At 68.9% G+C, this 57,415-nt stretch carries 52 protein-coding genes and 1 tRNA gene; 22 read left to right on the top strand and 31 right to left on the bottom strand.

The annotated features are described in order from the left end of the window. The first annotated feature begins 47 nt into the window (after positions 1–47). Together ABD371_RS12615 and ABD371_RS12610 are read left to right on the top strand one after the other, a co-directional pair. Positions 48–596 carry a helix-turn-helix domain-containing protein gene (locus tag ABD371_RS12615; RefSeq protein ID WP_190121233.1) on the top strand — a complete coding sequence of 183 codons (549 nt, stop codon included), beginning with the start codon at positions 48–50 and terminating at the stop codon, positions 594–596. Between the two features lie 73 nt (positions 597–669). Beyond that, positions 670–2,016 carry a serine/threonine-protein kinase gene (locus ABD371_RS12610; protein WP_344476020.1) on the top strand — a complete coding sequence of 449 codons (1,347 nt, stop codon included), beginning with the start codon at positions 670–672 and terminating at the stop codon, positions 2,014–2,016. A gap of 152 nt (positions 2,017–2,168) precedes the next feature. On the opposite strand, the gene ABD371_RS12605 is transcribed toward ABD371_RS12610, so the two are convergent. The 10 genes from ABD371_RS12605 to dnaA all read right to left on the bottom strand — a co-directional run bounded on the left by ABD371_RS12605 (position 2,169) and on the right by dnaA (position 15,069). Then, positions 2,169–2,303, bottom strand: a complete 135-nt coding sequence (locus ABD371_RS12605; RefSeq protein ID WP_003958712.1) for a DLW-39 family protein — start codon at positions 2,301–2,303, stop codon at positions 2,169–2,171. Between the two features lie 192 nt (positions 2,304–2,495). After that, positions 2,496–2,569 (bottom strand) — tRNA-Ile (locus ABD371_RS12600). A gap of 82 nt (positions 2,570–2,651) precedes the next feature. After that, positions 2,652–3,299, bottom strand: a complete 648-nt coding sequence (locus ABD371_RS12595; RefSeq protein WP_344476017.1) for a DUF3566 domain-containing protein — start codon at positions 3,297–3,299, stop codon at positions 2,652–2,654. A 4-nt stretch (positions 3,300–3,303) separates the two neighbouring features. Next, positions 3,304–5,952 carry a DNA gyrase subunit A gene (gyrA, locus tag ABD371_RS12590; protein ID WP_344476014.1) on the bottom strand — a complete coding sequence of 883 codons (2,649 nt, stop codon included), beginning with the start codon at positions 5,950–5,952 and terminating at the stop codon, positions 3,304–3,306. Positions 5,953–5,993: 41 nt separating this feature from the next. Next, positions 5,994–8,057, bottom strand: a complete 2,064-nt coding sequence (gene gyrB, locus ABD371_RS12585) for a DNA topoisomerase (ATP-hydrolyzing) subunit B (RefSeq protein ID WP_308433184.1) — start codon at positions 8,055–8,057, stop codon at positions 5,994–5,996. Between the two features lie 358 nt (positions 8,058–8,415). Then, the gene (locus tag ABD371_RS12580; protein ID WP_344476541.1) at positions 8,416–8,952 is read right to left on the bottom strand and encodes a DciA family protein; all 537 of its coding nucleotides are present in this window, start codon (positions 8,950–8,952) and stop codon (positions 8,416–8,418) included. 62 nt (positions 8,953–9,014) lie between these two features. After that, positions 9,015–10,178 carry a DNA replication/repair protein RecF gene (gene recF, locus ABD371_RS12575; protein ID WP_344476011.1) on the bottom strand — a complete coding sequence of 388 codons (1,164 nt, stop codon included), beginning with the start codon at positions 10,176–10,178 and terminating at the stop codon, positions 9,015–9,017. Positions 10,179–10,209: 31 nt separating this feature from the next. Further along, positions 10,210–11,088 carry a phosphogluconate dehydrogenase (NAD(+)-dependent, decarboxylating) gene (gene gnd / locus ABD371_RS12570; RefSeq protein WP_344476008.1) on the bottom strand — a complete coding sequence of 293 codons (879 nt, stop codon included), beginning with the start codon at positions 11,086–11,088 and terminating at the stop codon, positions 10,210–10,212. A 126-nt stretch (positions 11,089–11,214) separates the two neighbouring features. After that, positions 11,215–12,345: a DNA polymerase III subunit beta gene (gene dnaN, locus ABD371_RS12565; RefSeq protein ID WP_344476005.1), complete on the bottom strand. Its 1,131-nt coding sequence runs from the start codon at positions 12,343–12,345 to the stop codon at positions 11,215–11,217. 975 nt (positions 12,346–13,320) lie between these two features. Continuing rightward, entirely contained in the window at positions 13,321–15,069 is a 1,749-nt protein-coding gene (gene dnaA, locus ABD371_RS12560) for a chromosomal replication initiator protein DnaA (RefSeq protein WP_344476001.1), read from the bottom strand. 379 nt (positions 15,070–15,448) lie between these two features. Here dnaA and rpmH point away from each other — a divergent pair, with 379 nt between their 5' ends. From rpmH to ABD371_RS12515, 9 genes are all read left to right on the top strand, one after another. Beyond that, positions 15,449–15,586 carry a 50S ribosomal protein L34 gene (gene rpmH / locus ABD371_RS12555; RefSeq protein ID WP_190121243.1) on the top strand — a complete coding sequence of 46 codons (138 nt, stop codon included), beginning with the start codon at positions 15,449–15,451 and terminating at the stop codon, positions 15,584–15,586. Between the two features lie 18 nt (positions 15,587–15,604). Next, positions 15,605–15,976 carry a ribonuclease P protein component gene (rnpA, locus tag ABD371_RS12550; protein ID WP_344475998.1) on the top strand — a complete coding sequence of 124 codons (372 nt, stop codon included), beginning with the start codon at positions 15,605–15,607 and terminating at the stop codon, positions 15,974–15,976. Then, entirely contained in the window at positions 15,973–16,332 is a 360-nt protein-coding gene (gene yidD, locus ABD371_RS12545) for a membrane protein insertion efficiency factor YidD (RefSeq protein WP_344475996.1), read from the top strand. Before rnpA ends, yidD begins: the two co-directional genes overlap by 4 nt. Positions 16,333–16,335: 3 nt before the next feature. After that, the gene (yidC, locus tag ABD371_RS12540) at positions 16,336–17,583 is read left to right on the top strand and encodes a membrane protein insertase YidC (RefSeq protein ID WP_344475994.1); all 1,248 of its coding nucleotides are present in this window, start codon (positions 16,336–16,338) and stop codon (positions 17,581–17,583) included. A 14-nt stretch (positions 17,584–17,597) separates the two neighbouring features. Next, on the top strand, positions 17,598–18,125 hold the full coding sequence (locus ABD371_RS12535; RefSeq protein ID WP_190121247.1) for a Jag family protein: 528 nt from the start codon (positions 17,598–17,600) through the stop codon (positions 18,123–18,125). A 114-nt stretch (positions 18,126–18,239) separates the two neighbouring features. Beyond that, entirely contained in the window at positions 18,240–18,956 is a 717-nt protein-coding gene (gene rsmG, locus ABD371_RS12530) for a 16S rRNA (guanine(527)-N(7))-methyltransferase RsmG (protein WP_344475991.1), read from the top strand. 319 nt (positions 18,957–19,275) lie between these two features. Then, on the top strand, positions 19,276–20,352 hold the full coding sequence (locus tag ABD371_RS12525; protein ID WP_344475989.1) for a ParA family protein: 1,077 nt from the start codon (positions 19,276–19,278) through the stop codon (positions 20,350–20,352). 14 nt (positions 20,353–20,366) lie between these two features. Then, complete coding sequence (locus ABD371_RS12520) at positions 20,367–21,359, top strand: ParB/RepB/Spo0J family partition protein (protein ID WP_381733782.1); 993 nt, start codon at positions 20,367–20,369, stop codon at positions 21,357–21,359. 189 nt (positions 21,360–21,548) lie between these two features. Further along, a complete protein-coding gene (locus ABD371_RS12515; RefSeq protein WP_344475985.1) occupies positions 21,549–22,166 on the top strand; it encodes a GNAT family N-acetyltransferase in 618 nt (205 codons plus the stop codon). 91 nt (positions 22,167–22,257) lie between these two features. On the opposite strand, the gene trxA is transcribed toward ABD371_RS12515, so the two are convergent. From trxA to ABD371_RS12480, 7 genes are all read right to left on the bottom strand, one after another. Continuing rightward, a complete protein-coding gene (trxA, locus tag ABD371_RS12510) occupies positions 22,258–22,593 on the bottom strand; it encodes a thioredoxin (protein ID WP_344475983.1) in 336 nt (111 codons plus the stop codon). Positions 22,594–22,638: 45 nt separating this feature from the next. Next, on the bottom strand, positions 22,639–23,613 hold the full coding sequence (gene trxB / locus ABD371_RS12505) for a thioredoxin-disulfide reductase (protein WP_190121252.1): 975 nt from the start codon (positions 23,611–23,613) through the stop codon (positions 22,639–22,641). Between the two features lie 126 nt (positions 23,614–23,739). Continuing rightward, positions 23,740–24,645: an anti-sigma factor gene (locus ABD371_RS12500; RefSeq protein ID WP_344475980.1), complete on the bottom strand. Its 906-nt coding sequence runs from the start codon at positions 24,643–24,645 to the stop codon at positions 23,740–23,742. Further along, positions 24,642–25,343: an RNA polymerase sigma factor SigM gene (gene sigM / locus ABD371_RS12495; RefSeq protein ID WP_344475978.1), complete on the bottom strand. Its 702-nt coding sequence runs from the start codon at positions 25,341–25,343 to the stop codon at positions 24,642–24,644. Before sigM ends, ABD371_RS12500 begins: the two co-directional genes overlap by 4 nt. Before the next feature lie 24 nt (positions 25,344–25,367). Next, positions 25,368–27,080, bottom strand: a complete 1,713-nt coding sequence (locus tag ABD371_RS12490) for a protein kinase family protein (protein ID WP_344475976.1) — start codon at positions 27,078–27,080, stop codon at positions 25,368–25,370. Positions 27,081–27,196: 116 nt separating this feature from the next. Next, positions 27,197–29,533, bottom strand: a complete 2,337-nt coding sequence (murJ, locus tag ABD371_RS12485) for a murein biosynthesis integral membrane protein MurJ (protein WP_344475974.1) — start codon at positions 29,531–29,533, stop codon at positions 27,197–27,199. A gap of 45 nt (positions 29,534–29,578) precedes the next feature. Continuing rightward, on the bottom strand, positions 29,579–31,945 hold the full coding sequence (locus ABD371_RS12480; RefSeq protein WP_344475972.1) for a DUF6049 family protein: 2,367 nt from the start codon (positions 31,943–31,945) through the stop codon (positions 29,579–29,581). A 226-nt stretch (positions 31,946–32,171) separates the two neighbouring features. Here ABD371_RS12480 and ABD371_RS12475 point away from each other — a divergent pair, with 226 nt between their 5' ends. Then, positions 32,172–33,620 carry a CCA tRNA nucleotidyltransferase gene (locus ABD371_RS12475; RefSeq protein WP_344475970.1) on the top strand — a complete coding sequence of 483 codons (1,449 nt, stop codon included), beginning with the start codon at positions 32,172–32,174 and terminating at the stop codon, positions 33,618–33,620. Positions 33,621–33,716: 96 nt separating this feature from the next. Here ABD371_RS12475 and ABD371_RS12470 read toward each other — a convergent pair whose 3' ends face one another. The 3 genes from ABD371_RS12470 to ABD371_RS12460 form a co-directional block, all read right to left on the bottom strand. Next, on the bottom strand, positions 33,717–34,985 hold the full coding sequence (locus ABD371_RS12470) for an MFS transporter (protein WP_344475968.1): 1,269 nt from the start codon (positions 34,983–34,985) through the stop codon (positions 33,717–33,719). Between the two features lie 102 nt (positions 34,986–35,087). Beyond that, complete coding sequence (locus tag ABD371_RS12465; protein ID WP_344475966.1) at positions 35,088–36,170, bottom strand: inositol-3-phosphate synthase; 1,083 nt, start codon at positions 36,168–36,170, stop codon at positions 35,088–35,090. A gap of 51 nt (positions 36,171–36,221) precedes the next feature. Further along, positions 36,222–36,938 carry a PadR family transcriptional regulator gene (locus tag ABD371_RS12460; RefSeq protein ID WP_344475964.1) on the bottom strand — a complete coding sequence of 239 codons (717 nt, stop codon included), beginning with the start codon at positions 36,936–36,938 and terminating at the stop codon, positions 36,222–36,224. Between the two features lie 359 nt (positions 36,939–37,297). Here ABD371_RS12460 and ABD371_RS12455 point away from each other — a divergent pair, with 359 nt between their 5' ends. Then, entirely contained in the window at positions 37,298–40,117 is a 2,820-nt protein-coding gene (locus tag ABD371_RS12455) for a transglycosylase domain-containing protein (RefSeq protein WP_344475961.1), read from the top strand. Positions 40,118–40,270: 153 nt separating this feature from the next. Next, positions 40,271–41,794 carry a glycosyltransferase family 87 protein gene (locus ABD371_RS12450; protein WP_344475959.1) on the top strand — a complete coding sequence of 508 codons (1,524 nt, stop codon included), beginning with the start codon at positions 40,271–40,273 and terminating at the stop codon, positions 41,792–41,794. Positions 41,795–41,830: 36 nt separating this feature from the next. On the opposite strand, the gene ABD371_RS12445 is transcribed toward ABD371_RS12450, so the two are convergent. The 3 genes from ABD371_RS12445 to ABD371_RS12435 form a co-directional block, all read right to left on the bottom strand. Beyond that, positions 41,831–42,868, bottom strand: a complete 1,038-nt coding sequence (locus tag ABD371_RS12445; protein ID WP_344475957.1) for an alanine racemase — start codon at positions 42,866–42,868, stop codon at positions 41,831–41,833. A 74-nt stretch (positions 42,869–42,942) separates the two neighbouring features. Beyond that, entirely contained in the window at positions 42,943–44,061 is a 1,119-nt protein-coding gene (locus ABD371_RS12440) for a lipid II:glycine glycyltransferase FemX (protein ID WP_344475955.1), read from the bottom strand. A gap of 132 nt (positions 44,062–44,193) precedes the next feature. Continuing rightward, positions 44,194–44,502: a hypothetical protein gene (locus ABD371_RS12435; protein WP_190121266.1), complete on the bottom strand. Its 309-nt coding sequence runs from the start codon at positions 44,500–44,502 to the stop codon at positions 44,194–44,196. Between the two features lie 279 nt (positions 44,503–44,781). Here ABD371_RS12435 and rpsF point away from each other — a divergent pair, with 279 nt between their 5' ends. The 4 genes from rpsF to rplI all read left to right on the top strand — a co-directional run bounded on the left by rpsF (position 44,782) and on the right by rplI (position 46,504). Next, positions 44,782–45,072, top strand: a complete 291-nt coding sequence (rpsF, locus tag ABD371_RS12430; RefSeq protein ID WP_006604399.1) for a 30S ribosomal protein S6 — start codon at positions 44,782–44,784, stop codon at positions 45,070–45,072. 74 nt (positions 45,073–45,146) lie between these two features. Then, entirely contained in the window at positions 45,147–45,746 is a 600-nt protein-coding gene (locus tag ABD371_RS12425) for a single-stranded DNA-binding protein (protein ID WP_190121267.1), read from the top strand. A gap of 57 nt (positions 45,747–45,803) precedes the next feature. Next, positions 45,804–46,040 carry a 30S ribosomal protein S18 gene (gene rpsR / locus ABD371_RS12420; RefSeq protein WP_003956534.1) on the top strand — a complete coding sequence of 79 codons (237 nt, stop codon included), beginning with the start codon at positions 45,804–45,806 and terminating at the stop codon, positions 46,038–46,040. Between the two features lie 17 nt (positions 46,041–46,057). Further along, a complete protein-coding gene (gene rplI / locus ABD371_RS12415) occupies positions 46,058–46,504 on the top strand; it encodes a 50S ribosomal protein L9 (protein ID WP_190121268.1) in 447 nt (148 codons plus the stop codon). Positions 46,505–46,622: 118 nt separating this feature from the next. On the opposite strand, the gene ABD371_RS12410 is transcribed toward rplI, so the two are convergent. Further along, positions 46,623–47,960, bottom strand: a complete 1,338-nt coding sequence (locus ABD371_RS12410; protein WP_344475949.1) for an MATE family efflux transporter — start codon at positions 47,958–47,960, stop codon at positions 46,623–46,625. A 442-nt stretch (positions 47,961–48,402) separates the two neighbouring features. On the opposite strand from ABD371_RS12410, the gene dnaB reads away from it, so the two are divergent. The 3 genes from dnaB (at position 48,403) to ABD371_RS12395 (ending at position 51,704) form a co-directional block, all read left to right on the top strand. Further along, positions 48,403–49,869 carry a replicative DNA helicase gene (gene dnaB, locus ABD371_RS12405; RefSeq protein WP_190121421.1) on the top strand — a complete coding sequence of 489 codons (1,467 nt, stop codon included), beginning with the start codon at positions 48,403–48,405 and terminating at the stop codon, positions 49,867–49,869. Positions 49,870–49,961: 92 nt separating this feature from the next. Then, positions 49,962–50,177, top strand: coding sequence for a DUF6243 family protein (locus tag ABD371_RS12400; RefSeq protein ID WP_344475947.1), 216 nt, complete (start codon positions 49,962–49,964; stop codon positions 50,175–50,177). A gap of 129 nt (positions 50,178–50,306) precedes the next feature. After that, positions 50,307–51,704, top strand: a complete 1,398-nt coding sequence (locus ABD371_RS12395) for a serine hydrolase domain-containing protein (RefSeq protein WP_344475944.1) — start codon at positions 50,307–50,309, stop codon at positions 51,702–51,704. 85 nt (positions 51,705–51,789) lie between these two features. Here the strand turns inward: ABD371_RS12395 and ABD371_RS12390 are convergent, their stop codons facing one another. From ABD371_RS12390 to ABD371_RS12360, 7 genes are all read right to left on the bottom strand, one after another. Beyond that, positions 51,790–52,242 (bottom strand): GNAT family N-acetyltransferase, encoded by a 453-nt coding sequence (locus tag ABD371_RS12390; protein WP_344475941.1) that lies wholly within the window; start codon positions 52,240–52,242, stop codon positions 51,790–51,792. 10 nt (positions 52,243–52,252) lie between these two features. After that, positions 52,253–52,711, bottom strand: a complete 459-nt coding sequence (locus ABD371_RS12385; protein WP_344475938.1) for a MarR family winged helix-turn-helix transcriptional regulator — start codon at positions 52,709–52,711, stop codon at positions 52,253–52,255. A gap of 112 nt (positions 52,712–52,823) precedes the next feature. Further along, positions 52,824–53,696 (bottom strand): GNAT family N-acetyltransferase, encoded by an 873-nt coding sequence (locus ABD371_RS12380; RefSeq protein ID WP_344475935.1) that lies wholly within the window; start codon positions 53,694–53,696, stop codon positions 52,824–52,826. Positions 53,697–53,839: 143 nt separating this feature from the next. Continuing rightward, positions 53,840–54,319: an NUDIX domain-containing protein gene (locus ABD371_RS12375; RefSeq protein ID WP_344475932.1), complete on the bottom strand. Its 480-nt coding sequence runs from the start codon at positions 54,317–54,319 to the stop codon at positions 53,840–53,842. A 52-nt stretch (positions 54,320–54,371) separates the two neighbouring features. Continuing rightward, positions 54,372–55,262 carry a LysR family transcriptional regulator gene (locus ABD371_RS12370; protein ID WP_344475929.1) on the bottom strand — a complete coding sequence of 297 codons (891 nt, stop codon included), beginning with the start codon at positions 55,260–55,262 and terminating at the stop codon, positions 54,372–54,374. Positions 55,263–55,446: 184 nt separating this feature from the next. Then, the gene (locus ABD371_RS12365) at positions 55,447–56,601 is read right to left on the bottom strand and encodes a cystathionine gamma-lyase (RefSeq protein ID WP_344475926.1); all 1,155 of its coding nucleotides are present in this window, start codon (positions 56,599–56,601) and stop codon (positions 55,447–55,449) included. A gap of 6 nt (positions 56,602–56,607) precedes the next feature. Beyond that, positions 56,608–56,985: a phage holin family protein gene (locus ABD371_RS12360; protein WP_344475923.1), complete on the bottom strand. Its 378-nt coding sequence runs from the start codon at positions 56,983–56,985 to the stop codon at positions 56,608–56,610. 51 nt (positions 56,986–57,036) lie between these two features. On the opposite strand from ABD371_RS12360, the gene ABD371_RS12355 reads away from it, so the two are divergent. Further along, a complete protein-coding gene (locus ABD371_RS12355; RefSeq protein ID WP_344475920.1) occupies positions 57,037–57,354 on the top strand; it encodes a cupin domain-containing protein in 318 nt (105 codons plus the stop codon). Positions 57,355–57,415 lie beyond the last annotated feature (61 nt).

Below are 57,415 nucleotides of genomic sequence, written 5' to 3'. Positions count from 1 at the left end.
GGTTCGCAGCAGCGAAGCCCGCTTGGGGAAGCGATGGGGAGACGCGCATGGACGCCGCTCAGCAGGAGACGACCGCCAGAGCCAGGGAGCTGCAGCGGAGCTGGTACGGGGAGCCCCTGGGAGCGCTCTTCCGCCGGCTGATAGACGACCTGGGGCTGAACCAGGCACGTCTCGCCGCGGTTCTCGGCCTCTCGGCCCCCATGCTCTCCCAGCTGATGAGCGGCCAGCGCGCGAAGATCGGCAACCCGGCCGTGGTCCAGCGCGTCCAGGCGCTCCAGGAGCTGGCCGGACAGGTGTCCGACGGCAGTGTGAGCGCCGTCGAGGCGACGGACCGGATGGAAGAGATCAAGAAGTCCCAGGGGGGATCCGTGCTGACCGCCAACAGCCAGACCACCAACAGCACCGGCGCGCCGACGGTGCGCCGGGTGGTGCGGGAGATCCAGTCGCTGCTGCGGTCCGTCGCGGCCGCGGGGGACATCATCGACGCCGCCGACTCCCTCGCCCCCACCCATCCGGAGCTGGCAGAGTTCCTCCGGGTGTACGGGGCCGGGCGGACCGCGGACGCCGTGGCGCACTACGAGTCCCACCAGAGCTGACAGACAACTGAGGCCGGAGACGGGCGGAGCGGGGCCTCACGAGGAACGAGGAACGGGGAGCGGACGCAGCACCATGGGTGAGGTCTTCGCCGGTCGGTACGAGCTGGTCGACCCGATCGGACGCGGAGGGGTGGGGGCCGTCTGGCGCGCCTGGGACCACCGGCGCCGCCGCTATGTGGCGGCGAAGGTGCTCCAGCAGAGCGACGCGCACACCCTGCTCCGCTTCGTCCGCGAACAGGCGCTGCGCATCGACCACCCCCATGTCCTCGCCCCGGCGAGCTGGGCGGCGGACGACGACAAGGTGCTGTTCACCATGGACCTGGTGAGCGGCGGATCCCTCGCCCATGTGATCGGCGACTACGGGCCGTTGCCCGCCCGCTATGTCTGCACCCTGCTCGATCAGCTGCTGTCCGGCCTCGCCGCGGTGCACGCGGAGGGCGTCGTGCACCGGGACATCAAACCGGCGAACGTCCTGCTGGAGGCCACCGGAACGGGCCGGCCGCATCTGCGGCTCTCCGACTTCGGGATCTCCATGCGCAAGGGCGAGCCGCGCCTGACCGAGACCAACTATGTCGTGGGCACGCCCGGCTACTTCGCCCCGGAGCAGATGGACGGCGCGGAGCCCGACTTCACCGCCGATCTCTTCGCGATCGGGCTGGTGGCGCTCTATCTGCTCGAAGGGCAGAAGCCCGACTCCCGCGCCCTGGTGGACCACTTCACCAGCCATGGCACCCCAGGGGCCCCGCAGGGCATCCCCGAGCCGCTGTGGCAGGTGCTGGCCGGTCTGCTCCAGCCGGACCCCGAAGCGCGCTTCCGGAGCGCCACCGGGGCGCGCAAGGCCCTCGCGACCGCCGTGGAGATGCTTCCCGAGTCCGGGCCCGACGACGAGCCGGTGGAGATCTTCGACCAACTGGGTCCGCTCCCGGCGGGCTTCGGCCCCGAGGGCCCGGAACGCGACACCGCGCCCGAGAACCCCGTACCACCGGAAGCCCCCGCCCACCCGCCCACCGGCACCACCGGCACCACCGGCACCACGACGCCGCTGCTGCCCCCGCCGCCCGACGGCACACCGACACCGCCCGCCCCGGACCGCTTCGTACCACCGCCGCCGTCCCCGTCGGGCCGCTTCCCGGTCCCCCCGCCGCCCCGGCAGCCGCCCACCCCGCCCCCGCATCCGGCCCGGCCGGCCACTCCCCCGCCGCTGCCCGCCACCCTCACCGCGCTCACCGCGCCGGGGGCTCCCGCGCCGGCGCACGCCGCCGCCGTCGTCCACGTCCCCGCGCCCGCCGCCGCCCGCGCCGCGCGCGCCTCCCGGGCCGCCCGCAGACGGCGCGGCCCGAGCCGGAGAACCGCCCTCACGATGCTGGCGCTGGCGCTGATCTGCTTCGCCGGGGGCATCTGGGCCCTGTCGGCGGCCTGAACCCCGCGCGGTCCCGCCCGGCGAGAATCCCCGGATTCACATCCGCAATCAGGTGATTCACGAATGCCAATAATCGAAACCCGATCGCCCCGGGACAGCACAAGGCCCCGGCCGCTCACGGCGGCCGGGGCCTCGCTCAAGACTGCTACGTCTCACACACCCGAACCTGCGGGCACGGAGTCGGTCGCCTCCGTCCACAGATCCTGCTCGGCGCGATCCGCCTGGATCTGGCGGTACACGAGGAGCCCGCCGATGGCGGCCAGTGCGACCAGGAGAAGCTTCTTCACCGCGCGACCTCGTCTTTCCTTGACGTATGAGGACTTCTGCCGCTCGACTATACACACCGACCGATACCGATCAGTGACCTGAGTACCCCGTAATCACGGCCCCGCCCCGGCCCCCGGCAGCCCTCGGCCGACCGCCGCGCCATATGCGATCGGCCCGTACGGAGTAACTCCGTACGGGCCGATTCACAACTGTGGGGCTAACAGGATTTGAACCTGTGGCCTCATCCTTATCAGGGATGCGCTCTAACCAACTGAGCTATAGCCCCGCCGCGCTCTGCGCTGACCTCTGAAGATTAGCGCACGTCCGGCGCAGCTCCCAAATCCGTTCCCCGCCGGAGGGGGGAAGAGCTACTCGTCCTCGGCCAGCGTCAGCTCGACGCCGCCCACAAAACCGGCCGAGAGGTTGTAGATGAACGCTCCGAGCGTGGCCAGCGCGGTGGCGAGCACCACATCGATCACGGCGACGACGGAGGTGAAGATCAGCACGCGCGGCAGCGAGAGGAACGACTGAAGGTCGAAGCCGCTGCTGTCGGTGGAGCCGGTGGCCTCGCTGATGGTGCCGCCGACCGTGGAGAAGACGCCCATGGCCTCCATGACCATCCAGAGCACCGCGGCGGCGACGACCGTGCAGATGCCCAGCGCGATCGAGAGCAGGAAGCTGACCTTCATCACCGACCACGGGTCGGCCTTGGCGACCCGCAGCCGGGCCTTGCGGGTGCGCGGGGTCGTCCGCGCGCCCGTACGAGGCAGTCGCATGCCCGCCTCGGTGCCGTCGTCGCCCTGGGGCGTCTGATACGCCTGGGGCGGGCGGTACGGCTGCCCCGCGACCGGCTTACGGGCCGGCTGGTCGCCGCCGAACATCTCGTACGGGGGCTTGGCCCCCCGGCTCTCCGTCACCGTATCCCCCTGGGGTTCCGCGGCAGAGCCACGGGCACCGCTCGATTTAGCTGTTCCTGCCGCTCCTGCGGCCGAACCGGCGCCCGTGGCTCCACTCACGCTCTTACTCCTCGTGCTCCCCGGCCGAGGGCTCCGTGCCCTCGACTGCCGCCTCGACCGCACCGGTGTCGGCCTCGTCGGTCCCTGCTGCCTCGTCGGTCCCGTCGACCTCTTCGGCCTCACGCCCTGCCTCGGCGTTGCGAGCGATACCGACCACGGCATCGCGCTTGCCCAGGTTGATCAGTTGAACGCCCATGGTGTCACGGCCGGTCTCCCTGACTTCATTGACTCGCGTACGAATCACACCGCCGCCGAGGGTGATGGCGAGAATCTCGTCCGTCTCCTCGACCACCAGCGCGCCGACGAGAGAACCACGGTCCTCCACGATCTTGGCGGCCTTGATACCGAGGCCTCCACGACCTTGGACGCGATATTCGTCCACTCCGGTTCGCTTCGCGTAACCACCATCTGTGGCGGTGAAGACGAACGTACCCGGCCGGACGACATTCATCGACAGAAGCTCGTCCCCTTCGCGGAAACTCATCCCCTTGACGCCCGAGGTCGCACGCCCCATCGGGCGAAGCGCGTCGTCCGTTGCGGTGAACCGGATGGACTGGGCCTTCTTGCTGATGAGCAGCAGATCGTCCTCGGCGGAGACCAGCTCCGCGCCGATCAGCTCGTCGTCCGCGCCGCTCTCGGTCTCCCGGAGATTGATCGCGATGACGCCGCCCGAGCGGGGCGAGTCGTAATCCTTCAGCGGGGTCTTCTTGACCAGGCCGCCCTTGGTGGCCAGCACCAGATAGGGCGCGGCCGCGTAGTCGCGGATGGCGAGGATCTGGGCGATCTGCTCGTCCGGCTGGAAGGCGAGCAGATTGGCCACATGCTGACCCCGCGCGTCCCGGCCGGCGTCGGGCAGCTCGTACGCCTTGGCGCGGTAGACCCGCCCCTTGTTGGTGAAGAAGAGCAGCCAGTGGTGGGTGGTGGAGACGAAGAAGTGGTCGACGATGTCGTCTTCCTTGAGCTTCGTGCCCCGGACGCCCTTGCCGCCGCGCTTCTGCGAGCGGTAGTCGTCCGTCTTGGTGCGCTTCACATAGCCGCCGCGCGAGATGGTGACGACGATGTCCTCTTCGGCGATCAGGTCCTCGATGGACATGTCACCGTCGAAGGGCACCAGCATGGAGCGCCGGTCGTCGCCGAACTTCTCCACGAGCACGGCCAGCTCTTCGCTGACGATCCGGCGCTGCTTCTCCGGGGAGGCGAGGATCGCGTTGTACTCGTTGATCTTGGCCTGAAGCTCGTCGTGCTCCGCGACGATCTTCTGGCGCTCCAGGGCGGCCAGCCGGCGCAGCTGCATCTCCAGGATGGCGTTCGCCTGGATCTCGTCGATGGCGAGCAGCTCCATCAGGCCGCCGCGCGCGATCTCGACGGTGTCGCTGCGCCGGATGAGCGCGATGACGTCGTCGATCGAGTCCAGCGCCTTGAGCAGACCGCGCAGGATGTGCGCCCGCTCCTCCGCCTTGCGCAGCCGGAACTTGGTGCGCCGGACGATGACCTCGATCTGGTGGCTCACCCAGTGGCGGATGAAGGCGTCCAGCGAGAGGGTGCGCGGCACCCCGTCGACCAGGGCCAGCATGTTCGCGCCGAAGTTCGTCTGAAGGTCGGTGTGCTTGTAGAGGTTGTTCAGCACGACCTTGGCGACGGCGTCGCGCTTGAGCACGATGACCAGGCGCTGTCCGGTACGGGAGGAGGTCTCGTCGCGGACGTCGGCGATGCCGCCGATCTTGGCGTCCTTCACCAGGTCGGCGATCTTCTGCGCGAGATTGTCCGGGTTGACCTGGTACGGAAGCTCCGTGACCACCAGGCACTGGCGGTTCTGGATCTCCTCGACCTCGACGACCGCGCGCATCGTGATGGAGCCGCGACCGGTGCGGTACGCCTCCTCGATGCCCTTGCGGCCGACGACGAGCGCGCCGGTCGGGAAGTCGGGGCCCTTGATCCGCTCGATCAGCGCGTCGAGCAGCTCCTCGTGGCTGGCGTCCGGGTGCTCCAGCGCCCACTGGGCGCCGGCCGCGACCTCGCGCAGATTGTGCGGCGGGATATTGGTCGCCATACCGACCGCGATGCCGGCCGAGCCGTTGACCAGCAGGTTCGGGAAGCGCGCCGGGAGGACCGTCGGCTCCTGGTTGCGGCCGTCGTAGTTGTCCTGGAAGTCGACGGTCTCCTCGTCGATGTCCCGGAGCATCTCCATCGAGAGCAGCTTGAGCTTGCACTCGGTGTACCGCATGGCGGCGGCCGGGTCATTGCCCGGGGAGCCGAAGTTTCCGTTGGAGTCCACCAGCGGCATACGCATCGACCACGGCTGGGCGAGTCGCACCAGGGCGTCGTAGATGGAGGAGTCGCCGTGCGGGTGGTACGTACCCATGACGTCGCCGACGACGCGGGCGCACTTGTAGAAGCCCTTCTCGGGCCGGTAGCCGCCGTCGTACATCGCGTAGAGCACCCGGCGGTGGACGGGCTTGAGGCCGTCCCGCACATCGGGGAGCGCACGCGAGACGATGACGGACATCGCGTAGTCGAGGTACGAGCGCTGCATCTCGGTCTCGAGCCCGACGGGCTCGATCCGCATCGCGGGCGGCTCGGTGCCGTCGGCGCCGGCGATCGCCGGTCCGGTCGCGGGATCGGTGGGAGCAGGGGTGGGTGTCTCGTCGGCCATTGCTGGTCTTCGGTCCTTTCGTGCGGTCAGCTGAGGCCGACTCAGATGTCGAGGAAGCGGACGTCCTTGGCGTTGCGCTGGATGAAGGAGCGCCGGGCCTCGACGTCCTCACCCATCAGCACCGAGAACAGGTCGTCCGCCTGTGCGGCGTCGTCCAGGGTGACCTGGCCGAGTACGCGGTGCTCCTGGTCCATGGTGGTGACCCGCAGCTCCTCGGCGTTCATCTCGCCCAGGCCCTTGAAGCGCTGGATCGAGTCCTCGCGGATCCGCTTGCCCTGCTGCTTGCCCAGCTCGACCAGCGCGTCGCGCTCGCGGTCGGAGTAGGCGTACTCGAAGTCGTCGCGACCCCACTTGATCTTGTACAGCGGGGGGCGGGACAGGAACACGTGCCCGGCCTCGACCAGCGGACGCATGAAGCGGAAGAGGAAGGTCAGCAGCAGGGTGTTGATGTGCTGACCGTCGACGTCGGCGTCCGCCATCAGGATGATCTTGTGATAGCGGAGCTTCTCGATGTCGAAGTCCTCGTGGACCCCGGTGCCGAAGGCCGAGATCAGCGCCTGGACCTCGGTGTTCTGGAGGATCTTGTCGATCCGGGCCTTCTCGACGTTCAGGATCTTGCCTCGGATGGGCAGGATGGCCTGGTACATCGGGTTGCGGCCGGACTTCGCCGAGCCGCCGGCGGAGTCACCCTCGACGATGAAGATCTCGCACTTGGTGGGGTCGTTCGACTGGCAGTCGCTGAGCTTGCCGGGCAGCGAGGCGGACTCCAGCAGCCCCTTGCGGCGGGTCAGATCGCGGGCCTTGCGGGCGGCGACCCGCGCCGTCTGCGCCTGGATCGACTTGCGGATGATGTCCGCGGCCTCGTTGGGGTTGCGGTCGAACCAGTCGGTCAGGTGCTCGTGCACGACCTTCTGGACGAAGGTCTTCGCCTCGGTGTTGCCCAGCTTGGTCTTGGTCTGGCCCTCGAACTGGGGCTCGCCCAGCTTGATCGAGATGATCGCCGTCAGACCCTCGCGGATGTCCTCGCCGGAGAGGTTGTCGTCCTTCTCGCGCAGCAGCTTCTTCTCCCGGGCGTACCTGTTGACCAGGCCCGTGAGCGCCGCGCGGAAGCCCTCCTCGTGCGTACCGCCCTCATGCGTGTGGATGGTGTTCGCGAAGGAGTAGACCCCCTCGGTGTACTGCGAGTTCCACTGCATCGCGATCTCGACCGAGAGGAGCCGCTCGCGGTCCTCCGACTCGATGTCGATCACGGTGGGGTGGATCAGCTCGCCCTTGCGCGAGTTCAGGTACTTCACGAAGTCGACGATGCCGCCCTCGTAGTGGTACGTGACCGTGCGGACCTGCTCCTCGGTGGGCTGCTCGGCGGTGTCCGCGCCCACGACGGCCTTGGCCGACTCGCGCTCGTCGGTGAGCTTCAGCGTCAGGCCCTTGTTGAGGAAGGCCATCTCCTGGAAGCGGCGCGCCAGCGTCTCGAAGGAGTACTCGGTGGTCTCGAAGATGTCGCCGTCGGCCCAGAAGGTGACCGTGGTGCCGGTCTCGTCGGTGACCTCGTTGCGCGCCAGGGGCGCGGTGGGGACGCCGAGCTTGTAGTCCTGGGTCCAGCGGTAGCCGTCCCGCTTGACCTCGACCGCGACCTTGGAGGAGAGCGCGTTGACGACGGAGACGCCGACGCCGTGCAGACCGCCGGAGACCGCGTAGCCGCCGCCGCCGAACTTGCCGCCCGCGTGCAGGACGGTGAGCACGACCTCGACGGCCGGCTTGTTCTCGGACGGAACGATGCCGACGGGGATGCCGCGGCCGTTGTCCACGACGCGCACGCCGCCGTCGGCGAGGATCGTGACGTCGATGGTGTCCGCGTGTCCGGCCATCGCCTCGTCGACGGAGTTGTCGACGACCTCTTGGACCAGGTGATGAAGCCCACGCTCACCGGTCGAGCCGATGTACATGCCGGGGCGCTTGCGGACCGCGTCCAGCCCTTCGAGGACGGTGATCGCGCTGGCGTCGTACGCAGCAGTGACCTCGCCGCTTCCGCCGGCGGGGGTGGACGGGATGTTCTCGTTGGGGTTGCCGGAATCGGCCACGAAGCGCCCTTTCTGGCACAGCACAAGCCGTTCTCCGGGCAAGCGGGAGCGGCTGCGTCGTTCGACATGTTCCGCAAGATGGCGGGATTGGCCACCAGTCTACCGGTACGGCCGACAGTCATGGGGGTTTGCCGGTAGCTGAGTCCCCATGTGCCGCCCTGAAAACCGTCGGTCCGACTCCCCATATTCAGGAAGGGGCTCCAGGGGGCTGACACCGGCATTGAGCGCTTCAGCCTGTCAAGAGCCGGACACGGTGGGAGCGGGCAGCCGGAAGAGCGGCCGGACAGCGGCCGGGCCACGCCCGAAGAGCACCCGGCAACAAGCGGAGGATGTCATTCCGAAGTGATGGAAAACGGCAAAACGGACAGCAGTCGAGACCGGCTCATCCGTAGGTGTCGCCCGGCCCCACACTGCCGGGGGCCCGCAGCGGTCCGTAGTTCCGGCGCGGCCCTCCCGGGCCCAGCACCTTGATCACTCTGACGGTGCCGTGGCCGAGGTCCTCGTTCAGCCGCGCCACCAGACGCGGGGCCAGCAGCCGCAGCTGGGTCGCCCACGCCGTCGAGTCGCACTGCACCGTGAGGACGCGCTCCTCGGGGTCCTCGTCGTACTTCAGCGGCACACAGTGATTCGCCAGGTCCTCGCCGACGATCTGCGGCCAGCGGCCCATCACCCCGCCGACGGCGGCCGGCGTCTCCCAGCCGCGCTCGGTGATCAGCCGGTTGATCGCGGCCCCCAGCGCCAGCGGATCACGGCCGTCCGCCCGCGCGCCGGAGCGCAGCCCGCCGCCGCGCCGGGCCTGCTTCTTCTCCTGGGCCGCCGCGCCCCGGGCGCGGGCCTGCTCCTTGGCCGCGCGCAGCGCGACCCGTGCGAGATCCACTCCGGAGGGCTCCGGGGCGCTCGCGAGGCCCTGCTTCCCCATGCCCCCGGGATCGCCCTCGGCACCGCTCTTGACGCCGTTCCCGGCATCGCTCCTGAAGTCGTTCATACCCGCGCCACCTCTCCGCCGGACACGGCGTACCGCGCCCCGGTCAGCACGCCCGGGACATCGTCGTCCACGGCCGCGGTCACCAGCACCTGCTCTCCCGGAGCCACCAGTTCCGCCAGCCGTTCGCGCCGCCGGGCGTCCAGCTCGGCGAAGACGTCGTCCAGCACCAGCACGGGCTCACTGCCCTCGCCGCGCAGCAGCTCGTAGGAGGCCAGCCGGAGGGCCAGCGCGTACGACCAGGACTCGCCGTGACTGGCGTACCCCTTCGCGGGCAGCTGTCCCAGCTTCAGCACCAGCTCGTCGCGGTGCGGGCCGACCAGCGTCACCCCGCGCTCGATCTCCTGCTTGCGCGCGCCGGCCAGCGCTGCCGCCAGCCGGGCGTACAGCTCCTCGCGCCCGGTCGGGCCACCGCCGGTCGCGCTGCCCGTCCCGGCGTCGGCCGCCGCGTCGGCGGAGGAACGGTACTCCAGCGCGAGCGGGCCGCCGCCGGGCGCCAGCGACTCGTACGCCTTGTCCGCCAGCGGCTGAAGCACCGCGATCAGCTCCAGCCGCTGGAACAGCAGCTCCGCGCCGACCCGAGCCAGATGCTGGTCCCACACATCGAGCGTCGACAGATCCGCGCCGGACTTCGCCCCGCCGTGCCGGCGGGCCATCGCCGCCGACTTCAGCAGGGTGTTCCGCTGCTTCAGCACCCGCTCGTAGTCGGAGCGGACGCCGGCCATCCGGGGCGAGCGCGCCGTGACCAGCTCGTCCAGGAAGCGCCGCCGGTCGCCGGGGTCGCCCTTGACCAGCGCCAGATCCTCCGGGGCGAAGAGCACCGTCCGTACGATCCCCAGCACATCGCGCGGTCTGACCTGCGACGAGCGGTTGATACGGGCCCGATTGGCCTTCCCGGGGTTCAGCTCCAGCTCGACCAGCTGGGAGCGGTCGCCCTGGGTGACGGCGGCGCGGACCACCGCGCGGGGCGCGCCGACGCGTACCAGCGGGGCGTCCGAGGAGACGCGGTGGCTGGCGAGCGTCGCCAGATAGCCGACCGCCTCGATCAGATTGGTCTTGCCCTGTCCGTTGGGCCCCACGAACGAGGTGACGCCCGGATCGAGAGGGACCTCGACCCGGGCGTACGAGCGGAAGTCGGCCAACGACAGATGCGTGACATGCATGGGTACGGGCCGACCTCCCCCGGCTCAGGGACTACTTCTTGTTCTCCACCGCGTGGCCGCCGAACTGGTTGCGCAGCGCGGCGATCATCTTCATCTGCGGGGAGTCGTCCTGCCGGGACGCGAACCGCGCGAACAGCGAGGCGGTGATCGCGGGCAGCGGGACGGCGTTGTCGATGGCGGCTTCCACGGTCCAGCGGCCCTCGCCGCTGTCCTGGGCGTAGCCGCGCAGCTTCTCCAGGTGCTCGTCGTCGTCCAGCGCGTTGACCGCCAGGTCGAGCAGCCAGGAACGGATGACCGTGCCCTCCTGCCAGGAGCGGAAGACCTCGCGCACGTCCGTGACCGAGTCGACCTTCTCCAGCAGCTCCCAGCCCTCGGCGTAGGCCTGCATCATGGCGTACTCGATGCCGTTGTGGACCATCTTCGCGAAGTGTCCGGCGCCGACCTTGCCGGCGTGGACGGAACCGAACTCACCGGCGGGCTTGAGCGCGTCGAAGATCGGCTGCACCTGGGCGACGTGGTCGGCGTCGCCGCCGTACATCAGCGCGTAGCCGTTCTCCAGGCCCCAGACGCCGCCGGAGACGCCGCAGTCCACGAAGCCGATGCCCTTGATGCCCAGCTCGACGGCGTGCCGCTCGTCGTCGGTCCAGCGCGAGTTTCCGCCGTCCACGACGATGTCGCCGGGGGAGAGCAGCTCGGCCAGCTCATCGATGGTGGACTGGGTCGCGGCGCCTGCCGGGACCATCACCCACACGACCCGGGGGCCCTGGAGGCCGTCCACGAGTTCCTGGAGGCTGTGGACGTCGGCGAGGTCCGGGTTGCGGTCGTAGCCGATGACGGTGTGGCCCGCGCGGCGGATGCGCTCGCGCATGTTGCCGCCCATTTTGCCGAGGCCGACGAGGCCGAGCTGCATCTCAATGTCCTTAAGCGTCGAATGCCGATGCGTAAACCGCTTCCGAGCCTACGCCGGAGTCCGGTGTGCAGCCCGACGGGTCCGTCCCGGTGGGAGCGGACCCGTCGTGGTCGTCCTGTGCGGGGCTCAGCCGGAGAGCCGCACGGGCATGATCAGGTACTTGTAGGCCTCGTCCGCCTCGGCGTCCAGCGCGGGCCTGCCGCTGAGCAGCGCCGGCTTGGTGGAGGTGGTGAACGACAGCTGGGCGACCGGGGAGTCGATCGCGCTCAATCCGTCGAGCAGGAAGGTCGGGTTGAAGGCGATGGAGATGTCGTCGCCTTCGAGCTGGGCGTCGACGCGCTCCACAGCCTGTGCGTCGTCGCTGGAGCCGGCCTCCAGGATCAGCACACCCTGCTCGAAGCTCAGCCGGACCGGGGTGTTCCGCTCGGCGACGAGCGCCACACGCTTCACGGCCTCGACGAACGGCGCGGTCTCGATGACCGCCACCGAGTTGAACTCGGTCGGGAAGAGCGTCCGGTACTTCGGGAGATCGCCTTCGAGCAGCCGGGTGGTGGTGCGGCGGCCCGCGCCCTCGAAGCCGATGAGACCTTCGCCCGCACCGGAGCCGGAGAGCGCCAGGGTGACGGTGTCGCCGCTGGTCAGGGCCTTGGCGGTGTCCAGGAGCGTCTTGGCGGGCACCAGCGCAACGGCGGAGGCGTCCGGGTTCTCCGGCTTCCACAGGAACTCGCGGACCGCGAAGCGGTAGCGGTCGGTGGAGGCCAGGGTGACGGTCTCGCCCTCGATCTCGATGCGCACACCGGTGAGCACCGGGAGCGTGTCGTCACGGCCTGCGGCGATGGCGACCTGGGCGGCGGCGGAGGCGAAGATCTCGCCGGGCACGGTGCCGGTCGCGGTCGGCATCTGCGGCAGTGCCGGGTACTCCTCCACCGGGAGGGTGTGGAGGGTGAAGCGCGAGGAGCCGCAGACCACGGTCGCCCGTACACCGTCTGTGGAAATCTCCACCGGGCGGTTGGGGAGGGCGCGGCAGATGTCGGCGAGCAGCCGGCCCGAGACGAGGACGGTGCCGTCCTCGTCGACCTCGGCCTCGACGGAGACCTTGGCCGAGACCTCGTAGTCGAAGCTCGAGAAGCTCAGCGCGCCGTCCTCGGCCTTCAGCAGGAGGCCCGCGAGCACGGGCGCCGGCGGACGGGCCGGGAGGCTCCGGGCCACCCACGCCACCGCCTCCGCGAGTACATCGCGCTCAACCCGGATCTTCACCGGAACCGCCTCCTGCTGTTGCTGGCTCGCCTTGCTGGCCTTCGTCGTCGGCTGTGTCGCCGGGGACCAGTCTGACGCACCGCACTGACAGTCGGCGCTGCTCGGGGTCAAGTCGTGATCCGGGGTGTCGCGGCCGGCCGGGCCGAGTTGTGCACAGGACCTTCTTCGAAGCCAATTCCCCGGTAACTCTAAGTGGGAGTAGTAGTAGGGCCTGTGGAAACCGTGGATAACCCCGTTTTCGCAGGTCAGGGCCTGTTTTTTATCCACCGACCCTGTGGGTGGAACCGGTGGACAACCCACTGCTTCTGTGGACACCGGAAAGTTCTGCACAGGCCATGCACAGCCCGGGGGTAGTTCTCCCCAGCTCTGTCCCCAGCTTTACCCACGTTCCCCACAGCCCAATCCACCTCCCCGGTGTGACGGCTTTCACTCGACACGGTGAGAGCGGCCCGAATGTTGCCGAACAGTGGACAGCGATGTGGACAAGCTGTGGGCAACCCGCCGGAGCCTGTGGGTTGCCGGTGGACAACTTTGATCACAGGCTGTGGACAGAAACTTTGTCCACAGCCTGTGGATCAAGGTTTGCCACAATTCCACAGGGTGCTGACCTGCTGGGATGATCTTCAGGTCGGCTCGGCTGTGGACAGAGTCTGGACAACTTCCCAGTCCCCAGGCTGTGGATGGAGAATTCTCCCCCAATCTGTGGAGAAGCCCGCGCCTCGGCCCGGTATTCGAACAGCGCGGAGGGCCCGGGACGGCGTCCCGGCCGCCGGGAACGGGCGCGGAGGCGGCCCGGGAGGGGGTTCGGAGGGGTCCCGGAGCCGTTCCCGAGCCCTCCCGAGGGCCCGGCCGACCCGTTCCGGGAGCGTTCCGAGGGGCTCTGGAGCGCGCGCGAACGACGAGAAGCGCCCCGGGAGGCGGACTCCCCGGGGCGCTTCTGGACGGCTCTTGGGCGGCTCTTGGACGCTTCCGGCGTCAGCCGTTCTTGATGCGGTTGGTGAGTTCGGTCACCTGGTTGTAGATCGAGCGCCGCTCGGCCATCAGCGCCCGGATCTTGCGGTCCGCGTGCATCACTGTCGTATGGTCCCGGCCGCCGAACTGCGCGCCGATCTTCGGCAGGGAGAGATCCGTCAGCTCACGGCAGAGGTACATCGCGATCTGCCGCGCCGTGACCAGCACCCGGCTCCGGGAGGAGCCGCAGAGGTCCTCGACCGTCAGCCCGAAGTAGTCCGCCGTCGCGGCCATGATCGCGCCCGCGGTGATCTCCGGGGCCGAGTCCTCGCCGCCCGGGATCAGATCCTTCAGCACGATCTCGGTGAGCCCGAGGTCGACCGGCTGACGGTTGAGCGAGGCGAACGCGGTGACCCGGATCAGCGCGCCCTCCAGCTCCCGGATGTTGCGCGAGATCCGGGACGCGATGAACTCCAGCACCTCCGGCGGGGCGTTCAGCTGCTCCTGGACCGCCTTCTTGCGCAGGATCGCGATCCTGGTCTCCAGCTCCGGCGGCTGCACATCGGTGGTCAGGCCCCACTCGAAGCGGTTGCGGAGCCGGTCCTCCAGCGTCATCAGCTGCTTGGGCGGCCGGTCGGAGGAGAGCACGATCTGCTTGTTGGCGTTGTGGAGCGTGTTGAAGGTGTGGAAGAACTCCTCCTGCGTCGACTCCTTGCTCGCCAGGAACTGGATGTCGTCGACCAGCAGGATGTCCACATCGCGGTACCGCTTGCGGAAGGTGTCGCCCTTGCCGTCGCGGATCGAGTTGATGAACTCGTTGGTGAACTCCTCCGAGCTCACGTACCGCACCCGGGTCCCCGGGTAGAGGCTCCGCGCGTAGTGCCCGATCGCGTGCAGCAGATGGGTCTTGCCGAGCCCCGACTCCCCGTAGATGAACAGCGGGTTGTACGCCTTCGCCGGGGCCTCGGCGACCGCCACCGCGGCCGCGTGCGCGAACCGGTTGGAGGCGCCGATGACGAAGGTGTCGAAGAGGTACTTCGGGTTCAGCCGGGCCTGCGGCTCGCCGGGCCCGGGGGCCGGCGAGGGCTGGGCCCCCAGCGGGCCGGTCGCGCCGCCGGAGCCGCCCCGGTGCGCCGGGGCGGAGTCCGGCAGTTCGCGGCGCTCGTACCCCTGCCGGTCGGACGGCTGCGGCGAGCGGTAGTCCTGCTGCGGCTGATGGGGCCGGGTGGTCGCGTAGGGATCGCGGTCCTGGAAGCCCCCGAGCCTCGGCTGCTGCCAGGAGAGATCCTCCTGACCGCGGGGCCAGGAGCCGGGCTCGGGCCGCTGCTGCTGATAATCGGGGTACGCGGGACGGATCTCCGGCAGCCCGTCCTCCGGGGCGTGGTGCCCGTACCTGCCGTAGGGCTCGTCGCGCTGGTAGCCCTGGGGGTCCTCGTGCTGCTGTCCCGGGTACGGGGGGTTCTGCTGGGGGCCGCCGGGCTGCGGGGCGCCCGGATCGCCCGCCGAGTCGTCGACGGTGATCGCGATCCGGATCTGGCGTCCGCACTCGCGGCTCAGCGTCTCGCTGATCAGCGGGGCGAGCCGGCTCTCCAGGACCCGCTTCCCCCACTCGTTGGGGGCGGCGAGCAGCGCGGTGTCCGAGACCAGGGCGAGCGGCTGGCAGCGCTCGATCCACTGCTTGTCCTTGGGTTCGACGCCCTGGTGGCCCTCGGCGAGGAGCTGTTCCAGCACGCGTGGCCACACTGCGGCAAGCTCGGCAGGTACGTCAGCCACAGGGGGCACGCTCTCTCGCAGGTCCCACGAATGTGTGGTTCTCGGGACGGGGACGGGGCCGGAAGGACAGGCAAGGACAGAAAGGAAAAGTTCCGGAGTTCAGCCAAGGTAGTCAGGCCGGGGCGACTGGTTCAAGTTGTTGTCCACAGCCTGTGCACAGTGGACCCCGCCGTGAGGCTGGTTTGACCGGATGGCGTAGCCGCGCGTACCGTGACCAGGTCGAGTTGTCGATGGCTGCTGCCGCCTGCCTCCGATGGGCAAACATCACGCTCTGTGATTGTGAAGCGGTGCACACGGGCGTAAACGCGAGCTTCTCGTGGGCGCACGGTGACAGCCAGGCGATGTTTCGCCGCCTACGAGCCATTACTGGAGCCCCCGAGTGAGCAAGCGCACCTTCCAGCCGAACAACCGTCGTCGTGCGAAGACCCACGGTTTCCGTCTGCGTATGCGTACCCGCGCCGGCCGCGCGATCCTCGCGTCGCGCCGCGAAAAGGGTCGCACCCGCCTGTCCGCCTGACCGCGCACAGGTCATGACGTGCTGCCTACCGAGAATCGGCTGAGGCGGCGCGAGGACTTCGCGACCGCGGTACGACGGGGTCGGCGGGCCGGGCGCCCGCTTCTCGTCGTCCATCTACGCAGCGGTTCACCGGACCCGCACGCGCCTGGGGAGAGCGCTTCCCAGACGTGTGCGGGTTTCGTCGTGAGCAAGGCAGTGGGTGGCGCGGTCGTACGCAACAGAGTCAAGCGCCGACTGAGGCATCTGATACGCGACCGACTCGCCGAGCTGCCCCCCGGTAGCCTGGTGGTCGTACGAGCGCTGCCCGGTGCGGGCGACGCCGATCATGCACAGCTGGCCCGAGACCTGGATGCCGCCCTCCAGCGGCTGCTGGGAGGGGGCGCGCGATGAAGTACCCGCTGCTGGCCCTGATCAAGCTGTACCAGTGGACGATCAGTCCCATGCTGGGGCCCGTCTGCAGGTACTACCCGTCGTGTTCCCACTACGGGTACACGGCCATCGACCGGCACGGTGCGGTCAAGGGCACTGCTCTCACCGCCTGGCGGATCCTGCGGTGCAATCCGTGGTCGCCGGGCGGTGTGGACCATGTGCCGGCCCGTAAGCGCCCGCGGTGGCACGAAATGCTGCGTGATGCCGTGCGCGGCCGCAAGGGCGGGAACTCCGCCGCCGATGTGCCTACCCGGGAGTCGTCCACCGAACCCCCGAGTCCGGCCGCAGAGACCTCGCCCCATGCTCAAGGAGCCTGATTAGTGGACACGATTGCCAGTTTCTTCAGCTTCATCACCACACCTGTTTCGTGGATCATCGTCCAGTTCCACAAGCTCTACGGGGCGGTCTTCGGTCCTGACACGGGCTGGGCCTGGGGACTGTCGATCGTTTCGCTGGTGGTCCTGATCCGTATCTGTCTGATCCCGCTCTTCGTGAAGCAGATCAAGTCGATGCGGAACATGCAGGCGCTCCAGCCGAAGATGAAGGCGATCCAGGAGCGTTACAAGAGCGACAAGCAGCGTCAGTCCGAAGAGATGATGAAGCTGTACAAGGAGACGGGCACCAACCCGCTCTCCTCGTGCCTTCCGATTCTGGCGCAGTCGCCGTTCTTCTTCGCGCTCTACTACGTGCTCTCGAACATCGCCTCGGGCAACACCGTCGGCGTGATCGACAAGGCACTGCTCGACAGCGCGCGGCAGGCGCACATCTTCGGTGCCCCGCTGGCGTCCAAGTTCATGGACAGCCCGAGCAAGGTCGAGGCGCTCAACGCCACGCTGCTCGATGTGCGCATCGTCACGGCCATCATGATCATCCTGATGTCCGCGTCGCAGTTCTACACGCAGCGCCAGCTGATGCAGAAGAACGTCGACCTCACGGTCAAGACGCCTTACATGCAGCAGCAGAAGATGATGATGTACATCTTCCCGGTGATCTTCGCCGTGATGGGTGTCAACTTCCCCGTCGGTGTCCTCGTCTACTGGCTGACCACCAACGTGTGGACCATGGGCCAGCAGATGTACGTGATCAACCAGAACCCCACCCCCGGCAGCAAGGCCCAGGACCAGTACCTCCAGCGTCTGCTGAAGTCGGTCGGCGCGCGGGGCGAGGTCCGGTCGCGGCGCAAGCGCAATGTCGTCCAGTCGATCGTGGCCAAGGGCCCGGACCGCAACGACAACGAGCGCAAGTTCATCAGCGGTCTCGCCAAGGCCGGCTACGCCGCCCAGGCGGACGGCACGGTGGCCAAGAGTGAGACGCCGGAGATCGAGGCCGAGGGCGGTGCCGCGGCCAAGCGGCAGCAGCCCAAGCGGCAGACCAAGGCGAAGCGGCAGACGGCCAGTGCCCAGGGCACGGCCAAGGCCGACGACTCCGAGGACAAGCTCTCGCTGAAGAAGGATTCGCCGCAGGACGCGAAGCCGAAGACGGCGGGCAAGCCCGCCGCACGCCAGCAGCCCAAGGCGGGACAGCGCAAGGGCCAGCAGCGGCCCAAGCACCCGTCGTCCAAGAAGTAAGAAGGAGTCCATCAGTGACGGAAGGCACCATCCCCGCCGCCGCCGAGGAAGCCGCCGCCGAGGAAGGCGACACGCTCACCCGCCTTGAGCAGGAGGGCGAGATCGCCGCCGACTACCTTGAGGGTCTGCTCGACATCGCCGATCTCGACGGCGACATCGACATGGACGTCGAGGCCGACCGTGCGGCTGTCTCGATCATCAGCGAGGCACCCGGCCGTGACCTGCAGAAGCTCGTGGGCCGGGACGGTGAGGTTCTGGAGGCACTTCAGGAGCTGACCCGTCTCGCCGTCCACCGGGAGACCGGTGACCGCAGCCGGCTGATGCTGGACATCGCGGGCTTCCGCGCCCAGAAGCGCACGGAGCTCGCCCAGCTGGGCGCCAAGGCCGCCGACGAGGTGAAGAGCACCGGTGAGCCGGTGAAGCTGAGCCCGATGACGCCCTTCGAGCGCAAGGTCGTGCACGACGCGGTCGCCGCCGCAGGTCTGCGCAGCGAGTCCGAGGGCGAGGAGCCGCAGCGCTTCGTCGTCGTACTCCCCGCCTGATCCTTCATCGATCATCGGCCCCGTCTGTATCGCAGGCGGGGCCGATCTTTGTCAGCCTGATAGTCAGCCACCAGGTCCACATTGCGACAGAGCGGTACGGAAGGAAGGTCCCCCGTGACGGAGGCAGCAGAGCTTCCCCAGGCGCCCGAAGCGGCGCGGACGGTTTTCGGAGATTTCTATCCGGAAGCCGTGCGCTATGCCGAGCTGCTGGCCGATGCCGGAGTGAAGCGCGGTCTCATCGGACCGCGTGAGGTTCCGCGGCTGTGGGAGCGCCACATGCTCAACTGCGCGGTGCTCTCCGAGGTGGTGCCGGAAGGCGTCTCGGTCTGCGACGTGGGCTCCGGGGCCGGCCTGCCCGGCATTCCCCTGGCGCTCGTACGGCCCGATCTGAAGATCACGCTCCTGGAGCCGCTGCTGCGGCGGACCAACTTCCTTCAGGAAGTGGTCGAGCTGCTGGGCCTGGACCATGTGACCGTGGTGCGTGGCCGGGCCGAGGAGGTGCTCGGGACCCTTCCTCCGGTGCATGTGGTCACGGCTCGCGCCGTCGCCCCGCTGGACCGGCTGGCGGGCTGGGGCGTTCCGCTGCTCCGTCCCTACGGCGAGATGCTCGCGCTCAAGGGCGACACGGCCGAGGAGGAGCTGAAGAGCTCCCGTGCCGCACTGAGCAAGCTCGGCGTGGTGGAGACCTCGGTCCTCCAGGTCGGCGAAGGGCTTGTCGACCCGCTCTCCACCGTGGTGCGCGTCGAGGTCGGGGAGAGCCCCGGCGGTGTACGGTTCGCCGCGAAGCGCGCCAAGGCGGCCCGGACCAGCCGTTCCCGCCGCCGCCGCTGAGCGGGTGCCGACGGGGGCTGCCGAGGTCTCGCGGAGTCGCGGGCGACCGACGCTCGGGGGAGGGTCGGGGGGTGTTCGGGGCGATGCTCCATCCAAGCTGGCAACGCACACGGCCCGGAGTGTCGTAGGGATGTAGTCCTGCGGCCCGTGCATCGTGTTTCACGTGAAACGTCGCTCACTGCTGCAAGGAATCATCAGCCGCGGGCGTGCCGTCGCCCCGATCCGGAGCCGGAAGCCCCCCGCACGGGCCATGGAGTTGTCCACAAAGGTGGATTCATCCACAGAAGCACAGGCCTCGTTGGTTCATGACCCCGAAAGCATGGCAGGCTCTGTTCATCGCGAGCCTGTAGTCGAGGAAGGTGAATCCTTGCGGTCCGACGCCAACATCGCGGGACCGATGACCGATCCGGTCCCCGGCCCCCGTACCGAGTCGCCGGGAGAGGATGTTTCACGTGAAACACCGCCCCCGATGGACGACACTCCCATCGGCAGAGCCGCTCAGCTCGCCATGGAGACCATGGGGCGTGCCGGTGAGGGCCTGCCCCGGCCCGAGCAGACCCGCGTCATGGTGGTGGCCAACCAGAAGGGCGGCGTGGGCAAGACCACGAGCACGGTCAACCTCGCCGCCTCGCTGGCACTGCACGGCGCACGGGTTCTCGTGGTCGACCTCGATCCGCAGGGCAATGCCTCCACGGCGCTGGGGATCGACCATCACGCCGAAGTCCCCTCCGTCTATGACGTCCTGGTGGACAGCCGGCCGCTCTCCGAGGTGGTCCAGCCCGTCCCGGACGTCGAAGGTCTCTTCTGCGCCCCCGCCACCATCGATCTCGCCGGTGCGGAGATCGAGCTGGTGTCGCTGGTGGCGCGGGAGAGCCGACTGCAGCGGGCGATCCAGGCCTATGAGCAGCCCCTGGACTACATCCTCATCGACTGTCCGCCCTCGTTGGGTCTGCTGACCGTCAACGCGATGGTGGCCGGGGCCGAGGTGCTCATCCCCATTCAGTGCGAGTACTACGCACTGGAGGGGCTGGGGCAGCTGCTGAGGAATGTGGATCTGGTGCGGGGGCACCTCAACCCGGCGCTGCATGTGTCGACGATCCTTCTGACCATGTACGACGGCCGGACCCGACTTGCCTCCCAGGTGGCGGAGGAGGTCCGCAGCCACTTCGGCGAGGAGGTGCTGAGGACCAGCATTCCCCGCTCGGTCCGTATCTCGGAGGCCCCGAGCTATGGGCAGACGGTGCTCACCTATGACCCGGGCTCCAGCGGTGCCCTGTCCTATCTGGAGGCCGCCCGCGAGATCGCCCTGCGCGGAGTCGGAGTTCAGTACGATCCGCAACCCGCCCATCTGGGCGGTCAGAACAGCCAGCAGAACATCTCGGAGGGGATCCAGTGAGCGTACGTAGAGGGTTGGGGCGGGGGCTCGGTGCCCTGATCCCTGCGGCTCCTCAGGAGAGGCAGCCGTCTGCCGCAGGTGCGGCGGGTTCGGTATTGACCCTCCCGGTACCGCAGCAGTCGGAGCCGGAAGGGCCGTACTTCGCCGAAGTACCGATCGATGAGATCACCCCCAACCCGCGCCAGCCCCGGAAGGAGTTCGATGAGGACACCATCGTCGAACTCGCGGCTTCCATCAAGGAAGTGGGGCTTCTTCAGCCGGTCGTCGTCCGGAAGCTGGGGGGCGAGAAGTACGAACTGATCATGGGTGAGCGCCGCTGGAGGGCCTGCGAGGCCGCCGGTCTGGAGCGGATCCCCGCGATCGTCCGGCACACGGAGGACGAGAAGCTTCTGCTGGACGCGCTGCTGGAGAACCTCCACCGCGCTCAGCTGAACCCGCTGGAAGAGGCCGCCGCCTACGACCAGCTGCTGAGGGACTTCAGCTGCACCCATGACCAGCTGGCCGACCGGATCGGGTACTCCCGCTCCCAGGTCTCCAACACCCTTCGTCTGCTTCGGCTGCCGACCGCGGTGCAGAGCAGGGTGGCCGCAGGAGTGCTCTCGGCCGGCCATGCGCGGGCACTCCTCGGGGTGGAGGACCCCGAGGAGCAGGAACGGCTCGCGGAGCGCATTGTGGAGGAAGGTATCTCCGTGCGCTCGACCGAAGAGATCGTGAAGCTGATCAACTTCGACTCGGAGCTTTCCGCGGGGCAGGAGAGCACCCCCAAGCCGAAGGGGCCGAGGGCCGGAGGCAGGGTCTCACCCGCGCTCTCCGATCTCGCCTCCCGGCTCTCCGACCGCTTCGAGACCCGAGTGAAGGTCGACCTCGGGCAGAAGAAGGGGAAGATCGTCGTCGAGTTCGCCTCGATGGATGATCTGGAGCGCATCCTCGGCACCCTCGCCCCGGGCGAGGGACGGGTCCTGGAGCAGGGCCTCGGGGCCGACCCGGACGCGGAGCACGAGGGCTGAGCCCTCTCGGCGATGCCAGGGGCGGGTGGTGTTCGGGTGGTCCACCGGACACCACCCGCCCTTTGTGCTGAGGCGGTACCCCCTCCGAGAACAGATCGATACGATCGCTTCCGTGTCGCGCGTCCGCTCCGCGCGGAGCGCGTCGGCAGTGGCGAACGCGGCCCGGGAAGGAAGCGAGGAACAGCCTTCATGGGGCGTCGGCTTGTACCCCTCACACTGGACAATCTGTCGGAGCTGCCCAGCCGCTGCCGGGCCTGTGTCTTCTGGGAACTCGACCCGGTCAGCGGGGAAGCGGCGGTCCAGGCCGGCCGGTCCGAGCTGGAGAAGGAAGCCTGGATCTCGGCCGTCCTGCTGGAGTGGGGATCCTGCGGCCGTGTGGTCCATGTCGACGATGTTCCGGTCGGATTCGTTCTCTACGCCCCTCCGGCCTATGTGCCGCGCTCCACGGCCTTTCCGACCAGCCCGGTCTCGGTGGACGCCGTACAGCTGATGACCGCCTGGATCAATCCCGGATACCAGGGCCAGGGGCTCGGCAGAGTCATGGTCCAGACCGTGGCCAAGGATCTGCTGCGGCGTGGGTTCCGTGCCATCGAGGCATTCGGAGACGCTCGGTGGAAGGCTCCCGCCTGTGTGCTCCCGGCCGATCACCTGCTCGCCGTGGGCTTCAAGACGGTCCGCCCTCACCCCACGTCCCCCCGGCTGAGGCTGGAGCTGCGGACCGCGCTCTCCTGGAAGGAGGACGTCGAGATGGCCCTCGATCGGCTGCTGGGCGCTGTCCAGAAGGACCCGGCGCTCAGACCGCTCTGAGCCGGATACGCGGAAGGGGCTCACCCGTGGAGGGTGAGCCCCTTCGATGTTTCACGTGAAACATCAACCGCCGGAATCGGCGGCGCTGCCGCTAGTTGCCGGCGATGAACGGCTCAAGGTCGCGAACGATCGCGGCCTTGGGCTTGGCACCGACGATGGTCTTGGCGACCTCGCCGTTCTGGTAGACGTTCAGCGTCGGGATGGACATGACGCCGTACTTGGCGGCGGTGGCCGGGTTCTCGTCGATGTTGAGCTTGACGATCTCGATCTGGTCACCGTGCTCGGCCGCGATGGCCTCCAGGGACGGCGCGATCTGGCGGCAGGGACCGCACCAGGCGGCCCAGAAGTCCACCAGTACGGGCTTGTCGTTCTTCAGGACGTCCTCTTCGAAGCTGGCATCGGTAACGTTCTTCAGCTGGCCGGCCACGGCGGCCTCCTTCTGTCTCGGGGGGAAGTAGGGGGGAACTGCGGATCAGACCGCGGAGGTCTTCTCCGGCTCGGCGACCTTCTCGCTGTCGGCGAGTGCGGCGAGGTAACGCTCGGCGTCCAGTGCTGCGGAGCACCCGGTGCCGGCGGCGGTGATGGCCTGCCGGTAGGTGTGGTCGACCACATCGCCTGCGGCGAAGACGCCGGTCAGGTTGGTACGCGTGGACGGGGCCGCGACCTTCAGATAGCCCTCGTCGTCCAGGTCGAGCTGACCCTTGAAGAGTTCCGTCCGGGGGTCGTGGCCGACGGCGATGAACAGGCCGGTGACCGCCAGCTCGGAGGTCTCGTCCGACTTGGTGTTCCGCAGCGTGAGGCTGCTCAGCTTCTGGTCGCCGTGGATCCCGACGACCTCGCTGTCCCAGGCGAAGGAGATCTTCGGGTCGGCGAAGGCCCGCTCCTGCATCGCCTTCGAGGCGCGCAGGCTGTCACGGCGGTGGACGATGGTGACCGACTTGGCGAAGCGGGAGAGGAAGGTCGCCTCCTCCATCGCCGTGTCACCGCCGCCGATCACAGCGATGTCCTGGTCCTTGAAGAAGAACCCGTCGCAGGTCGCGCACCAGGAGACGCCACGGCCGGAGAGCGCGTCCTCGTTGGGCAGTCCGAGCTTGCGGTGCTGGGAGCCGGTCGTGACGATGACGGCCTTGGCCCGGTGTACCGTGCCGGCCGTGTCGGTGACCGTCTTGACGTCGCCCGTGAGGTCGACGGAGACGATGTCGTCCGGAATCAGCTCGGCGCCAAAACGCTCGGCCTGGGCCCGCATGTTGTCCATGAGGTCCGGACCCATGATGCCGTCGCGGAACCCAGGGAAGTTCTCCACATCGGTCGTGTTCATCAGCGCGCCGCCGGCGGTGACAGCGCCCTCGAACACCAGCGGCTGCAGTGATGCGCGCGCGGTGTAGAGCGCCGCCGTGTAGCCGGCCGGCCCGGAGCCGATGATGATGACGTTACGGACGTCGCTCACGGGTTGATTCCTCGTCTCTGAAGACTGTGCTGCTGTCTACTGGGCCGAGTCAATGACTCTCATCCCACCCAACGGATCCTAAGGGGCTTGCATTCCCAGGATCGCAGCGCAGCGCGTGGGAACGCCTCAGCGACGAGGGTAAGCGTCCTTGAGGAGGAGCTTCCCGGTGGACGAGGGAGCGGAATCCGCGCATGCGGAGGCGACCACATAGGCCTGGACACGCAGATCGTCCGCCTGGTCGGGGAAGACCACCAGATAGGCGCTCTCGCCGTTGTACACACCGGGCTCGGCCGCCAGCGGACTGTCGGCGCGGCCGGTGGCCCGCTGAACACAGGGGGGCACGGTCGGTGTGCTCTCCATCTCGGTGGCCGGGGAGTGTTCCTCGGTGCCGAAGGTCTTCGAACCCTTGGACCGCGCCTCGGGCACGGGGGAGCCGGCCTCGACGAGAGCACGCACCCGGGTATCGAGGCCGGGGGCGGAGAAATCCGTGCCGGGGGCGGTCGCGGACAGCCGGCCCCGGCTCTCCGAGACGGCTTCCTTCTGGCTGTCGGAGCTCCCGTCCGTCAGGCCCGCCGGGAAGAGCAGCACGCCCACACCGACGGCCGCCGCGGTGAAGAAGGCACCCATGACCACGGTGACGCGCCGGCTCCGGCGCTTGCGGCCTGGACCGGTCGTCCCCCTGGCCTGCCCCGTCGGGCGGCTCGGGGAGCTGGGCTCACGCTGGTGGACGATGGGCGGTGTTTCACGTGAAACATGCGCGGCGGCGTCGGGCGCGGTCGAGTCCAGCAGGGCCTCGGCGGCCAGGGCCGCGTCGATCCGCTCGGCGATGTCCACCGGCATCCGGGCGCTCCCGGGGAGCGTGCCGAGCAGCCCCCGGATCTCCTCCAGCGAGGCTTGGACATCGGCACAGAGCGCACAGGCGTCCAGATGGAGCCGGAGAGCGCCGCTCTGTGACGGCGGCAGCAGTCCTTCGGTGAGATCGGAGATCTCCGAGACGTCCGGGTGCTGAGTCATATCGGCCGTGGATGTCATGTGAGCCCACCTCCGCCCTTCGCAGCGGCAGGGTCAGGCCCTGCGTCCCTTTGTCCCGATGCCGGTGGGACGGAATCCCCCGGCGTCCGGTTCCTTCCCCCGCCGGGTTCGCTCCTATCCCCGGCGTCACCGCGCAGATGGGTGAGCATGGGCAGCAGCCGGGCCCGCCCCCGTGCGCAGCGGCTCTTGACGGTCCCGACCGGCACCTCGAGGATCCGGGCCGCCTCAGCGACCGGGTACCCCTGCATGTCCACCAGCACCAGGGCGGCCCGCTGATCGGCGGGAAGCTTCGCCAGCGCGGCCAGGAGTTCCCGATTCAGGTCCTGGCGCTCGGCCGGAGCCTCCGCGGACTCATGCGGCTCAAGGAGCCGCTCGAAGCGCTCGGTGTCGTCGACGGGGGAGGTCTTGCGGGAGGCCGCCTTGCGGGCCCGGTCGAGACAGGCGTTCACGGTGATCCGGTGGAGCCAGGTGGTGACGGCGGACTGGCCACGGAAGGTGTGGGCGGCACGGAAGGCGGAGACGAGAGCGTCCTGCACCGCGTCCGCCGCCTCCTCACGGTCCCCCAGTGTGCGCAGGGCGACCGCCCACAGCCGGTCACGGTGTCGTCTGACAAGCTCACCGAAGGCATTCGGGTCCCCCGCCACATGGCGGCCCAGGAGATCCTGGTCGCTCGTGTCGCGGCGTATCGAGTCGTCCAACGGTGAGCCCCCTCCCTGCTGCCGTCAGCTGACGATCTTGATCTCCGCGACCTTGCCCCGGAACTGACCGGGGCCCGACGGCGGGAGGTCCGTCAGCCAGACCAGAACGTACCGTGACCGCACCGGCTTGCCGGGCTTGAGGGCCACATTCGTTCCGGTCCCCTCGGCGACGGTGTCGAACCCGGTCGAGAGCGTCGGCTGGGACGCGGCGCTCTCGGGTGCCGCCCGCAGCTCCACCGTGGTGTCGCCGCCCAGGAAGGACACGTCGACCGTGCCGATCTGCTGGACCTCGCCGAGGTCGAGGACGATGCCGAGACCATCCTTGAGCCGGCCGAAGTCCGGGCTCGTGTACCAGTTGGTGGTCCAGGACGTGTTGGGATCGCCGTCGTAGCTGTTCACTATCTCGGCAGGCTTCTCGGAAGGCGGCTGGCCGTACGGGTCGAAATCGCTGGCACTGACGATGGCGACCGGCTTGCCCGAAGCGGCGGCGGTGTCCTTGCCGTCGTTCTTCTTGTCGTCCTCGGACTGCGAGACACCGGGGTCCACCCGGTTGTTGTCCCGCCGGATCAGCTCGTCGGCGATCTGCCAGCTGCCGAGGCCGAGAGCGGCGATCAGCAGGGCGGCCACGCCCCACTTCAGCACCTTCCCGGTACGGCTCTCCAGAGCGGCCGGGTGGGCGGGCACGGGCTGGGTGACGGCCGGGCCCGGCCGGGCGGCGGGTCGCCCGTAGGTGCCCTGCTGGTAGGTGGTCCGCTGATACTCGGGCGGAGAGGCGAAGGCGGGCTCCGGCGGGCGGATGCGCGGCATCGCGGCGATGGCCTTGGCCAGCTCGTCGGGTGTGGTGCAGGGCGGCTCCTGGCGGGAGGCGGTCGCACCGTCATTGACCAGGGCGCGCATGGCCAGCTCGGAAAGGCCCCGGTGGATGCCGGCCCGTACCTGGTCCGGCGGGAGCAGCCCGATGCCCTTGGGCAGCCCGGAGAGCCCGTACGCGTTGTTCTCGTACGGCCAGCGCTGGGTCAGGGCCGCGTACAGCAGCGCGCCGACCGCTTCCGTGTCGGTGCGCTGGGGACGCTCGGCGGTGATGCCGCGCAGGGCCGCGCTCACGGCGAGTCCCCGGATGCGGTACTGGCCGGTGGAGGTCCGCAGCACGGCCCCGGGGGTGAGCCTCAGATGGGACAGGCCCTCACGGTGGGCGGCGGCCATGGCCTGGGCGAGCTGATCGACGAGCTGGTAGGCGGCGTGCGGCTCCATCGGGCCCATGGAGAGCAGGGTGGTCAGCTCGGTCGCGTCGGGCAGCCACTCATGGACGACGTAGACGAGGTCGTTCTCCTCGACGGCGTCCAGCACCTGGACGAAACGCGGGTCGCCCAGGAGGGCGGCGGAGCGTGCCGCGGCGAGTACGGAACGGGCACGGGGGTGGTCGGCGGGGAGCAGATGCACTCCGACGGCACGGCGCAGCTTCTCGTCCACGGCTCGCCAGCTGCTGAAACCGTCCAGACGGGTGATGCACTCCTCCAGGCGGTAGCGCCTGGCGAGTCTGTGCCCGCTGTGCAGCTCGGGCGTGGCGATGGAGGGCTCGGCGCTCTTGCGCTCGCCGCCCGTGTCCGGCGTCTTCTTCTCCGCCGTGTCCTGAGTCTGAGCCGCCCCGTCGGTCGTGGCCTTGTCCGCCTGCGCGGTCAGCGGTTCGTCTCCGCTGTTGTCGGCCACGTCGACGGCAGCCGTGCTACGTTCCGCCACCGTCGTTCCTGCCTCCCCATCCGTTGCGCATAACCAACAGCCAAAGCCAATTGTGCCCACAGTCCGCTGCTATGCACGACACGCGACGACGGACGATGGTTGTGCGAATTTCGGGGCTAGCGTCCGAGGCGGCCGCGCACCATGCCGACGATGGAGTTCAGCTCCGCGATGCGCATCCGCTTCGCGGCGACGAAGAAAACGCCCAGCAGGATGATTCCGCCGCCGACGAGCGCTGCCAGGGAGCCGAGCGCGCCGCTGCCGAGGGCCTGGAGGATGGCGTAGGCCGCCGCGCCGCCGAGGGCGGCGGCGGGGACGGAGGCGATGCAGAGACGGGCGTAGGTGCGCATGACGTGCGAGCCGTCCAGGTCGCCCCCGAGGAGCTTCTTCAGCCTGCGCCAGGCGATGCCGACGCCGACCATGTAGGCGAGGCCGTATCCCGCGGCCATGCCGACGACGGCCCAGCGCGCCGGGAGCAGCATGAAGCTGGCGACGGAGGCCGCGGCGTTGACCAGGGCGACGATGACGGTGTTGTAGAAGGGGGTCCGGGTGTCCTCGTACGCGTAGAAGCCGCGGAGCACGATGTACTGCACGGAGTACGGGATGAGGCCGAGGCCGAAGGCCATCAGAGTGAATCCGATGCCCCGGGCTCCGTCGCCCGAGCTGGCGTACAGCAGGGTCGCCATGGGGACGCCGAGCGCCAGGAAGGCGAAGGCGCAGGGCACGATCGCGACGGCCGAGGTGCGCAGACCGTAGGAGATGTCGTCGCGCACGGCGGCCGGGTCGTCGTCGTGGGCGGCCCGGGAGATCCTGGGCAGTACGGCGGTCATCACCGAGACCGTGATGATGGCCTGCGGCATCTGCCACAGCAGCAGCGCGTAGTTGTACGCGGTGATGCCGACGCCGTCGATGCCGTCCTTGGCGGCCTCCGACGCGGCCCAGGTGGCGAGCTGGGTGACGACGATCATCCCGAGCTGGTTGGCGAGGACGAAGAAGAAGGTCCACTTGGCGAGCCCGAGGGCCTTGCCCAGGCCCTGGCCCTTCCAGTCGAAGCGCAGCCGCATCTTGAAGCCGGCGTCCCGCAGATACGGGATCATCGCCAGGGACTGGACGACCAGTCCGAGCAGGGTGCCGATGGCGAGTAGCCGCACGCCCTCCGGCGTGATGGTCGACTCCCCGACCTTGGTGTCGGTGAATCCGCCGAACGCCCAGATGAACGCGCCGAAGGTCGCGATGATCACGATGTTGTTGAGGACGGGGGTCCACATCATCGCGCCGAAGCGGCCGCGGGCGTTGAGGATCTGGCCGAGTACGACGTGGACGCCCATGAAGAACAGGGTGGGGATGCAGTACTGGGCGAAGGTGACCGCGACCTCCATCCGCTGCGGATCGGAGGCGATCGGGTTCGACAGCATCCGGATCAGCAGGGGCGCGGCCAGCACACAGAGGGTGGTGACGCCTCCGAGCATCACCACGACCAGGGTCAGCAGACGGTTGGCGTAGGCCTCGCCGCCGTCCTTGTCGTTCTTCATGGCCCGGACGAGCTGGGGGATGAAGACGGCGTTCAGGGCGCCGCCGCCGGCCAGCACGTAGATCATCGTGGGCAGGACGTTGGCGACCTGGTAGGAGTCGTTGAGGGTGCCGACGCCGATGGCGGCGGCCATCACCAGGGTCCGCAGGAAGCCGGTGACCCGGGAGACGATCGTGCCCGCGGCCATGACGGCGCTGGACTTCAGCACGCTGGAGGCCCGGCCGCCCGGGCTCTTGGGGGGCGGCGGAGGCGCGGGAGCGGGTTCCGTGGCGGGTGCGGGCACGGTCTGCACCGCGTTCTGCTGGTCCCGGAAGAGATGGGCGAAGGCGTCCTGCCCCTGCCCCTGGTCCCGCTCCGGCTCACCGGCTCGGGTGACCAGTTCGTCGACACCGGTGTACTGCGTGGTCCTGGCGTCGTCGCCGTACGGCAGATGGCGCGAGGGGCCGGCGGGCTCGGGCGGCGGCGTCTGGGCCCAGACCCGGGGGTCGGGAGCGTACTGCGGCGCGGGCGGCTGCTGGTACAGCGGCGGCGGCTGCTGGTAGGTGCCCGGGGGCGGCGGCGGGTGGGAGGCCCGGTCGTAGAGCGCCTCGGCCACCGGGTCCTGCGCGGAGAGATCCTGCGCCCGGTACGGGTCCGGGGCGTAGGCGTCCTGCAGATAGGGATCCGGGGGGTACTGCTCCTGGGCGGGCTGCCCCAGGGCCCGGGGGTCCAGCGGGTAGGCGTCCTGGGCCTGGGGGTCCTGGACGTAGCCGTCCTGCGGGTACGCGTCGTGCGCCTGCGGGTCCTGGAGGTAGGGATTCTGGGCGTACGGATCCTGCGCGTACGGATCCTGGGCGGCGGGGTCGGAAGCGGGCTGGGGCGGAGCCTGGCCCGCCGGGTCCGTGCCCGCGCCCTGACCGCGGTCACCGTCGTACGGCGCGTTCATTGCTACCCCACCTCATCGTCCCGGGCCGGCCGGCCACGACATCGCTCAACGGTCCACTTTCTCACCTGGGGCCGATGGCTTGCCGCTTTCCGGTCCGGTGTCCGGTGTCGGGTCACTCGGCTGCCCGGGATCCGAGCCGCCGGCGTCCCCTCCGGAGGGCTGCACTCCGTTCGAGGGGCCGTCCTCGCCGCTCTCGCCGTCCGCGCCGTTCCCGGGTTCGGTGCCGGTGTCCGTGTCCGTCCCCGGCTGCTCCTGGGCGGAGGCCCGCTTGCGCTGGGTGTACATCCGCACACCCGCCAGGACGAGCAGCAGAACACCTCCCGCGATCACGAGCATCACCGTGGGAGTGATCTCGGAGACCTTGACGGTGAACCGCATGGGCTCGCCGTACGGCTTGTTGTCCTCGGTGTAGAGCTGGGCCGTCATCCGCACCTGGCCGTTCACATGCGCCAGAGCGTCGAACTTCACGGACTGGCTGTGACCGCCCTTCACCGTGATCGGCTGCTCGGCCACGCTCTTGTCGTCCAGGCTCAGACGGGAGGAGTTGTCCGAGCTGAGCCGCAGAACCAGATGATCGACATCCTGCACCAGCCGGTTCTGCACGGTGATCGGGATCGTGGCGCTCTGCCCGGACAAGGTGATCTGCGACTTCTTGATCAGCTGTACTTCTCCGGTGAGGACCTGGAGGTTCTCCCGCACGCTCTGGCGATACTGCGCGGCGGCGGCGCGGTGGCCCCGCCAGGAAGTGGACATCTCCCGGTCGATGGCCCGGCCGAAGGGCGTCTCCACCCGGTCCATCTGCGTCAGGATGACGGTGAACTTGTCGAGGGCTTCCTGTGTCCTGCGGATGTCCTGGAACGCCTCGACCGGCAGTTCACGCGCGCGCAGATCGCGAGGGTACTCCGAGGCCGACGGGATCCGGGTGTTCGCGCTGGTGTCGGGCTTGAAGGCGGCAGCGGCGACCAGATCCATCGGCTGGGTCCAGTGCTGGGCCTTCAGACCGCCCAGGGCCCGGGCCATCGACTGCGCCTGGGACACGGTCGGCATCCGCTGGGGAGCGACGACCAGGCTCCGCTGCTTGTCCGTGTTCTGAAGGGTGACCGCCAGCGTCTGGGCGAGGAACTTCTGGATCGCCAGAGTCGACGTGTCGGTGTTCAGCATGTCGCCCTGGAAGGCCTTGGAGAGCCGGGCGTCGGCGACCACGGCCGTCGTTCCGCCACCGATCGGGCGGGCCGCGCTGGCCGTGTAGTTCAGATCGTCCCGCAGGCTGTCGCTCCGGGCGATCACCTTGTCCGCCCCCGCCGAGGTGGCGACATCCACGATCGAGGAGTCGATCGCACCGTCCACGGGCCAGGCGAAGTCGGTGGACGGCTTCTCGTGAATGATCGTTTCCACGGTCGACTCGGCGACCTGGGTGGCCTGCTGGAGATGGCTGAGCGAACCGGGGACGTTCTTCCCCCGGTGTGCCAGAGACGCCAGATCGGGGTCGGCGAACGGCAGCGCGACCACCTCGCGGCCCTTGACCGCCGACTGGAGATCGGTCAGCCACCGCTTGGCGACGTCCTGATTCTTCCCCGCGACCGTGTCGTCGCCCTGCTTGACCTCGTACTCCTCCGTCATCGCGTTGACGGTGGAGAGCAGGTCGGGATCTATCACCCAGGTGACGGGAAGACCCCGGCCGAGCGAGACGAGCTGCCCGAGCCTGCCTTCCGGAGCCAGCTCCTCGGCCAGCGACTCGTCCTCGAACACCGGGCTCTGCTGTTTGTCCGACCCCGTCTCCGAGGTGAGATGCGTCGTGGAGATCAACGGCCAGAGATAGGTGAGCCGGGTCTTCTTCTCCAGCGCCTCGGGCTGCCAGGGAAGGAAGGTCCGCTCGATCCCCAGCACCTGCCCGTACTGAGCGCTCGGAGTCCGCCCCGTCAGGGACACGCCGAGCTGGTAGACACCGTCGTCACCGAGGTCCAGCTCGGAGACCGGGACGGTGAGCGAGAAGTCCCGGCTGATGCCGGAGGCGAGCTTCGGCAGCTTCACGGTGAATTCGTCGCCGACGGGCGCGCCGTCGGCCACGGAGTTGTAGCCGGTCCGCTGGGCGGCACGGTCGATACCGGTCCTGCCGATCAGCCGCGGACCCACCCGAAGGTCGATCTCCGCGTCGCTGACCGTCTGCCTGCCCTTGTTCACCACGGTGCCGGTGATGGTGAGCTTGTCGTCCTTCAGCGGGGTGGACGGCGTGACTGTGGTGAGCGACACATCCACCGTGCGCGAGCCCGAGGGCGCTTTGGGGGCGGCCTGCGCCGGGCCGCCGATCAGGCAGGCCATGAGCGGCACGCCGACGAGCGCGGAGGCTGTACGGCGCAGCCACCGGCGGGCAGGAGAGGGGGAGGTCTCCTGGAAGTCTGCCGCCTCGGCCACGCGCACGTCCGTCCTCGTCGTCTGATGCCGTTGGTCGCTGTCGCTCTATTGCGTCCACGCATGGTAACGAGGTGCGGCGCGCCGAAGTGCCGCGGACCGCCTCACAAGATCGCCGGGGCGGCCGGGCGTGTCCCGGGCCGGGGCTGCGGTGGTCCGGCGGGAAGGGCCGAGCGGCGGTCGATAAAGCGGGACGCCGTGGCCTGTGGGACACGTACCCTCTTCTGTTGTGCCGAACGCCAATGAAGACAGCCCCATCGCACTGAGCCAGGTGCAACGCCGTGCGGTTGCGGAACTACTGCGTGTAGCGCCCGTGGCCGATGATCTCGCGCGCCGCTTCCAGGACGCCGGGTTCAGTCTCGCCCTGGTCGGCGGATCGGTCCGGGACGCCCTGCTCGGCCGGCTCGGCAATGATCTGGACTTCACCACGGACGCCCGCCCCGAGGATGTTTTGAAGATCATCCGTCCATGGGCGGATTCGGTCTGGGACGTGGGTATCGCCTTCGGCACGGTCGGCGCACAGAAGAGCGGCTACCAGATCGAGGTCACCACCTACCGCTCGGAGGCGTACGACAGGACGTCCCGCAAGCCCGAGGTCTCCTACGGCGACTCCATCGAGCAGGATCTCCTCCGCCGTGACTTCACCGTCAACGCGATGGCCGTCGCCCTGCCGGAGAAGGAGTTCATCGACCCGCACCACGGGCTGGAGGATCTCGCCGCCCGGGTGCTGCGGACGCCGGGGACCCCCGAGGAGTCCTTCTCCGACGATCCGCTGCGCATGATGCGGGCCGCCCGGTTCGCCGCCCAGCTGGACTTCGAGGTGGCCCCCGAGGTGGTCGCCGCCCTGAAGGACATGGCCGAGCGCATCGAGATCGTCTCCGCCGAACGGGTCCGCGAAGAGTTCAACAAGCTGGTCCTCTCCGCACACCCCCGCAAGGGCCTCGCGCTGCTCACCGACTCCGGTCTCGCCGCGCATGTGCTGCCCGAGCTGCCCGCGCTGCGCCTGGAGAGCGACGAGCACCACCGGCACAAGGATGTGTACGAGCACTCCCTGACCGTTCTGGAACAGGCCATCGACCTGGAGGAGGACGGACCGGACCTGGTGCTCAGGCTGGCCGCGCTCTTCCACGACATCGGCAAGCCGAAGACACGGCGGTTCGAGAAGGACGGCCGGGTCTCCTTCCACCACCACGAGGTGGTCGGCGCGAAGATGACCAAGAAGCGCATGATCGCGCTCAAGTACTCCAACGAGATGGTCAAAGACGTCTCACGGCTGGTGGAGCTGCACCTGCGGTTCCATGGCTACGGGACCGGGGAGTGGACCGACTCGGCCGTACGGCGCTATGTGCGTGACGGGGGACCCCTGCTGACCCGGCTCCACAAGCTGACCCGGTCGGACTGCACCACCCGCAACAAGCGCAAGGCGAGCGCCCTGTCCCGGGCCTACGACGGGCTCGAGGAGCGGATCGCGCAGCTCCAGGACCAGGAAGAGCTCGATGCCATCCGGCCCGACCTGGACGGCAACCAGATCCAGGAGATCCTCGGCGTGGGTCCCGGCCCGGTGATCGGCAAGGCGTACGCGTTCCTGCTGGAGCTGCGCCTGGAGAACGGCCCCATGGAGCGGGACGCGGCGATCGCGGCGCTCAAGGAGTGGTGGGCGGCCCAGGAATCGCAGTGATCCACCAGCGCGAACCGCTGTCGTGTTTCACGTGAAACACAGCAGCGGAAGCGCCGAGGGGGCGATGTTTCACGTGAAACATCGCCCCCTCGGTGGTTACCGCGTATCGCTGGTGCGACGCCACCGCGCCATGGTGACCGCGATCCCCGCGTAGATCAGCGCCACCAGCACGACCAGCTGCGCCGAGCGTCCGTCGGGAGGCAGGATCAGCGCCGCCACGCCGGCCGCCCCCACGAACGCCACATTGAACAGCACGTCGTAGAGGGAGAAGATCCGTCCGCGATAGGCGTCGTCCACCGTGGTCTGGACGACGGTGTCGGTGGTGATCTTCGACCCTTGGGTGATGAACCCCAGGACGAACGCGGCGATCAGTATCGGCACCGGGGCGAAGGGCAGCCCGAGCGCGGGTTCCAGCACCGCGGCCGCCGTCGCGCAGAGCACCAGCCAGCCGTACCGGCCGAACCGTCCGATGGCCCAGGGGGTCACCACGGCGGCCACGAAGAACCCGGCTCCGGAGACGGCCAGGGCCAGCCCGAGCAGTGCCAGGCCGTCCTGCTCCCGTTCGTACCAGGCATAGCGGCAGAGCATCAGGACCATCACGGTCAGGGCCCCGTAGTTGAAGCGCATCAGAGTCATCGCGACCAGCACCCGGGCCGCCGCCGGCCGCTCGCCCAGATGCCTCAGCCCGTCGGCCATGCCGCGCGCGGTGGAGGCGACAGCGGCGATGAGCCGGGGATGCTCCGGTGTCGTGTCCGGCCCGAGCAGCCGGCGGTCGATCCTGAGCGAGGCGAGCGCCGAGCAGAGATAGAGCCCGGCGCCGAGCAGTACGACCGCCGCGTCGGAGTCCTCCGACACCAGCCGCACCACGAAGGCGAGCCCGCCGCCCGCGGTCGCCGCCAGCGTGCCGGCCGTCGGTGAGAGGGAGTTGGCCATGACGAGCCGTTCCTGGTCGACGACCCGGGGCAGCGCGGCCGACAGGCCGGCCAGCACAAAGCGGTTGACCGCGGTGACGGAGAGGGCCGAGACATAGAAGAGCCAGTCGGGCACGGAGGCGAGGATCAGCAGCGCGGTGCCGATCGCGAGGACGGCCCGCAGCAGATTCCCGTACAGAAAGACCTGCCGCCGCTCCCAGCGGTCCAGCAAGACCCCCGCGAAGGGGCCGATCAGGGAGTACGGCAGCAGCAGGACGGCCATGGCGGAGGCGATGGCCGCCGGTGAGGTCTGCTTCTCCGGGGAGAACACCACATAGGTGGCGAGCGCGACTTGATAGACGCCGTCGGCCGACTGGGAGAGGAGCCGGACCGCGAGCAGTCGGCGAAAGTCGGTCAGGCGCAGGAGTACGCGCAGATCACGCACGGCAGGCATGCGATCAAGCGTCACACACGCGGAGGGCCCCCGGGCAGGCAACCCGGGGACCCTCCGCGGCCGATCGACCGAACGCCGGGAATCCGGCGCGCTGTCGGATGCTTAGCGCTCGACCTCGCCCTTGATGAACTTCTCGACCTGGTTGCGAGCCTCGTCGTCGAAGTACTGCACCGGCGGGGACTTCATGAAGTACGACGACGCGGACAGGATCGGGCCGCCGATGCCGCGGTCCTTGGCGATCTTCGCCGCGCGGACCGCGTCGATGATGACGCCGGCGGAGTTCGGGGAGTCCCAGACCTCGAGCTTGTACTCCAGGTTCAGCGGAACGTCACCGAAGGCACGGCCCTCAAGGCGGACGTACGCCCACTTGCGGTCGTCCAGCCACGCGACATAGTCGGACGGGCCGATGTGGACGTTCTTCTCGCCCAGGTCGCGGTCGGGGATCTGCGAGGTGACGGCCTGCGTCTTCGAGATCTTCTTGGACTCCAGCCGGTCCCGCTCCAGCATGTTCTTGAAGTCCATGTTGCCGCCGACGTTCAGCTGCATCGTGCGGTCCAGGATGACACCCCGGTCCTCGAAGAGCTTCGCCATCACACGGTGCGTGATGGTCGCGCCGACCTGCGACTTGATGTCGTCACCGACGATCGGGACGCCCGCCTCGGTGAACTTGTCCGCCCACTCCTTGGTGCCGGCGATGAAGACCGGCAGAGCGTTGACGAAGCCGACCTTGGCGTCGATGGCGCACTGCGCGTAGAACTTCGCGGCGTCTTCGGAACCGACGGGCAGGTAGCAGACCAGAACGTCCACCTGCTTGTCCTTGAGGACCTGGACGATGTCGACCGGGGCCTCCGGGGACTCCTCGATCGTCTCGCGGTAGTACTTGCCCAGACCGTCGAGGGTGTGACCGCGCTGCACGGTGACACCGGCGCTCGGCACGTCGCAGATCTTGATGGTGTTGTTCTCGCTGGCGCCGATGGCGTCCGAGAGGTCGAGGCCGACCTTCTTGGCGTCCACGTCGAAGGCGGCCACGAACTCGATGTCACGGACGTGATAGTCGCCGAACTGGACGTGCATCAGACCCGGCACCTTGCCGTCCGGGTCGGCGTCCTTGTAGTACTCGACGCCCTGCACCAGCGAGGCGGCGCAGTTGCCCACGCCGACGATGGCTACGCGAACCGAACCCATTCCGGTTGCTCCCTGTGTGATCTCGGATGAAGCCCTGCGGATCGCTGGACTTCAGTTGACTGAGCCGTCGGACGGATCCGGCGGGGTGGCGGGCCGGGAGGAAGTGCTCCCGGTGGATCCGTCGCCCGTGTGCCGGGGCAGGCCGCCCGACGGCCCAGATGTGCTGTCCTGCTGAGCAGAGCCGTCGGTGGCGGACTGTCGCTGATCCCGCCCCGCCCGCTCGCTCTCGATGAGCTCGTTCAGCCAGCGCACTTCGCGCTCCACGGACTCCATGCCGTGCCGCTGAAGCTCAAGGGTGTAGTCATCGAGGCGCTCCCGGGTGCGGGCGAGGGAGGCGCGCATCTTCTCCAGACGCTCCTCCAGCCGGCTGCGCCGGCCTTCCAGCACCCGCATTCTCACCTCGCGCTCCGTCTGTCCGAAGAAGGCGAAACGAGCCGCGAAGTGCTCGTCCTCCCAGCTGTCCGGACCGGTGTGCGAGAGCAGCTCCTCGAAGTGTTCTTTCCCCTCCGCCGTCAATCGGTAGACGATCTTGGCGCGCCGCCCTGCGAGTGAAGCCGCGAGGGCGTCCTCGGGAGCGCTCCCCGGCTCCTCGATCAGCCGGCCGTTGGCGACCAGCGTCTTGAGACAGGGATAGAGGGTTCCGTAACTGAAGGCCCGAAAGATTCCCAGTGAGGTGTTGAGCCGTTTCCGCAGCTCATACCCGTGCATCGGGGCCTCGCGGAGCAGGCCGAGCACGGCGAACTCAAGGATGCCGGAGCGTCTGTTCACCGCAGCCCTCCTTCGCCGTCTCAGCCGCCTATGCCGTGCTGATGTATCGACTCGATACATCAGCACGATAGGCCTGTGTTCCTGCTGCGACAAGGGGGGGCATCGTGAACGGCGTCACATCGTAAATTTGTCGTGAGCAACTTGCCTGATTTGGGGTGAACTTCGGACCTGGGGCAGTTTCGAGCCTGCGTAGTCTGTGCGGATGCAGACCCCCGGGAACCAATTGACGCCGCGAGGCGTCGTCGCCGTGGATGCACAGCGGATGAGACCTCTCCCGGACTGGTCCGTATCCATTTCGGGGGGACCGGAACTCACCTGCCGCTTCCAGGCGTCTCGCCTGCCCGAGGAGTAGTCGTTCGATGAGCGAGCACCGTCGCAAACCGCCGCAGCCGCAAGGTGGCGGGCGTGCGGCCGCCAGACGCGCCACCCAGCAGCCCTCCGGCCGCCGTGGGGGCCAGCCCAGAGACACCGGCACGGGTTTTGGTTCCGTGTCGCACAGCGAGGATCAGTCCTACAGCGGCCGGGCGGAAGCGCGCCGCGCCGCCCAGCGCGGCGGCCGACGACGGGTCGACCCGGGCGCGGGCGCGGGGGCCGGCCACGGCGGTCGCGGCGGTGGCCGGCGCGGTGGCCCCGGTGGTGGGCACGAGGGCCGCGGCGGCCGGCCCGGCAAGAAGCGGCTGGTCGACTATCCGCGCGACGGCAAGTACGGCTGGCGTCGCTGGGTTCCGTCGTGGAAGCTCGTCACCGGGCTCTGCCTGGGCTTTCTCGGCAGTCTGATGACCGCTGCCACCATCGCCTACGCGATGGTGGGGGTGCCCGACCCCAATAAAATGGCGGAGGCCGAGAACAACGTCTACTTCTGGGACGACGGTACCCAGATGGCCGCCACCGGCGGTGAGGTCAACCGGCAGAACATCGGCCTGAACAAAATTCCTCAGGACATGCAGAACGCCGTGATCTCGGCGGAGAACAAGACCTTCTGGAACGACTCGGGCATCGATCCGCGAGGCATCAGCCGGGCCCTGCTCAACATGGCCAAGGGGCAGGACACCCAGGGCGGCTCCACCATCACCCAGCAGTATGTGAAGAACGCGCGGCTCGGCGACCAGTCGCAGACCTTGAGCCGCAAGTTCAAGGAGCTGTTCATCTCCATCAAGATCGACAGCAATGTGAAGAAGCCCGAGATCATGGCCGGCTATCTGAACACCTCCTACTACGGGCGCGGCGCGTACGGGATCCAGGCCGCTTCCCGTACGTACTACGGGAAGGACGCCGAGGACCTGGACGCCAGCGAGTGCGCCGTCCTCGCCTCGCTGCTGAAGGGCGCCACCTGGTACGACCCGGCGGGTGCCACCGACATCAACACCGCCGCGACCCAGGAGAAGAACTACGACCGCGCGACGAAGCGCTGGCGCTGGATCCTCGACGAGATGGTCAAGGACGGGCACCTGGACGCCGCCAAGCGCGATTCCTTCGTCAAGGCCGGATTCCCGATGCCGGACCCGGTGAAGAAGGGCGCGAAGCTCGGCGGGCAGATCGGCTATCTGGTCGATCTGGCCAAGGCCAACTTCCTCGCCAACAACGACAGGGACATAGACGCCGCCAAGCTGGCCCAGGGCGGTTACGAGATCCACACGACCTTCAACAAGGAGAAGGTCAAGAAGCTCGAGGCGGCGGTCACCGATGTCCGCGAGCGGAACATCGACGCCAAGAAGCGCCCCAAGACGGACACCCATGTCCAGTTCGGCGGCGCGTCGGTGGAGCCGGCGACCGGCAAGATCGTCGCGATCTACGGCGGCGAGGACGCGACCAAGCACTTCACCAACAACGCCAACACGACCGGCGCCCAGGTCGGATCGACCTTCAAGCCGTTCGTCCTGGCCGCCGCCATGCGCGACGGCGTCCGTGACCCGCGGCTGGGCATTGAGCAGTCGCTGGAGCAGCGCACACAGATCAACCCGGACAAAACCGTTTACAACGGTAAGAACAAGCTCCGGATCAAGAACTACAACGGCTCGGTGTGGCGGAACGAGAAGGGTGAGGAACTCTTCCAGGTCAACGACGGCGACGAGGACTACATAGACATCAATCTCCGAGAAGCCATGATCGTCTCCGCCAACTCGCCCTTTGTGCAGCTCGGCATGGACGTCGGCATCTCCGAGGTCCGGCGCGCGGCGGAGGACTCGGGACTGCTCCCCGAGTCGCTCGACAAGTCGAACGTGCCGTCGTTCTCGATCGGCATCTCGACCCCGAGCGCCATCCGCATGGCCAGCTCGTACGCGACGTTCGCGGCCGAGGGGGAACAGCGGGAGCCCTACTCCGTCACCTCGGTCAAGAAGCGCGGCGCGACGATCTTCAAGCACAAGGACGAGCCCGTCGGGGCCTTCACGGCGAACATCGCCAACAATGTGACCGATGTGCTCAGGGACGTCGTCGAGGACAAGAAGGGCACGGGCCGCAACGCGCGCATCCCGGGCCGTCATGTCGCCGGCAAGACCGGCACCACCGACGGCAACAAGTCGGCCTGGTTCGTCGGCTACACCCCGCAGCTGTCGACCGCCATCGACATGTACCGGCTGGACGACAACGAGAAGAACGCCAACCGGGGCTTCCTCAAGATGTTCGGCACGGGCGGCCAGGACAAGATCCACGGCTCCTCGTTCCCGTCCGAGATCTGGCAGCGCTACATGGCGGACGCGCTCAAGAACGCGCCGGTGATGAAGTTCCCGAAGGCCGAGCCCATCGGTGAGGCGGTCTGGGGCGGCGGTGCCAGCAGCCCGACCCCGACTCCGTCGATGACGCCTTCGCAGACTCCGTCCCAGACCCCCTCCCAGACGCCTTCGCAGACTCCGTCCCAGACCCCCTCCCAGACGCCTTCGCAGACTCCGTCCCAGACCCCCTCCCAGACCTGCAGTCCCTGGGACGAATGGTCCTGCGGCGAGGATGACGGCGGTGCCGACGGTGGGCAGCCGGGTGGTGGCGCGAACGACGGCGGTGCCGATGGCGGGCAGCCGGGTGGTGGCGCGAACGACGGCGGTGCCGATGGTGGGCAGCCGGGTGGTGGCGCGAACGACGGCGGTGCCGACGGTGGCCAGCCGGGTGGTGGCGCGAACGACGGCGGTGCCGATGGTGGGCAGCCGGGTGGTGGCGCGAACGACAGCGTGGGCATCTTCGGCTGACCCGTGGCGCCACGGCGGCGCACCCCGCCCGGCTCCGGCCGGGAACCGAGGGCCACGGCGTCCGGTGTGCCCGGTCCGTGCTTGATGCACGGGCCGGCGGCCGGAAACCGCGGCCCTCGTGGCGTCCCCCGTCCGTACGGCAGGATGAGCACCATGCCCAGTGCGGAAGAGACGATCGTGTACGAGGACCGGCCGGACGTACGGCCCACCCGGCGGGATCCCGTCGCGGCGTCCGGCAGCGAGCTGATCGGCGGCCCGGCCGGCCGCTGGGCCCTGCGCGCCCCCGGCGGCCGTCTCACGCCGGTACGTGTCGTGTCCCTGGTGGCCATCGGCATGTTCGCGCTGGGCATGGTCCAGAAGATGCCCTGCTACAACTGGGCCTGGTTCCGCGGCGCGAACTCGCAGTACACCCACGCCTGCTACTCCGACATCCCGCATCTCTATGTGGGGCGCGGCTTCTCCGAGGGGCTCATCCCGTACGTCGACCGGCTCCCCGGCGACATGGCCTTCCTCGAGTACCCGGTGCTGACCGGGCTGTTCATGCAGATCGCCGCCTGGCTCGACCTGTCCGGCGGACCGATCCAGGAACAGCAGCAGACGTACTGGATGATCAACGCGGGCATGTTGATGATCTGCGCCGCGGTCGTCGCGGTCTGTGTGACCCGCACCCACCGCCACCGCCCCTGGGACGCCCTCCTGGTGGCACTGGCCCCCGCCTTCGCGCTCACCGCCACCATCAACTGGGATCTGCTGGCCGTGGCGCTCACCGCCGCCGCGATGCTGATGTGGTCCCGGGGCAGGTCGGTGGCCTTCGGCGTCCTCATCGGCCTGGCGACCGCCGCCAAGCTCTATCCCGTTCTTCTGCTGGCCCCGCTCTTCCTGCTCTGCTGGCGGTCCGGCAAGTGGCGCGAGTTCGCCACCGCGACCTTCGCCGCCGCGAGCACCTGGCTGCTGGTGAATCTGCCGGTGATGCTGCTGGCCCCCGAGGGATGGCGGAAGTTCTACACCTTCAGCCAGGAGCGACAGGTCGACTTCGGATCCGTGTGGCTGATCCTCAACCAGCGCTTCAGCGCCGCGATCGAGCCGGAGACGGCGAACAACTACGCGATGCTGCTGATGGTGCTGATCTTCGCGGGCATGGCGGCGCTCACCCTGTACGCCCCGCGCAGGCCGCGCTTCGCGCAGCTCGCCTTTCTGATCGTCGCCGCGTTCATCCTCACCAACAAGGTCTACTCGCCCCAGTACGTCCTGTGGCTCATCCCGCTCGCCGCGCTGGCCCGGCCCCGGTGGCGCGACTTCCTGATCTGGCAGGTCTGCGAGGTGATGTACTTCCTCGGGATCTGGATGTACCTCGCGTACACGACCGGGGAGAAGCACCAGGGACTGCCGGCCGAGGGCTACCACGTGGCGATCGCCCTGCATCTGCTGGGCACGCTCTATCTGTGCGCCGTGGTCGTGCGCGACATCCTGATGCCGGACCGGGACGTCGTACGGCAGGACGGCTCGGACGACCCGTCGGGCGGAGTGCTCGACGGGGCCGACGACGTCTTCGCGCCCGGGCGGAAGGACAACCCGCCCCACCACCCGGCCACGGCGGCCAGGACCCAGTGGGGAACAGCCGCCCGGAGCGCCGAGGAGGAGCCCGCCGACCGGCCTCCGTCGGGCGGGCGGCCCTGAGGGAGCGGGTCGCGGATTCCGCGACCCGCCTCGGCCTCAGCCCTGGCGGTCCACCAGCCGGTCGAACTGGGTCGTGGTGTGGCGCAGATGGGCCACCAGTTCGTCGCCGACCCTCGGCTCCTGCGCGTCCGAGGGCACGAACAGGATCGACACCTGCATGTGCGGCGGCTCGGCGAACCAGCGCTGCTTGCCCGCCCAGACGAACGGCGAGAGGTTGCGGTTGACGGTGGCCAGACCGGCGCGGGCGACGCCCTTGGCACGCGGCATCACGCCGTGCAGCGCCTTGGGGGCTTCCAGGCCCACTCCGTGGGAGGTGCCGCCGGCGACCACGACCAGCCAGCCGTCGGAGGCGGCCTTCTGCTGGCGGTAGCCGAAGCGGTCCCCCTTGGAGACCCGGGTCACATCGAGAACGCTGCCGCGGTACTCGGTCGAGTCGTGGTCGCCGAGCCACAGCCGGGTGCCGATACGGGCGCGGAACCGGGTCTGCGGGAACTGCTGCTGGAGCCGGCCGAGGTCCTCGGCGCGCAGATGGCTCACGAACATGGTGTGCAGCGGCAGCCGGGCCGCCCGCAGCCGGTCCATCCAGGCGATGACCTCCTCGACCGCGTCGGATCCGTCCGTGCGGTCCAGGGGCAGATGGAGAGCGAAGCCCTCCAGCCGGACATCGTCGATCGCGCCCGTCAGCTGGGCCAGATCCTGCTCGGAGACGCCGTGCCGCTTCATCGAGCTCATGCACTCGATGACGACCCGGGCTCCCACCAGCGCGTGCACCCCGTCGACCGAGGAGACGGAACGGACCACCCGGTCGGGCAGCGGAACGGGCTCCTCGCCCCGCCGGAAGGGCGTCAGGACGAGCAGATCGCCGCTGAACCAGTCCTTGATCCGGGCCGCCTCGTAGGTGGTGCCCACGGCCAGCATGTCCGAGCCGAAGCGGGAGGCCTCCTCCGAGAGCCGCTCATGGCCGAAGCCGTATCCGTTCCCCTTGCACACCGGCACCAGACCGGGGAAGGAATCGATCACGGACTTCTGGTGCGCCCGCCAGCGCGCGGTGTCGACGTACAGGGAGAGCGCCATGGCCGGCCCGGAACCTTTCTGATGGCAGCGATGTGTCTGAGAGGGGTACGAGATGTACGAGGTTACGGCGTGCGTCAGCGGCGCGACATATACATGTCGAGCGCCTTGTGGAGAAGCTTGTTGAGCGGGAAGTCCCACTCGCCCACGTACTCGACGGCCTCTCCGCCCGTACCGACCTTGAACTGGATGAGACCGAAGAGATGGTCGGTCTCGTCGAGGGAGTCGCTGATGCCGCGCAGGTCGTAACAGGTCGCGCCCATGGCGTACGCGTCGCGCAGCATCCGCCACTGCATCGCGTTCGAGGGACGGACCTCACGCCCGATGTTGTCGGAGGCGCCGTAGGAGTACCAGACATGCCCTCCGACGACGAGCATCGTCGCGGCGGACAGGTTCACTCCGTTGTGGCGCGCGAAGTACAGCCGCATCCGGTTGGGGTCCTCGGTGTTGAGGACCGACCACATGCGCTGGAAGTACGAGAGCGGGCGGGGCCTGAACCGGTCGCGGATCGCGGTGATCTCGTAGAGCCGCTGCCACTCCTCAAGGTCGTAGTAGCCGCCCTGGACCACCTCGACACCGGCCTTCTCGGCCTTCTTGATGTTCCGCCGCCACAGCTGGTTGAAGCCCTTGAGGACATCGTCGAGCGAGCGGTTCGCCAGGGGCACCTGGTACACGTACCGGGGCTGGACGTCACCGAAGCCGGCGCCGCCGTCCTCGCTCTGCTGCCAGCCCATCTTCCGCAGCCGGTCCGCCACTTCGAAGGCGCGCGGCTCGATGTGCGTCGCCTCGACGTCCTTCAGCCGCTTCACATCCGGGTCCTGGATGCCGGACTTGATCGCGGGCGCGTCCCAGCGGCGGATGACCACCGGCGGGCCCATCTTCACGGAGAACGCGCCCTGCTGCTTCAGGTGGGCGAGCATCGGCTGAAGCCAGTCGTCCAGGTTGGGCGCGTACCAGTTGATCACCGGGCCCTCGGGCAGATACGCCAGATACCGCTTGATCTTGGGAAGCTGGCGGTACAGCACCAGGCCCGCTCCGACGAGCTGGCCCGTCTTGTCGAACCAGCCCAGATTCTCCGAGCGCCACTCCGTCTTGACATCAGCCCACGCCGGGACCTGGCAGTGACTTGCCGATGGCAGTGACTGGATGTAAGCCAGATGCTGCTCTCGGCTGATGGTCCTCAGGGTCAGGCTCATGCGGGGCGCTCCTCGGCAGGTGTGTCCCCATGGGTCAGGGGCTCCGGCTCTCGCGCCGAAGCCTACTGGGCCCGGGGAGCGCCCCAAATGGCCGCTCTGCCCTGGGGCCTGCCGCGGGACAGGCCCCGGCGGTCAGCCGAAGACCCCGCCGAAGAGGCCGCCGTGGGCCATCCCGAGGAAGAAGCCGAACGCGGATGCGCCGAGACCGATGATCAGCGCTGTTCGTTCGCGGGTCGTCACGGAGATGAACTGGCCGTACGCGCCGGTGAGGATTCCCACCAGCCCCGCCCATGAGCTGAGCAGATGCAGATGGTGGAACAACGACGAGACGAAGGCGATGACGCCCAGCACCAGCGTCACCGCGACCAGGGTGTCCTGGAGGGGGTGAGGCTTGCCGTCCGTGGCGAAGAGGGAGGTCTGACGTCGCACTGCCTGTGCCATCTGGCACCTCCTGGCGTTGATCGGAACGCCGCGCATCGTAGCGCCGCGCACATCCGATGTGTACAGATTGTTCCCCCTGGGCTCCGGATTTCAACCGGAAGCACCTCTCCGGGTACGCTGTACGGTCTGCACTGGTGTCTGTCCTGGCGAGAGCCGGCGAGAGTCCGTCGCCCGCCGCTGTCAGTGGCGGCTGATTGACTCGGACACCCTTGCTACGCATCACGACCCTCCTGCCACGGAACGACCGTGGCCGCTGAGTCCAAAGGAGGTGGGTTCCACATGCGTCACTACGAAGTGATGGTCATCCTCGACCCCGATCTCGAGGAGCGCGCTGTCTCCCCGCTGATCGAGAACTTCCTCTCCGTCGTCCGTGAGGGCAACGGAAAGGTCGAGAAGGTCGACACCTGGGGCCGTCGTCGTCTCTCTTACGAGATCAAGAAGAAGCCCGAGGGCATCTACTCGGTCATCGACCTTCAGGCCGAGCCTGCGGTCGTCAAGGAGCTCGACCGCCAGATGAACCTGAATGAGTCGGTCCTCCGGACCAAGGTCCTCCGTCCCGAGACCCACTGAGCATCTAGCTCAGCGGACATCGGGTTCGAGTAGCAGTAAGCAGCCAGAAGCAATCCCGCCGAGAGGTTCACCCAATGGCAGGCGAGACCGTCATCACGGTAGTCGGCAATCTTGTCGACGACCCCGAGCTGCGCTTCACCCCGTCCGGTGCGGCGGTCGCGAAGTTCCGTGTCGCGTCCACTCCCCGCACCTTTGACCGTCAGACCAATGAGTGGAAGGACGGCGAAAGCCTCTTCCTGACCTGCTCGGTCTGGCGTCAGGCGGCGGAGAACGTCGCCGAGTCGCTCCAGCGCGGCATGCGTGTCGTCGTGCAGGGCCGGCTCAAGCAGCGGTCCTACGAGGACCGCGAGGGCGTCAAGCGCACGGTCTACGAGCTGGACGTCGAGGAAGTCGGCCCCAGCCTCAAGAACGCCACGGCCAAGGTCACCAAGACCACCGGTCGCGGCGGCCAGGGTGGCTACGGCGGCGGTCAGCAGCAGGGCGGCGGCAACTGGGGCGGCGGCCCCGGTGGTGGCCAGCAGGCCGGCGGCGGTGCTCCCGCCGACGACCCGTGGGCCAGCAGTGCGCCGTCCGGCGGTCAGCAGGGCGGCGGCGGAGGCAGCTGGGGCGGAAGCTCCGGCGGTTCCTCCGGCGGTGCTTCCGGCGGCGGCTACTCGGACGAGCCCCCCTTCTAGGGATCACTCCCCAGGGGTGCTCGTGCCCCCACTTCTTGATCACACAGGAGAAACACCATGGCGAAGCCGCCTGTGCGCAAGCCAAAGAAAAAGGTCTGCGCGTTCTGCAAGGACAAGACCGTGTACGTGGACTACAAGGACACGAACATGCTGCGGAAGTTCATTTCCGACCGCGGCAAGATCCGTGCCCGCCGCGTCACCGGCAACTGCACGCAGCACCAGCGTGACGTCGCCACGGCAGTCAAGAACAGCCGTGAGATGGCGCTGCTGCCCTACACGTCCACCGCGCGCTAAGGGAGGGTGACCGAAACATGAAGATCATCCTCACTCACGAGGTCACTGGCCTCGGTGCCGCCGGCGACGTAGTCGACGTCAAGGACGGCTACGCCCGCAACTACCTGGTCCCGCGTGGTTTCGCGATCCGCTGGACCAAGGGCGGCGAGAAGGACGTGGCGCAGATCCGCCGCGCCCGCAAGATCCACGAGATTGCGACCATCGAGCAGGCCAACGAGGTCAAGGCCAAGCTCGAGGCCGTCAAGGTGCGTCTGGCTGTTCGCTCCGGCGACGCCGGCCGTCTCTTCGGCTCCGTCACCCCGGCCGACATCGCCACGGCGATCAAGTCCGCGGGTGGCCCGGAGGTCGACAAGCGTCGCGTTGAGCTCGGTGCGCCGATCAAGACCCTGGGCTCGCACCAGGTGTCCGTGCGTCTGCACCCCGAGGTTGCCGCGAAGCTCGGCATCGAGGTCATCGCCGCCTGAGTGCGTGCGTGACTGATGTGGGAAGGGCCGCACCCGATGGGTGCGGCCCTTCTCTTTCTCCGCCGCGGCCCGGCTGTGTTTCACGTGAAACACACTCGGGCCCGATGGCAGGAGTCGCTCAGCGAGTGGCGCCCGTGACGATCCAGCGGCCGGAACGGGTCCGCAGCCACAGGGTCGCCATCCGGACCGTCATCATCAGCGCCATGGCCCACCACAGCGCGGTCAGTCCACCCCCGAAGAGCGGGATGAGCAGGGCCACGGGTGTGAAGATCGCCAGTGTCACCAGCATCGCTCCCGCCAGATAGGGACCGTCGCCCGCTCCCATCAGCACACCGTCCAGAACGAAGACGACTCCGGCGATGGGCTGGGTCAGCGCGACGACCAGCAGGGCCGGCAGCAGCACGTCATGGACGGCCGAGTCGCCGGTGAACAGCGGGACGAAGAGGGAACGGGTGGCCACCAGCAGAAGGCCCAGCGCCACCCCGGAGGCGATACCCCACTGGACCATACGGCGGCAGACCTGCCGCGCCCCCTGGGCGTCGCCGGCTCCCAGATACCTTCCGATGATCGTCTGCCCGGCTATGGCTATCGCGTCGAGGGCGAATGCCATCAGGCTCCACAGGGAGAGGGCGATCTGCTGGGCGGCGACCTCGGCGTCCCCCATCCGGGCCGCTATGGCGGTCGCGATCATCAGAATGGCCCGCAGGGAGAGTGTGCGGACCAGCAGAGGGACACCTGCCTGGGCGCTGGCTCTGATGCCCGCCGCGTCGGGGCGCAGGGACGCGTGGTGCCGGCGGGCTCCCCGCACGACCACGATCAGATAGGCGGCGGCCATGGCGTACTGGGCGATGACCGTGCCCCAGGCGGAGCCGGCGACGCCGAATCCGGCTCCGTAGACGAGAAGCGCGTTGAGGACGGCGTTCGCGGTGAAGCCACCGATGGCCACATAGAGCGGTGTCCGGGTGTCCTGGAGGCCGCGCAGCACACCGGTCGCGGCGAGGACGATCAGCATGGCGGGTATGCCGAGGCTGGAGATCCGCAGATAGGTGATGGCGTGGGGGGCGGCGGTGTCGGAGGCCCCGAAGACGTCGATGAGCCAGGGGGCGGAGGGAAGGGTGAGGGCGGTGACGATCGTGCCCAGGATGATCGCCAGCCAGATGCCGTCCATTCCCTGGCGGATGGCGGCGGGAAGGTCGCCCGCGCCGACGCGCCGGGCCACGGCCGCGGTGGTCGCGTAGGCGAGGAAGACGAAGATGCTCACGGCCGTCATCAGGAAGGCGGCGGCGATGGCGAGACCCGCGAGTTGGGGCGTGCCGAGATGGCCGACGATGGCGCTGTCGACCATCAGGAAGAGCGGCTCGGCGACGAGCGCCGCGAAGGCCGGGACGGCGATGGCGATGATCTCTCGGTCATGGCGTCGCCGGAGCGCCTTGGGTGTCGCGGGAGCCTGGGTCATGCGCTCAATGTAATCTTCCACAGGTAAGAGATGCAATACGTCAGTGACTCTTACATTGGGCGTTGGTGGCGGCTCGCGTGTGCGCCGTTTGTTCTGATCTTGGCCCGGTCGGGAAAGTTTTTCTCCCCCACAGCCAGTGGATGGAAAACATGCAGGTCAGAGGCTGCATGATGAGTCGAGCATGATTTTGTCCACAGTGCTGTCCCCCGGTCCGTGCACAGGTTCCGGCAGGTTCTCCACAGCATCTGGTCGCTCGTCCACATGGCCTGTGGATAACCAGATTGGCTGACGGTGCCGGGGGGCCTACCGTGGACCGTCGCCCGACGCGCCGGAAGCGGAGTTGGGCCACTCAATTTGTCAGTGCCGTGCCGTAGAAAGAGGGGCACGGCGAGGTCCGCTGAGCGGACGGTAGGAGGTGGCCCGGTTGAGCATTTCCGAGCCCTTGGACGACCCGTGGGCGGCCGACGGCGGCCCCGGTGATCGCCTGCCCGTCTCCCGCCAGCGCCGTAACGGCCAGCGCGGCGGCCGGGACGATCAGCAGGAGCGCGGCGGCGACAGCGGAGGCTGGGAGGGCGGCTCCCCCGGCTTCGAGCGGGTGCCGCCCCAGGATCTGGACGCCGAGCAGTCGGTGCTGGGCGGCATGCTCCTCTCCAAGGACGCGATCGCCGACGTCGTGGAGATCATCAAGGGCCATGACTTCTACCGGCCGGCCCATGAGACGGTCTACACGGCCATCCTCGACCTCTACGCCAAGGGCGAGCCGGCCGACCCCATCACCGTCGCCGCCGAGCTGGTCAAGCGCGGCGAGATCACCCGGGTCGGCGGAGCGCCCTACCTCCATACGCTCGTCCAGTCCGTGCCGACCGCGGCCAACGCCTCGTACTACGCGGAGATCGTCCATGAACGGGCGGTGCTCCGGCGGCTGGTGGAGGCCGGCACCAAGATCACGCAGATGGGCTATGCGGCCGACGGCGACGTCGACGAGATCGTCAACTCCGCCCAGGCCGAGATCTACGCCGTCACCGAGCAGCGCACCAGCGAGGACTATCTGCCGCTCGGCGAGATCATGGAGGGCGCGCTCGACGAGATCGAGGCCATCGGCTCCCGCAGCGGTGAGATGACCGGTGTCCCCACCGGCTTCACGGACTTCGACTCGCTGACCAACGGTCTGCACCCCGGCCAGATGATCGTCATCGCGGCCCGTCCCGCGATGGGAAAGTCGACGCTCGCGCTGGACTTCGCCCGTGCCTGCTCGATCAAGAACAACCTCCCCAGCGTGATCTTCTCGCTGGAGATGGGGCGCAACGAGATCGCGATGCGCCTGCTCTCCGCCGAGGCCCGGGTGGCACTGCACCACATGCGCTCCGGCACCATGACCGACGAGGACTGGACCCGGCTCGCCCGACGCATGCCCGACGTCTCGCAGGCCCCGCTCTACATCGACGACTCGCCGAACCTCTCGATGATGGAGATCCGGGCCAAGTGCCGTCGGCTGAAGCAGCGCAACAACCTCAAGCTCGTCGTCATCGACTATCTCCAGCTGATGCAGTCCGGCGGCTCGAAGCGCGCCGAGAGCCGCCAGCAGGAGGTCTCGGACATGTCCCGAAACCTCAAGCTGCTCGCCAAGGAGCTGGAGGTCCCCGTGATCGCGCTCTCCCAGCTGAACCGTGGACCCGAGCAGCGCACGGACAAGAAGCCGATGGTCTCCGACCTGCGTGAGTCCGGCTCCATCGAGCAGGACGCCGACATGGTCATCCTGCTGCACCGCGAGGACGCGTACGAGAAGGAGTCTCCCCGCGCGGGCGAGGCGGACCTGATCGTCGCCAAGCACCGTAACGGACCCACGGCGACGATCACGGTGGCGTTCCAGGGCCACTACTCACGCTTTGTGGACATGGCGCAGACCTGACCGAGCGGGCATGGGACGACGTCCTTCGACGTCGCCGGCCGTCCCCCACCGATGCATCCGTAGATCACTTCACCTCATTACCGGGAGAACCCGTGACCGTGAGCAAGAACATCAACAACCCCGTGGGCATGGGCGGTGGCCAGCGCAAGAGGCTGTCCCGCGCCGAGCGGCAGAACAACGGTCCGCACCGCAACCTCGACCGCCAGGGTGCGGCCGACCAGAAGGCGGAGCTGCTGCGCAAGATGCGTGAGAAGGCGGCTGCGGCCGAGGCCGCCGGGCAGGCGGGCGACGACACCGCGCAGAGCTGACCCACCGCTGCCGCGAGGCGGCACCGTAGGGGGCGGGGCCCGGACCGCGAGGCGCGGTCCGGGCCCCGCTGCCGTGCCGGGCGGCAGGGGAAGATCGACGCGGCCCGGGGAGTCCGGTAGACCTGGATCATGACTTCACCTCTGACAGCGCTGCTCCCGGCCACGGAGCGCGCTCTGCTGCATCGCGTCGCCACCGCCCAGTCGGAGGGACGCACGCCCTCGCTCGTCGCCGGAGTGGCGCGGGAGGGAGGGACGGTGTGGTCCGGGGCCCGCCCTTCGGCGGAGGAGACCCGGGCCGCGGACACTCAGTACCGGATCGGCTCCATCACCAAGACCTTCACGGCCGTGCTGGTGATGAGACTGAGGGACGAGGGGCTGCTCGACCTCGGCGATCCGCTGGAGAAGCACCTTCCCGGGACCGGGGTGGGGGAGGCGACGATCGCCCAGCTGCTCGGTCACAGCGCCGGGCTGAGCGCGGAGTCCCCCGCGCCCTGGTGGGAGCGGACCCCGGGAACGCTGCGGCCCGAACTCGCCGACGTCCTGGGCGAGCAGACGCGTATGCACCCCGTCGGCCGCCGTCACCACTACTCCAACCCCGGATACACGCTCCTCGGCTCTCTGGTGTCCGCGGTGCGCGGCGACACCTGGGAGAACGTCCTGCGGAACGAGATCCTTGAGCCACTCGCCCTGAACCGTACGAGCGTGGAGCCGCAGAGCCCCAGCGCCGAGGGCTGGGCGGTGCACCCCTGGGCCGATGTGCTGATCCCCGAGCCTTCTCAGGATCTCGGGCTGATGGCTCCGGCCGGCCAGCTCTGGTCGACCGTCGGGGATCTCTGCCGGTTCGCGCTCTTCCTCGCGGAGGGAGACGAACGGGTGCTCCGCGCCGAGTCGGTCAGGGAGATGCGGACGCCCTCGGTTCCCGCCGAGGCCGGGGAGTGGGAGGCCACCTACGGTCTGGGCGTGCAGATCGTACGGAGCGGCGGGCGCACCCTCGTCGGCCACGGCGGCTCGCTGCCGGGATTCCTCGCGGGCCTCTGGGTGAGCGTGGAGGACGGGGTCGCCGCGGCCGTGCTCACCAATGCCACTTCCGGTCCGTTCCCCAGCCTTGTGGCGGCCGATCTCGTTCGGATCGTGGCCGAGGCCGAGCCGCGTATCCCCGAGCCGTGGCGTCCGCTGCCCGAGATCGATCAGGAGCTGCTCGCCCTCACCGGCTCCTGGTACTGGGGAACCCACTCCTTTGTGCTGAGGCTCTGTGCCGACCGGGGTCTGGAGCTCCGGCCACTCGGCGGCGGCGGCCGGGGCTCGGGCTTCGTCGCCGGGCAGGACGGGCAGGGCGGGCAGGACGGCGTCTGGACCGGCCAGGACGGCTATTTCGCAGGGGAGACGCTGCGCGTGGTGCGCCGGGAGGACGGCTCGGTCCAGCACCTGGATCTGGGCTCGTTCGTGTTCACGCGGCAGCCCTATGAGCCGGACGCGGGTGTTCCCGGCGGCGTCGACAGTGAGGGATGGCGCGGGCTCCAGCCGTGAGACACGGGCGATGTTTCACGTGAAACAGCCCGTGCCGGATACCGCGTGCCGGGTCGCCGTGGATCGGAGACCCGGCACTCCCCGGTCAGAGCTGGAGCTTGAACCCGATGTGGGACGGCTCGAAGCCCAGCCGCTCGTAGAAGCGGTGGGCGTCCGTACGGGAGACGTCCGAGGTCAGCTGCACCAGCAGGCACTCCTGGCGGCGGGCTTCCTCGACGGCCCACTCGATGAGCACCGTGCCGAGGCCGCTGCCGCGCTCATCGGCGTGGACACGGACGCCCTCGATGATCGCTCGGGTGGCTCCCCGGCGGGACAGCCCGGGGACGAAAGTGAGCTGAAGGGTGCCGACCACGCGGTTCTCACGGACCGCGACGGCCAGACGCTGCTGCGGATCCCGGGTGAGCAGCTCGAAGGCGGCGGTGTACGGGGTCAGGTCATGGGGAGACTCGCGCCGAGCGCCCAGCGGATCGTCCGCGAGCATGGCCACGATCTCCGGAAGGTCGTCGGCCGAGGCGGGCCGTATCTCCAGATCGTTCATGATCTACAGGCTAGGCGGGGGACTGAAGCTTCTCGACCGTTCTGACCAGGGGCGCGAGTACGGGATCCTCGGCGGCGGCGTCGAAGGCCTCGCGCAGCGCGGTGTCATGGGTGGGCCGTGCCTCGGCGAGCAGGCTCCGGCCCTCCTCGGTCACCTCGGTGCAGATGCCGCGGCGATCGGTGGTGCAGAGATGGCGGCGCAGCAGACCGCGGTCCTCCAGCCGGGTGACCAGTCGGGTCGTGGCGCTCTGACTCAGGTCGACGGCTTCGGCGACCTGTTTCATCTGGAGATGTCCGTCGGGGCCCTTGTGCTGGCGGCTGAGGGCGTCGAGGAGGGAGAACTCCCGCACGCTCAGACCGTGCTCGCTCTCCAGCGCGCGTTCGACATGGGTCTCGATCTTCCCGTGGAGCAGTGAGAGGGCGCACCAGCCCTGCGAGAGCGCGTCGAGCGCGGGGTCGGCAGTGGCCATTCGATGTCCTCCTCCGTGCCCGGGCGGCTGGCCATCAGAGTAGAGGACACGCGCAAAATACCGCGCCTGCAATCAACTTTTGGTGAGTGGATTCGCGGGCTCGGGCGGGAGGTCAGCCGAGCGCGACCGAGAGGGGGGCGAAGCGCCGGGTCCAGTCGCCGGGGAGAGCGTCGACGCCGTGGTTCATCACCGTGTTGAAGCTGATGGTCTCCAGCCCGTTTCCCCGGAGCCAGCTCAGCAGTTCCTCGTGCCGTACGTCGATGTCGGTGCGCAGGGGCCGGTCGGTGCCCGGGGCCAGTGAGCTGATCAAGGACTTCGCCGTCTCGGTGTCCCGGGCGATCAGCGGTCCGACGACATGGGTGTCCATGTTCGGCCAGGCGGCCGCGTAGCCGGTCAGGGTGCCGTCCTGCTCCGCCACCCGGATCTGGTCGGCGAAGGCGGGCAGCCGCGCGATCATGTGAGTGCGGTCCAGGCCGAAGACCTCGCTGTCCAGACGGACGATCGCGGACAGGTCCTCGGCGGTCGCCGGCCGGGTGGACACCGCTCCGGCTCCCGCGCCCGCTCCGGCTGCCGCTGCGGGGTCGAGCCGGCCCCGGACCATCTCGGACCGTCCCACGACGGTGAATCCCAGCCGCTCGTAGAGAGGCCGGCCGCTCGGTGTCGCGTACAGGGTGAGCGGGGTGTCCCCGGCCAGCTCCAGCACGTACCGCATCAGACGGCGGCCGATGCCCTGCCGGGCGTGGTGCTCGGCGACCAGGACCATGCCGATGGCGGAGAGACCGGGCCCGTACGAGGTCACCACGCAGGAACCGGCCAGCCCTTTGCCCGAGGGGTCGTCCATGCCGTACGCCGTCCCCGCCGTGAGCAGCAGGCCCCATTTGTGTTCCTCGCGCGGCCAGCCGCGGTTCTCGGAGAGATCGGTGCAGGAGACGAGATCGTCCAGGGTGAGGCGGCGAATGGGCAGCTCGGGCAGTGGTGTCGGCATGGCATCAGGCTGGCCGAAGCGATGATCGCTCGTCCAGTGCTTTCCCGGAAGTGATCGCATCGCGGATGAGCCAATCCGCCGGGGTGTCCGATCGCGTCCGAACGGAGGCCGTCCGGCATCGACAGCGACCGGACTCGCCGGGGTCAGCCCAGGTCGGGCGCGTGCATCGCCCGGACGCCCTCGATATTGCCGTCGAGATAGTGCCGGAGCGACAGCGGGACGAGATGGACGGCCGCGATCCCCATCCGGCTGAAGGGCACCCGTACGATCTCGTACTCGCCACAGGGCGCGTCGATCTCCGGGCCGTGCCGTCGGGCGGGGTCCATGGAGGCGAGCCGGCAGACGAAGAAGTGCTGCACCTTCACTCCGGTCACTCCGCCGCCGGCGATGTGCTCGACGGTGTCCACGAAGCAGGGCACCACATCGGTGATCTTGGCTCCGAGTTCCTCGTCGACTTCTCGGTGAAGGGCGTCGATCACGGTGTTGTCCTCGGACTCGACCCCGCCGCCCGGCGTCAGCCAGTAGGGATCCACACCGGGCTTGGTGCGCTTGATCAGGATGAGATCGTCGCCATCGAGCAGGATGGCGCGGGCGGTGCGCTTGACCACGGGACGTTCGGTCATGACTGGAAAATGGCCCGTACCGGCCGTTCTGAAACTCTCCTCGGCCGTGCGGTCACCAGTCGACGGCGGCGCGCAGCAGCCACTCGTGTGCCCGTGCGATGTGGGGAAGCGCGAGCGTACCGGTGCGTACGACGAGGAAGTAGGTGCGCAGCGGAGGCACCGGGGGGTCGAGGAGGGCCACCAGCCGTCCCCGTTCGAGGGCCTCCTCGCAGAGATAGCGGGGCAGCACCGCGAGCCCGGCCCCCGAGGCGGCGCTCTCCAGCACGGCCCGCAGGTCAGGGGCTATGACGGCCCCTGCGGCGGCCGGCCGGGAGTCGAAGACGGCGGACCAGTAGCGCGAGACGAGCGGCAGGGACTCATGGACCTCCACCACCGGCAGCTGGGCCAGCACCACATGGCCCTCGCGCAGTACGCCGGGCCCCAGCCGGGCCGCCCAGCGCGGGGATGCCACCAGGACGTGTTCCTCGTCGCAGAGCGGGGTGGCGGTCAACAGCCCGCCGCGCGGCCGGGCCGTGGTGATGGCCAGATCGTGGTGTCCGGCGGCCAGCCCCTCCAGGGTCTCCTCGGCGTTGCCGAAGGAGGCGCGCAGCGCCAGCCCTTCGGAGACCAGCGGGGTGAGGGCGGGCAGCGCGCGCAGCGAGGTGAACTCGGGGAGGCCCGCCAGATGCAGGGTCCGGACGCCGGACTGCTCGTCGAGACCGGTCTCGGCGATCTCGACCAGGGCGTCGAGATGGGGCGCGGCCCGGTGGGCCAGTTCGTCGCCGATGGTGGTCGGGGTGACGCCGCGGGCCCGGCGCAGGAACAGCGGCCGTCCCAGCTGCCGTTCCAGGGTGCGGATCTGGCCGGTCACGGTGGGCTGGGAGAGTCCGAGGAGCGCCGCTGCCCGGGTGAAGGATCCCGCCCGGTGCACGGTGACGAAGGTGCGCAGCAGGGCCAGATCCATTCCGAGCCCCTCCCGAGCGACTGCGACTGTGGTCACGAACCGAACAACTATAAATAAGTCGATAGGTCGCTGTCGCTACTGTGATTGGACACTGACGCAGAGTCAACTAGCCTGGGTCGCGCGGTTCTTCGGGGGGATGAACCGGGACGGTCCGAGCCACGAGGGGGGAGGCTCGGACCGTCCGTCAGGGCGTCCGCGGACGCGCCCGCCCGGCCGCCTCGTCCAGCGCCCGCAGGACGTCCGCCACCAGATCGGCCGTGTCCTCCGCGCCCGCCGAGAAGCGGATGAAGCCCTCCGGCACCGCGTCGCCGCCCCAGCGCCCGCGCCGTTCCGCCGACGAGCGCACTCCGCCGAAGCTCGTCGCGTCGTCCACCAGCCGCAGCGCGTCCAGGAACCGCTCCGCGTGCCCGCGGTCGGGCAGGACGAAGGAGACCACGCCGCCGTACCGCCGCATCTGCCGGGTGGCGAGGGCGTACGACGGATCCGTCGGCAGCCCCGGGTGACGCAGACCGGTCACCTCCTCGCGCGGGGCGAGCGCCCGGGCGACCGCCAGCGCGTTCGCGCACTGCCGGTCGCTCCGCAGCTGAAGCGTGGCGAGCGAACGATGGGCGAGCCATGCCTCCATGGGCCCGGGAATCGCCCCGACGATCTTGCGCCAGCGCCGCACCTCCGCGGCCCGCTCGGCGTCGCGGCAGCTCACATGCCCGAGCAGGATGTCACCGTGGCCCGTCATCCCCTTGGTGTCGCTGGCCACCGAGAAGTCCGCGCCCAGCTCCAGCGGACGCTGCCCCATCGGGGTCGCGAGAGTGTTGTCGACGGCGACCAGCGCTCCCTGGGCGTGCGCCGCGGCCACGAGCCGGCGTATGTCGCAGACGTCGAGCCCCGGATTGGACGGGGTCTCGATCCACAGCAGCCGTGCGCCGGCGAGCACGGACAGCTGGGCGTCGCCGCCGGTCGGCGCGGTTCTGACCGCTATGCCGTACGCCTGGAGCTGCTCCCGGACCAGCGGCAGCGCCTGATAGCCGTCGCTGGGCAGCACCACCGTGTCCCCGGACCTCAGCTGGGAGAAGAGCACGGCGGAGATCGCGGCCATCCCGGAGGCGAAGGTCACGGTCTCGACCGCCTCGCCGGGCGCCTCCAGCTCCCCGATCGCCCGCTCCAGATGGGTCCAGGTCGGATTGGAGTCCCGGCCGTAGGTGTACGGCCCGGTCGGCTCGCCCGGCAGGTGGAAGTGGGCCGCGAAGACGGGACCCGGCAGGGTCGGCTCGTACTTCACCGGCTCGGGCAGCCCCGCCCGTACCGCGCGGGTGCCGTCTCCCATCGGTTCTGTGCCGCTCATACGCGCTCAGTCCCCATCGGGCAGGGCGACGTTCAGCGCCCAGGAGACGACCGAGATGATCAGACCGCCCAGTACGGCGGTCCAGAAGCCGTCGACGTGGAAGGAGAGGTCCAGCTGGTCGGCGAGCCAGGAGGTCAGCAGCAGCATCAGCGCGTTGACGACCAGCGTGATCAGCCCCAGCGTGAGGATGAACAGCGGCAGCGTCAGCAGCTTCAGCAGAGGCTTGACGAGGAAGTTGACCAGTCCGAAGAGCAGCGCGACGACCAGCAGGGTGCCGGCCTTCTTGGCGGTGCTCTCACCGCTGAGGGTGATGCCGCCGACCAGCCAGATGGCCACGGCCAGCGCACCCGCGTTGGCGAGCGTCTTGACGAGGAAATTCAACATGTGTCTGATCGTGACAGACGTGATCGGAACGACGGCAGGGGCGGACGCACGATGAAGGCTTTCCGGCTGGACGAGCTGGAGGCGGAGCGGGCCGCGAACGACGGCGCGTATCTGCAGTTCCTGCGGGAGCGGAATATGTCGGTCGGCCTCTACGCGCTGGAGGCGGGGGAGCTGGACACCCAGCGGCCGCATCAGCAGGACGAGGTCTACCTCGTGGTGAGCGGTCGCGCGGCCATCACGGTCGGCCTGGAGACGACGCAGGTCGGAAGGGGCAGCGTGATCTATGTGCCGGCCGGGGTGCCGCACAAGTTCCACCACGTCACCGAGGCCCTGCGGGTGATGGTGGTCTTCTCTCCTCCGGAAAGCTGATGCCCGCGCTCCGGGCTCCGGCTTGAAGCGGAGGAGGACCCCCGTCACTCCCTAAGGGTTC

The sequence above is a fragment of the Streptomyces amakusaensis genome, assembly GCF_039532665.1.
In the GTDB taxonomy this organism is placed as follows: Bacteria; Actinomycetota; Actinomycetes; order Streptomycetales; family Streptomycetaceae; genus Streptomyces; species Streptomyces amakusaensis.
The sequence above is the reverse complement of the archived record's forward strand: the minus strand, read 5'-3'. Positions and strand labels throughout refer to the sequence as shown.

What these genes read in the sequence shown, in the direction of transcription:
- ABD371_RS12615 (WP_190121233.1), top strand. Translation starts at nt 48, where the DNA reads ATGGACGCCGCTCAGCAGGAGACGACCGCCAGAGCCAGGGAGCTGCAG.
- ABD371_RS12610 (WP_344476020.1), top strand. Translation starts at nt 670, where the DNA reads ATGGGTGAGGTCTTCGCCGGTCGGTACGAGCTGGTCGACCCGATCGGA.
- gyrA (WP_344476014.1), bottom strand. Translation starts at nt 5,952, where the DNA reads ATGGCCGACGAGACACCCACCCCTGCTCCCACCGATCCCGCGACCGGA.
- ABD371_RS12580 (WP_344476541.1), bottom strand. Translation starts at nt 8,952, where the DNA reads ATGGGGAAGCAGGGCCTCGCGAGCGCCCCGGAGCCCTCCGGAGTGGAT.
- recF (WP_344476011.1), bottom strand. Translation starts at nt 10,178, where the DNA reads ATGCATGTCACGCATCTGTCGTTGGCCGACTTCCGCTCGTACGCCCGG.
- gnd (WP_344476008.1), bottom strand. Translation starts at nt 11,088, where the DNA reads ATGCAGCTCGGCCTCGTCGGCCTCGGCAAAATGGGCGGCAACATGCGC.
- yidD (WP_344475996.1), top strand. Translation starts at nt 15,973, where the DNA reads ATGAAGTACCCGCTGCTGGCCCTGATCAAGCTGTACCAGTGGACGATC.
- ABD371_RS12525 (WP_344475989.1), top strand. Translation starts at nt 19,276, where the DNA reads ATGGCAGGCTCTGTTCATCGCGAGCCTGTAGTCGAGGAAGGTGAATCC.
- ABD371_RS12515 (WP_344475985.1), top strand. Translation starts at nt 21,549, where the DNA reads ATGGGGCGTCGGCTTGTACCCCTCACACTGGACAATCTGTCGGAGCTG.
- ABD371_RS12500 (WP_344475980.1), bottom strand. Translation starts at nt 24,645, where the DNA reads ATGACATCCACGGCCGATATGACTCAGCACCCGGACGTCTCGGAGATC.
- murJ (WP_344475974.1), bottom strand. Translation starts at nt 29,533, where the DNA reads ATGAACGCGCCGTACGACGGTGACCGCGGTCAGGGCGCGGGCACGGAC.
- ABD371_RS12470 (WP_344475968.1), bottom strand. Translation starts at nt 34,985, where the DNA reads ATGCCTGCCGTGCGTGATCTGCGCGTACTCCTGCGCCTGACCGACTTT.
- ABD371_RS12465 (WP_344475966.1), bottom strand. Translation starts at nt 36,170, where the DNA reads ATGGGTTCGGTTCGCGTAGCCATCGTCGGCGTGGGCAACTGCGCCGCC.
- ABD371_RS12455 (WP_344475961.1), top strand. Translation starts at nt 37,298, where the DNA reads ATGAGCGAGCACCGTCGCAAACCGCCGCAGCCGCAAGGTGGCGGGCGT.
- ABD371_RS12450 (WP_344475959.1), top strand. Translation starts at nt 40,271, where the DNA reads ATGCCCAGTGCGGAAGAGACGATCGTGTACGAGGACCGGCCGGACGTA.
- ABD371_RS12445 (WP_344475957.1), bottom strand. Translation starts at nt 42,868, where the DNA reads ATGGCGCTCTCCCTGTACGTCGACACCGCGCGCTGGCGGGCGCACCAG.
- ABD371_RS12440 (WP_344475955.1), bottom strand. Translation starts at nt 44,061, where the DNA reads ATGAGCCTGACCCTGAGGACCATCAGCCGAGAGCAGCATCTGGCTTAC.
- ABD371_RS12435 (WP_190121266.1), bottom strand. Translation starts at nt 44,502, where the DNA reads ATGGCACAGGCAGTGCGACGTCAGACCTCCCTCTTCGCCACGGACGGC.
- rpsF (WP_006604399.1), top strand. Translation starts at nt 44,782, where the DNA reads ATGCGTCACTACGAAGTGATGGTCATCCTCGACCCCGATCTCGAGGAG.
- ABD371_RS12425 (WP_190121267.1), top strand. Translation starts at nt 45,147, where the DNA reads ATGGCAGGCGAGACCGTCATCACGGTAGTCGGCAATCTTGTCGACGAC.
- rpsR (WP_003956534.1), top strand. Translation starts at nt 45,804, where the DNA reads ATGGCGAAGCCGCCTGTGCGCAAGCCAAAGAAAAAGGTCTGCGCGTTC.
- rplI (WP_190121268.1), top strand. Translation starts at nt 46,058, where the DNA reads ATGAAGATCATCCTCACTCACGAGGTCACTGGCCTCGGTGCCGCCGGC.
- ABD371_RS12410 (WP_344475949.1), bottom strand. Translation starts at nt 47,960, where the DNA reads ATGACCCAGGCTCCCGCGACACCCAAGGCGCTCCGGCGACGCCATGAC.
- ABD371_RS12395 (WP_344475944.1), top strand. Translation starts at nt 50,307, where the DNA reads ATGACTTCACCTCTGACAGCGCTGCTCCCGGCCACGGAGCGCGCTCTG.
- ABD371_RS12390 (WP_344475941.1), bottom strand. Translation starts at nt 52,242, where the DNA reads ATGAACGATCTGGAGATACGGCCCGCCTCGGCCGACGACCTTCCGGAG.
- ABD371_RS12385 (WP_344475938.1), bottom strand. Translation starts at nt 52,711, where the DNA reads ATGGCCACTGCCGACCCCGCGCTCGACGCGCTCTCGCAGGGCTGGTGC.
- ABD371_RS12380 (WP_344475935.1), bottom strand. Translation starts at nt 53,696, where the DNA reads ATGCCGACACCACTGCCCGAGCTGCCCATTCGCCGCCTCACCCTGGAC.
- ABD371_RS12375 (WP_344475932.1), bottom strand. Translation starts at nt 54,319, where the DNA reads ATGACCGAACGTCCCGTGGTCAAGCGCACCGCCCGCGCCATCCTGCTC.
- ABD371_RS12370 (WP_344475929.1), bottom strand. Translation starts at nt 55,262, where the DNA reads ATGGATCTGGCCCTGCTGCGCACCTTCGTCACCGTGCACCGGGCGGGA.
- ABD371_RS12365 (WP_344475926.1), bottom strand. Translation starts at nt 56,601, where the DNA reads ATGAGCGGCACAGAACCGATGGGAGACGGCACCCGCGCGGTACGGGCG.
- ABD371_RS12360 (WP_344475923.1), bottom strand. Translation starts at nt 56,985, where the DNA reads ATGTTGAATTTCCTCGTCAAGACGCTCGCCAACGCGGGTGCGCTGGCC.
- ABD371_RS12355 (WP_344475920.1), top strand. Translation starts at nt 57,037, where the DNA reads ATGAAGGCTTTCCGGCTGGACGAGCTGGAGGCGGAGCGGGCCGCGAAC.